Here is a 45,421-nt window from a genome sequence, read left to right as displayed (position 1 = left end):
CATAGGTTAAAGAAGCGAACTCGGGGAACTGAAACATCTAAGTACCCGAAGGAAAAGAAATCAATTGAGATTCTCTTAGTAGCGGCGAGCGAACGGGGAAGAGCCTGGTGTGATTTATTAATCAATGGAGTAGAACAGATTGGGAAATCTGACCGTAGGGGGTGATAGTCCCGTATACGAAGATTGATTAAGGAACTAAGCACGCGAAGAAGTAGGCCGGGACACGTGAAATCCTGGTTGAACATGGGTGGACCATCATCCAAGGCTAAATACTCCTTACTGACCGATAGTGAACCAGTACCGTGAGGGAAAGGCGAAAAGAACCGCGGAGAGCGGAGTGAAATAGACCCTGAAACCGTTTGCGTACAAGCAGTGGGAGCATGGCTTAGGCTGTGTGACTGCGTACCTTTTGTATAATGGGTCAGCGAGTTACTTTCAGTGGCGAGGTTAACTGAATAAGGAAGCCGTAGAGAAATCGAGTCTGAATAGGGCGAGAGTCGCTGGGAGTAGACCCGAAACCGGGCGATCTAGCCATGTGCAGGATGAAGGTTGGGTAACACCAACTGGAGGTCCGAACCGGGTAATGTTGAAAAATTATCGGATGACGTGTGGCTAGGAGTGAAAGGCTAATCAAGCCCGGAGATAGCTGGTTCTCCCCGAAAGCTATTTAGGTAGCGCCTCGTGAATGATTACTGGGGGTAGAGCACTGTTTCGGCTAGGGGGCTGTCATGGCTTACCAAACCGATGCAAACTCCGAATACCGGCTAATTGAATCACGGGAGACACACGGCGGGTGCTAACGTCCGTCGTGAAGAGGGAAACAACCCAGACCGCCAGCTAAGGTCCCCAAGTTATGATTAAGTGGGAAACGATGTGGGAAGGCATAGACAGCCAGGAGGTTGGCTTAGAAGCAGCCACCCTTTAAAGAAAGCGTAATAGCTCACTGGTCGAGTCGGCCTGCGCGGAAGATGTAACGGGGCTAAAATCATACACCGAAGCTGCGGATGTGCACTAAGTGCACGTGGTAGGGGAGCGTTCTGTAAGCTGATGAAGGTTCATTGAGAAGTGGGCTGGAGGTATCAGAAGTGCGAATGCTGACATGAGTAACGATAATGAGGGTGAAAAACCCTCACGCCGGAAGTCCCAGGTTTCCTGCACGACGTTAATCGGAGCAGGGTGAGTCGGCCCCTAAGGCGAGGCTGAAAGGCGTAGTCGATGGGAACCAGGTTAATATTCCTGGACTTTCTATAAGTGGTGATGTGGGGACGAAGAAGGCTAGGTGAGCCGGGCGTTGGTTGTCCCGGTACTTGCACGTAGGTGGAGAGACTTGGCAAATCCGGTCTCTTATTAACACGGAGGTGCGAAGTGGTTCTGACCTTTCGGGGTACAGAGAAGTCATTGATGCCAAGCTTCCAGGAAAAGCTGCTAGCCATAACTTATAGGAAACCGTACCGCAAACCGACACAGGTGGACAGGTAGAGAATACTAAGGCGCTTGAGAGAACTCGGGTGAAGGAACTAGGCAAAATGGTACCGTAACTTCGGGAGAAGGTACGCCCTTGATGGTTAGTTGCCTGCGCAACAAAGCTGTTGAGGGCCGCAGAGACCAGGTGGCTGCGACTGTTTATTAAAAACACAGCACTCTGCAAATTCGTAAGAAGACGTATAGGGTGTGACGCCTGCCCGGTGCCGGAAGGTTAATTGATGGGGTTATCTTCGGAGAAGCTCTTGATCGAAGCCCCGGTAAACGGCGGCCGTAACTATAACGGTCCTAAGGTAGCGAAATTCCTTGTCGGGTAAGTTCCGACCTGCACGAATGGCGTAACGATGGCCACACTGTCTCCACCCGAGACTCAGTGAAATTGAAATCGCTGTGAAGATGCAGTGTACCCGCGGCTAGACGGAAAGACCCCGTGAACCTTTACTATAGTTTTGCACTGGACTTTGATGATAACTGTGTAGGATAGGTGGGAGGCTAAGAAGTGCGGACGCCAGTTCGCATGGAGCCGACCTTGAAATACCACCCTGTTATTATTGAGGTTCTAACTTGGTCCAGTAATCCTGGATGAGGACAGTGTATGATGGGTAGTTTGACTGGGGCGGTCTCCTCCCAAAGAGTAACGGAGGAGCACAAAGGTACCCTCGGTACGGTCGGACATCGTACCAAGAGTGTAAAGGCAAAAGGGTGCTTGACTGCGAGAGTGACGGCTCGAGCAGGTACGAAAGTAGGTCTTAGTGATCCGGTGGTTCTGTATGGAAGGGCCATCGCTCAACGGATAAAAGGTACTCCGGGGATAACAGGCTGATACCGCCCAAGAGTTCATATCGACGGCGGTGTTTGGCACCTCGATGTCGGCTCATCACATCCTGGGGCTGAAGCAGGTCCCAAGGGTATGGCTGTTCGCCATTTAAAGTGGTACGCGAGCTGGGTTTAGAACGTCGTGAGACAGTTCGGTCCCTATCTGCCGTGGGCGTAGGAAAATTGAGAGGAGCTGCTCCTAGTACGAGAGGACCGGAGTGGACGAACCTCTGGTGTACCGGTTGTCACGCCAGTGGCATTGCCGGGTAGCTAAGTTCGGACGGGATAACCGCTGAAAGCATCTAAGCGGGAAGCCTCCCTCAAGATGAGTTTTCCCATGAAGCCCGTTGAAGACTACGACGTTGATAGGCGAGGTGTGGAAGCGCAGTAATGCGTGAAGCTAACTCGTACTAATTGGCTGATTGTCTTGACCATATAACCTGATGCGCTTCAGGTTACATGGATAACATGAATGTGACTCTATTCTTTACCGGCCTCATGGCCAATCGGGTAGCACCGAGACAACCATGACGCTTAAACCGTTTTCCTGGCGACCATAGCATTCTGGAACCACCTGAATCCATCTCGAACTCAGAAGTGAAACAGACTCGCGCCGATGATAGTGTGAGGCTTCCTCATGTGAAAGTAGGTCATCGCCAGGGCTTTATTGCGAAGCGGCTCAGTAGATACTGGGCCGCTTTTTTTTTGTTAAAATTTTGTTGAAATCATGACAGGCATAGGCTTTCTACCTTCCCCAATGCTGTCTTTCGCGCGCATCCATCAGGAAACCCTTGTGCCTAATCCTGAGACAAGACAACCGGGTTTCAAATGGGCCCGCCTGCGCGGGCAAAAAAGGTGGGAGGAGCCAGGAGAAAAGGGATGCGAGGGGAGAGGAAGGCCAAGAGAGAAAGAGTAAACAGGAAAGCAGGAGTCATGGGAGAGCGTGAACAGCAAGCCAACGCAACTATGACAACCCGATGCTGCCCTGCCCGCGCAGGTGGGCAACCCATCCATCCAGTCAATCCAAACTTACTGCCTTAAGTGGGTATGTTATGCGCTCGATTTACGACGAATAACGCTAGTACACGTTGTTAATGAAGCACAATCCGGTTCCCGCCGGCGTGCCGGCCTTCTTCCAGAGCCCCGTGAGCCTCAGCCATAAGACTTGACGTCTCCTGATGTACGTGGGGATCATAAAACACGATGCCGATGGTTATTGTGGCTTTTATTTCGCCTGCCTGTGTTGTCATGGGTTCATGTTCAATAATCTGTCGAAGCCGCTCTGCGGATTTTAATATTTCTCTTTTATCGTTAAGGGGTAGAATAATCATGAATTCTTTGCCGCCCAAATACCCCACTGAGGCTTCACTGTGGCAGTGAACCACCAGGTTGCGGGCAATGGCATGCAACAGCTCGTTGCCCGTGTCTTCGCCGTATTCGTCTGCGAATGATTTAAAGCTGTCAATGGAGACATTGAATAAGCCAAATGTTTCTTTTTCTTCCTTACTGAGATTCATTTGCTGTTGCAATAATTGCGTAATTCCGTTTGCGTTCCAGGTTTTGGTGACACCGTCAAGTAAGGTCATACGCTCGGCGCATTCGAGTTCAACGTTACGCTTCTTGTAAGCTTCAAGGGAGTGAAAATTGCTGATCTCTGAATCCACCAGCGCGGCAAGATCATGCAATATCGATTTTTCAGTCGGTGAAATGTGACGTGGTTTGCTATCAATGATGCAAAGTGCACCAATGGGATGGTGATCATTGCTGGCATGAATGGGGTAGCCTGCATAAAAGCGAACAGAGCCTTTCTCGCCAGTAACCAGCGGATTGTTTTTAAAGCGAATGTCAGATTGCGCATCCGTGACAATCAGTGCTTCTTCTTTCAAAATGGTGTGACCACAAAAGGAAATTTCGCGAGGCGTTTCGGATAAATTGGAGCCAATAATGGACTTAAACCACTGTTTATCTTTATCAATAAGGCTAATTGCCACAATGGGAACATCAAATATTTTTTTAGTCAGGCTGGTTATTTGTTCAAATCCCTGCTCCATCGGGGTATTAATTAATCCTGTGGCATGCAGGGCTTTCAATCGTTCCGCTTCATGAGGGTGAGCTTTCGGTTTAATCATAACTATCTCCCATACATATTAAGTCTAGGTAACAGGATGTTATAAAGCAAAATAATGAGTATTTAATATTTTTATTGCTTAAAAAGAAATTTAAATTCATATCTAATTTCAGGTATTCTCTTGACACTTTTACGTTATATTCCTATTCTAAATTTTGTAGGTTCAATCAAAAAAAAATGGAGAAAATTATGAAAGGAATTACACGCTACTTAATGGCTGGAAGTTTGATTTTAGTATCGACACTGGGTTTCGCTGAAACCAATGGTAAAACCAGCCTGGATTCAAATTGGGTATGCAGCACTAATGCAAGCAGCAGTGATGCGGAAGGGGACAAAACGGCTGATAACGAAATGGCAAACACCGCAAAATCAGCTGCGGATGCGTTCTCTTTTGCCGCTAAAAACTGCCGTGATTGCACTGAAATTAATTGCGAAGTTAAATCGTAAGTACCAAGGCCATGCTTTTTTCTAAAAGCATGGCCATCCCTTTCTTTATTTCTTGATAAAATCCTTGAAAATCGCGTCAATAATCTCTAATAAAATATCAATTTTAAAGGGCTTTTTAATAAAAGCATGCGCCCCATTTTTAAGGGCTCGAGACGCGGTCTCTTCATCAGCGTGGCCGCTCATGATAATGACGGGAAGGTTACACGGGTATTTTTCCAATTCCTCAATCAATTGGATACCACTCATGTTCGGCATAAGTAAATCAGTGATCAGACATCCCTGCCACTCTGTTGAGAAATCATTTAAAAAGGCAACTGGACTATCGTAAATTATGCTTTCAATTTCATAAAAGGATTCGAACAAAAATTGCAAGCTTCTGGATACAGCTTCGTTATCATCAATTATATAGATGGCAGGTGAATTCATAGACTAATCTTTATTGAAATGGCAAAGGATTTTTAATCCAGAGATTGGCAATAAACGGATTGTTGGAAAATCAAGGACAAGAGATAGCAAATCAAGGCATCCTGAATTCTTCATTCATTTGAAATCGAACATACATTTTTATGAGTTGAGCTAAATTTTTTGCTTTCATTTTTTTCATAATACTGGCGCGATGCGCTTCGACGGTTGACCGCGAAATGGAAAGTTCATAACAAATTTCTTTATTCAATTTACCCTCCACAATTAATTTAATCACCTGGATTTCACGCTCGGTTAAGGTTTGAATCCGATCACTGATTTCCTTTACCCAGGTGTTTTGTATCGTGGATTGATTCAGGCGTTGCTGAACAATTTCCAGAAGATTCTGGTCATTGACCGGCTTTAAGATAAAATCAATCGCTCCGGCCTTCATGGCCCTGATGGCCATCGGCACATCGCCATAGCCGGTGATAATAATAACAGGCAGTAAATTGTTCTGTTCTTTTAATTTCTCAATCAGCTCCAAACCGCTCATGCCGGGCATGCGAACATCACTAATCAGGCAGCCACGCATATTGGCATGGTATTGCTCAAGAAACTCATAGGCATTCCTGTAGGCTTTTACCTGGAGGCCGACGGACTCAAAAAGCCATTGCAAGGCTTCACTGACTTCAGGCTCATCATCGATTATAAAGACGGTTTGAGTCGTGTCTAACATGGCCATATTAATCAATCGGCCGTGAGTTTTTTGCCAGCAAACGTTCGCTCATTGTACTTATAATCTCAGTTTGCATTTTAATTTTATCAAAAATAACAAGCAGTTGCTCATGGGTAAGCGTATTGAATTTAATGCGTTGTTGGCACCCATTAATGTAGGTATTAATTATCATTAATGATTGAGCCAACTCGTGCTTAAAGTGGTTTAGTTTATCGCATTTACAATGGTTATTTTTTAAAGTGTCATCTCGACTCATACAACATCCTACATCGTTGTAAAATGCATTCTCGCCATTTTAGCAAATATTAATCGTTTCTACGTCAATTTGGCAGTAGTATTTTCCTTGCCAGTCTATGTTTACCCTTAATACGAATCAAGGACAACCTTAGTAGGAATTATTTCCAAATCCATTCACAATGGTAAATGTTGGCAACTTGTGCGATGGCAATCCTTTCCTGCTGTGGAGATGAAGCATATCGCCACAATTTGCACTCAATACTCAATTGTTTTATTAAGGAGAAGATTTATGAGTATCCCAGGCAATCAAAGGACTCACACGGAATCAGTAGAATTGAACGTATGTTCCGAAACACTCGCATCCATTGAAGAGTATTGTCAATGGGCGAATATCACGCTTGCTGAGTTTATTGAGGAAGCCAGTGAATGCGTTTTTGAAAACGACACGGAGTGGAAAAAACATCATTATAAACTCGTGTCATTGACGAAAGCCGATTCCATCAACTCCTAGACTGTGTAATCGTCTTTCTAGCTTTTCCTTTTTGTAATCAGGAAAATACCAATAAAAACAATCATTAAGTGAAAAGCGATCCTGCCAGGTGCTGCAGTTGGTTGCGGCACCCACGGCTAAAGCCCACGTGCGGCCTGTACCTGAGAAACTTTTCCTGCAGGGCAGTTTGAACCGAACTTCTTCATAATATTGACAAAATCCGTATTATTACCTTAAATAAAACTAGTCCATGCTGGAATTCATCAATAATGCAAAGCCTGTAGAGTTTGTATAATGTGAGGGTGATATGGCCATTTTGAAGGGTAATTTAGCGGGGAAAAAAGAGAAAGTAAAAATTGAACTCAAATTGGATACATTGAGGGCAATAGAGTGTTATTGCGAGTGGGCCAAAATTGATGACATCGGTTATTTTGTTGAAGAAGCGGCGCAGTTTGTTTTTTCAAAAGACAGAGAATGGAAACAGCATCTAAAGCAACTTAAGAAAACGGGTTCTTCCTCACAGAATTAGGATTAAGCCTGCAGGAGCAGGCTTAATCCTGTTATTTTTATTATTTTGTATGAATCTACAACGGTGTTCCTCTCATTAAAAGTACAACAATAAACACGACTAATAAAAGTCCAACAATACCGGATGGGCGATAACCCCAACCTGCGCTGTAAGGCCACGTAGGCAATACCGCGGCCAGCAATAATATTAAAATTATTAATCCTAAAATACTCATAATGTCGCTTCCTTTCTTTATTAAACCGAGCATTATTGCTCTATAAAATCTACTATTTATTATAGTCTATTTAAGATAAAATCAAGAAAAATAGCTGGTGAATCACAGGGAAAACTGATTCACAAATCAGCTTTTTACGAGTTTATTTTTAGGCTGGATTTGACGATTTTGACGCCATGAACACTGGAGGCAACTTGGATAATTCTGCTGCGTTCTTGCGCAGTGTCCACGCTTCCTGACACATAAACAACCCCATTTCTTGTCATGATATGAAGTGGGGTATTTCTGCCATTATGACCAAAAATATTGCGATTTCCTATCCTTTTTATTACTTGATTGGTAATCATTTGATCTGACATATTAACCTGTCCATGCGTCATGGATGTCGCTGAATTTACAGGCTGATTGGGTTCATAATAGGTCGGTTTTTGATAATAACATCCCACCAGTAGTGTGCCAAAGACAGTGTAAAATACCCCTTTTGTAATTGCGTTTAGCATGCGGCTCTCCTTAGCGATTGATTGAGGTGCTGGACGTATCATAATAATCATTAATGCCCTTTGCCCAATGCTCATCCGACATGTTTGGCCAATTGTCGCGGTCAAAGCCTGGGGAGTGTTTCAGTTTTTCCTTGTTAACCGGTATAACAAAGCACTCTCTGTCGGTATCATAGTTAAAAAGTTTCCAGGGCATGGCAAACAATTTATTGCCGATGTTTAAAAAACCACCGAACGAAAGCACCACGTATTCTACATTACCGTGGTATTTGTTTAGCATCAATGCTTCAATTTCACCTAAATTCTCACCTTCTCGATTCTCAACGTTGACCCCAATTACGTCATCTGATGACACGATATCTCTATCCATGATTTTCTCTCCATTTCGTTTTAAAAAATATTTATTTAGACTTATGGTAAAAACATAAATAAAGCAAATAAAAATTTTATATATTTAACACAAAAATATTACGTTGTTTAAATAAAGTTGTATACATTTTTAAAAAATATATTACACTGATTTTTACGTTAAATGCAGAATAAAAGGAATTATATGCAGACTAGAGTATTTAATTCTATTTCAATAGATTACAGGAAGGGTATTTTTACTAAATCTTCAATTAATACTAAGAAGCTTCATGATGAAATTAATTACTACCTCAGTTTGCCAGAAAGCATATCGACTCTTTTTCCCGCATTACTTGACTACAAGAAAGATTATTCCTGTTACCGACTGGAATACATTCCCTACCTTAATTTGTCAGAATTTTTTTTAAATAACATCGTCCTGCCAGAAGAGGGCAATAAAATCATTGAGCGGCTGCTCTTTATTTTGGACAAGTTTCATGCGATAGAACCGCCATACCCGGGCAGCCAGGACACGGTTTATCATTTTTATGTTGAAAAAACGCTGGAGCGAATCAAGCAATTGGAAAAAGATGATTTTTTCAGCAAACTGTTTAAAGAGCCTGTTTTAACCATTAATGGCCGGCAATACCGGAATTTTCCACTGCTGAAGAATGACTTCATTAATATCCTGGGTAAATTATCGGCGCACCACTCGAAAATAACCGCTATCCATGGGGATTTCTGTTTCAGCAATATTCTGTATTCGTCCCACAATCATTTAATCAAATTAATAGATCCCAGAGGCTCGTTTGGGGAGGCCGGTATTTATGGCCATCCTTATTATGATTTTGCCAAACTCCTGCACTGTCTGCACGGGCGCTACGATTACCTCGCCAATGACAAGTTTATTTTAAACGAAATCAACAACACCATTTTTTACATTGATGTGCCTCTCTACGACTGCTTTAACGACATGTACGAGTTCTATATCAACCTGCTCATCGAACGAAATGTGTTGATTGAATTTGTCTATCTCATCGAAGCATCACTTTTTTTAAGCATGGTGAGTCTCCATTACGAAAACCCATACCGCCAAAAGGTTTTGTATTTAGCGGGTCTTATTATTTTAAACAACGTAATTGAGGGAAATTATGCGCATATGTATTGATATCGATGGCACGATCTGCACATTACGGCAGGCTCATGAAACGTATCAGGACGTTCAACCTTTAGAGGGTGCGGCTGAACGAATTAAGGCACTGAAAGACCGCGGTTTTTATATCATTTTGTGCACGGCGCGCCATATGAAAACCTGTGAATCCAATGTGGGACGCGTTGTCGCCAAAGAAGGATTAACGCTTTTGGAATGGTTAAAAAATCATGGTTTTGTGTATGACGAAATATGGTTTGGTAAGCCCTATGCCCAGGTGTACATTGACGACCGGGCATTGCAGTTCAAGGGTTCCTGGCAACACATTGAGGACGATCTGATTAACAGTTATCTCTAACTTAAGCACAAGGAACGACACAGTGAATATCGTAATCCCCATGGCGGGTTTAGGCTCGCGTTTCAGTCATTGCGGCTTTGCCCTGCCCAAACCCCTCATCAAGGTCGCGCAAAAGCCAATGTATCGTCACGCAGTCGATTGCCTGCCGCTGCATCTGGCGAGCAAACTCATTTTCATTCTTCGCGACAATGAATTTGCCAAACAATTAAGCCATGACATCGAAGCCCATTATGGGTTTTTGCTGAATTGCTCGATTGTTGTTCTGCAACAGGATACAGCCGGTCAGGCGGAAACTTTTTTAGCCAGCGAAGGCCATCTGGATCTCAATGAACCGACGCTGATTCATAACTGCGACACGTATTTTAAAGAGAATTTTACCTGGACTTCGCTCCTGGCCAAGGACGTGGATGGCGCTATTGTCCTGTTTAAATCACAGGAGTGCCGCTGGAGTTATGTCAGTCTGGATGAAACCCACATGAAGGTGACTGAAATTGAAGAAAAGAAGGTCATCTCTAAGAATGCGTCCACGGGGACTTATTTTTTCAAAGACACGGCAGCGCTTCTCGCGACCATTCGGCAATTAATTGCCAATGACGTCAGGGAGAACAACGAATATTACCTCTCAACCGTTTACAAGGACATGTTAAAACGCGGGCAGCACATCATCCCGCTTTGGACAAAAACAATGATGTGTTTTGGGACGCCACAGGATCTGGTGGATTCGCTGAACAACATGCTTTTAAACAGCCGGGTTTTATCATGATTAGCGATAACGACATTTCCATTGTTGTACAAGGGCCCATTATCTATCGTTCTGCGTTTGATATCACGGAACAGACCACACGCCTTGTGTGTCAGCGCCTTAAGAAACTCTTTCCGCGCAGTGAATTAATTTTATCCACCTGGGTGGGCGAAAATGTGGAAGGGATTCCCCATGATCGTCTTATTTTAAATGACGATCCAGGAGCCACCTGGTTTAATTACGGCAATCACGAATTGCTCAATAACTGCAATCGTTTGATTGTCTCCACCTTTGCTGGAATTAAGGTAGCGACACGCCCTTATGTGCTTAAGATCCGTTCGGATTTATTGCTCATTTCACCCAAGTTCCTGAATTATTTTTATCAATTCCCCTTGTTTGATAAACGCTATAAATTTGTCAAAAACCGCATCCTGGCGTTTAGTATTTACAGCATTAAGGGGCATAAGACCTGCCTGTTTACCATGCAGAGGCCATTTCACATCAGTGATTGGGCCTATTTTGGCTATAAAGAGGACTTACTTGATCTTTATGACATCCCGTTAACGGAGGAGCCGCAGTTTTCACAGTGGTTTTTAACCCGATGCAAACCTTTTTTTGACATTGAACCTCATCGGCTGTGGAAAATGCCGCCTGAACAATACGTGACGCATTCGTTTTTAAAAAAACACATGGCCATCCGCCTTGATCATACCGTCGATACCGCCAATAACAACATGGCCGTTTCCGCACGGGTCCTCGCCAATAATTTTCTGGTGCTTGATCAAACGCAATTTCCCATGGTGTCTTTAAAATACCTCAATTTTCAATTGTTGTTTGAACCGGTATTGTCTCGTACTGCCATTTTCTTCAGTACCTGGTTACATGACTATTGCCGGTATACCGCCACGGTTCCCGCGGTTAAAAAAATAAAGTATCTCTTTCAGATCGGAGTAAGAAAACTGCTTTACCGGCTGGCTAATGTGATCTTAAGAGCCATTGATGCAAAAAAAAACAACATCGGATTTTTTGTGGCATTTTTCATTAAAAAAAGACAAAAAAGTTATTGCGATTTGGTGAAAAAAACAATCGATAAGACCTCGTGATTTTGAAAAAACATGTTTATTTTTACTTTTTTATATTAAATAAATAAGGGGTTTTTAAACTGTTATTTTGTCGATTTTGCTATAATTTACTCAGTGCATTGAATGCGGGAGTCATTATGGCAAGGAGGCCTTATGAAAGCGCTATGCTGGCATGGGAAAAAGGATGTTCGGGTTGACACCGTTCCTGAACCTAAAATAATCAATGAGCATGACGCCATTATTCGTGTCACATCAACGGCAATTTGCGGATCGGATTTGCACCTGTTTAATGGGATGATGCCGACGATGGAATCCGGGGATATCCTTGGCCATGAATTCATGGGTGAGGTGGTGGAACTCGGAAGTCAAAACAGAAAATTGAAAGTGGGGGATAAAGTGGTTGTCCCTTTCACTATCTCCTGCGGCAAATGTTTTTTTTGCAAGGGTCAATTGTTCTCGCTTTGCGACTGCTCCAATCCCAATGCCGAGATGGCCAAGCAGCAAATGGGGCAATCGCCGGCGGGTATCTTTGGCTATTCTCACTTATTGGGTGGTTTTGCCGGTGGTCAGGCCCAGTACGTGAGAGTGCCATTTTCCAATGTCGGCCCCCTTCCGATCCCGGGTGACATTCCCGACGAAAAAGTATTGTTTTTAAGCGATATTTTGCCGACGGGGTACATGGCAGCCGAAAATTGCGACATCCAACCTGGCGACACCATTGCCGTGTGGGGCTGCGGACCGGTAGGCCAGTTAGCCATTCAAAGCGCCTGGATGCTTGGGGCTGACCGGGTCATTGCCATTGACTGCGTTCCTGCACGCTTGAATCTGGCGGCCGACTACGGCAGAGCCGAAGTGATTAATTTTGAAGAAGAAGACGTTTATGACGCCTTGATGGTTATGACTCGCGGCCGCGGGCCAGACGCGTGCATTGACGCGGTGGGTTGTGAAGCCCATGTCGGACCTACATTTGATTCCATTCTGGATCGAGTAAAACAGGTCACGGCGCTGGCTACGGATAGAGCGCATGTCTTGCGTGAAGCCATTGAATGTTGCCGCAAGGGTGGGCGGGTTTCAGTTCCCGGGGTGTACATTGGTGCCCTGGATAACATTCCATTGGGAGCGGCGATGAACAAAGGCTTGACGTTTAAAATGGGACAAACCCATGTGCAGCGTTACTTAAAACCGCTTCTTAAAGCAATAGTCAATGACAAAATCGACCCTTCCCGCATCATTTCGCATCGCATCAGGCTATCGCAGGCGCCGGATGCCTATAAGCTGTTTAATGAGAAAGAGAGCGGTTGCATCAAGGTCGTCATGACCCCTTGATAAGGAGGTTTTATGGACATTTATGACTACATTAAAATGGATCATCAGAAGGTGAATCAGCTGTTTAAGCAATTTGCCAACGTGGAATCGGATCAACGAAAAACCGAAATTGCCACCATGATTGCCCGCGAGCTATTGGTTCATGCCAAATCGGAACAGGAAACCTTTTATAAAGCCCTGGAAAAGCATAGCGCGGCGAAAGAAGACCTCCAGCATGCGCGCAAGGAGCATAAAGACATCGAGGATAAAATACACGCCATCATGAATCCAGCCAAAGTGACGGCGAAATGGCGGGACCAAGTCAAGGTTCTGCAGGAGTTGGTCGAGCATCATGTGAAAGAAGAGGAAAATACCCTGTTTGATGAAGGCAGAGACCGGTTGACCGATGGAGAGGCCTGCGCCTTAAAGGAAAAAATGCATTACCTGAAGCAGAAACTGTTAATCAGGGAGTTTGGGTTTTAGTAAAGCCACCTCCGATGTATTGCGCGTTATGACTGCCGTCGGAGGGGCAGCATCCTGCTGTTTCATCGAAACCTGGCCGTGTGTGCGCTTTGCTGAGAATCGCTTGTCTTTTTGGTGAAATTAACAACTATTTTTTTAATCAAAAAATAGAATAATTACCTAAACAATTACTCAAAAAATAACAATTAAATTTGACAAATTTTTATTGAAACATTATTGTTAAATAAATGGGTGTTAAGTTAATATTTATCCCATTGTTTTTATTGATGAGATTCAATATTAAAAAAAGGAATTTATCATTACGGGAGTTTGTTATGGAAAATAGAGTTAATCCCGATAAACCCAATCGGGAAAATCCAGGTCAAAGCAACGATGACGATGACATGAATGATATCAATGATGAATCCGAATCCCCTCGCCAGGAAGAAGTGAAAAAGTATCGCTATCCACTCGAAAGTGAGTCCGATGATGCTGATGATGACGAGCGATTGAATACTCATTCCGGTCAAAAAAACCCTTCAATTTAGGGTGTGCCCACTTCTTTTCCCGCATGGGATTTTAATAACAATGATAAACATGACGTTTGGAGAATCAAAGATGGATAAAATGGAAGGTGTCGTAAAGTGGTTTAACAAAGGAAAGGGCTTTGGCTTTATTTATTACAATGGTGAAGACTATTTTGTGCATTTCAGCGCCATTCAACGAGAGGGATTTAAATCCCTGGCTGAAGGAGAAAAGGTGTTATTTAAACCTGTGAACGGTCAACGCGGCCTGCAGGCTGTCGAAGTGGAGTCAATAGTCACCAGTAACCAACCGAATTAAGGAGAATTAAATGAACAGGGATGTAACCAGAGATATACCTGCCAATTTTTTTGCTCATTTTCAAAGGCCATTCATTGAATTGACGGAATTGCAAATGCGAACTTTGAACGATTTTTCTTACTTAAAACCCGAAGAAATTTCACGCATAAGACAACCTCGGGAATTATTTGAAAAGAACATGGAGTGTTTCATCGAAAACGCCCATAAGTCATTGGATTTTATGCAGGAAGCGTTTCGAATTGTTGAAAAAAACATGATGTCGTTGTCATCCAATGTGCGTGAGAGCAGTGAGCGTGTGATGAGCCAGGTTGAACACATGAACAGCCAGAAAGGTCGCCACGCTCAGGAAGGGAAGAGGACTCAATCCGAACGCAGTGAGCGAGGAGAAAAGCAACAGGACGACAAACAGAGCGGCGCTCAACAAGGCGGTCGTGGTGCCAGCGCAAAAGACAATAAGTAATAACCCATAACGGGATTCATTCCAGGCCACCTGGCCTGGAATTTTTTTAAGACTTAATAAGGATTTTACAATGAATAAACTGATTCTTTCTTTGTGTTTAATGTTTTCATTACCCGCACTCGCTTTAAATGATTCCAGTAATCAAGACACCACATCCAGCGCCGCACACGTGGCCAATCAGGCTCAAAATCGGGACACTGAAATCATCGCGTTTTTAATTGTGTTAAATAACAATGAGTTGGCTGCAGCGAAAAAGGCCTTCGAAAAAAATTTAAATCAAAGCGTGTCGTATTATGCCAAGTCCATGCAAAAAGATCATTCCAGCAATTTAGCTGATACGCTGCGCATTGTATCAGAAGATAACCTGCGTCCCGCTCAGACCGCCCTGGTCGCCTCTTTAAAACAGGAGGGTAAAAAAGAACTGGACTCGCTCAGCGCGTTAAGCAATGAAGCTTTTCAAAAAGCCTATATTGACGCGATGGTCAAGGATCACACCAAAGCACTGCTTATCATTGATAATCACTATTTAAAACAAGTGACTAATCCGCAGTTAAAAAATCACCTTGAACTGACACGCAAAGTGGTTAACCATCATTTACACATGGCTAAAACCATTCAGAAAGAAATGAACCCGAACAGCTAATTCAGCTGTTTGGGTTTCAGATCGAGAGTAATCACGTCAGCCGGCCCGCCGCCTGGCGGCACCACGGTGATGGTGGTATTGGTGAATGAACCAATTTCATATTCGTCAGCATCCAGAGACACTGACCCGCCTTTTTGGTTGCGGGCGGAGGCCACATCGGCAATTTGTGACAAATCACTCGCTGAGATGGTGCGGCCGCGAATGACTTCAATGGTCCGGGTAGCCGGTGCCGCATCGGCCGTCTGTATGGGCAGGGGATTGGCATAACCGGGCCAGGTTAACGCGGCTAAAAGGGCCAGAAACAATGTCCGTATCGTCATGTTGGTTCTCTTGCTGAATAAACTCATTTAACTATAGCTCATTCGGCAGACACCGCTAGTCCGGGAATGCCAGGTAGAGGAGCAAGGCTTTCTGCACATGCAGGCGGTTTTCACTCTGCTTGAAAATAACGGAGGAGGGGCTGTCCGGCAAGGTGTTGGATACTTCCTTTCCTCGCTCCATGGGCATGCAATGCATAAACACAGCCGCCGCATCGGCCAATGCCATCAGCCCCTCGTTCACCTGAAAACCTGCAAATTCGTCCTCATCCCCCGCTTCAAATCCCATGCTGGTCCAGACATCAGTGTAAACGGCCTGAACATGGCGTACCGCGTCATTGGGATGACTGAAGCCTTTAATCTGTTCAGGGTAACGGCTTTGGGCGAGTGCGGACAGGCTGGCATCCGGTTGTCGGCCCGGTGGGCAGCAATAATGAATGGTGATGCCCAGCTGCGGCGCCAGCAGCATCAGGCTGTGAAGGATATTATTGCCGTCGCCCACATAAGCGAGCGTTAATCCTTCAAGCGCATGAAAGTGCTCCTTAAGGGTCAGTAAATCGGCAAAAATCTGGCAGGGGTGATGCAGGGCTGACAGGCCGTTAATGACAGGAACTTCAGCGTGCTTCGCCATGTCAGCCAGCGTGTCATCGTCATGGGTACGGACCATGATGAAATCAGCATAGCCATTTAATACACGCGCCATGTCCGCGGGTGTTTCCTGCTTGCGTGTCGTGCTAATGCTTTCGATGGCCATACCGCCCAGGCTTTGGATCGCCATGGTAAAGCTTAAACGGGTGCGGAATGAGGGTTTCTCAAAAATCATCGCCAGGCTTTTATTGGCTAAGGCCTGGCGATAAAAGGCCGGCGTCTGTTTAATTGCTTTCGCCTGATTGAGAATCAGCTGGACGTCATCACGATTGAACTCCATCCCGGTGAGCAAATGCCTGCCAGACGACAGGGGGAGGCTGTTTTTCTCATACTGCCAAACCGGCGTATTCCCCCCGGTGAGACCGGCCTCCAATCCGAATATGGCCTGTTGCAGATTAATGACAAAAGTATTGGGGGTGACTTCGGTAATGGGCAAAGCGTGCGTCTGCGCGTTCACCAGGGGGTCGGAAACGGGTTTAGGAAGGGACATGTTTATTCTCCTTTAATAAGTCGCTTAGAGAGCACTGTTTCGCTTCTGCCTCGGCAACCCAGAGGCCAACTTGATGGTGGGCATCACGAAACGGCATGCCGCCAAGCACCAGGGATTCAAGCACCCGGGTGGCATCGAGGTAACCGCTTTCTGCTTTTTCGTTCATCAAGGCGGTATTGAAGGTGAGGCTTTTGAGAAAGGGGGACATGATGCTTAAGCAGGCATTGAGCGTATTCACCGTGTCAAACAGTGCTTCCTTGTCCTCCTGCATGTCCTTGTTATACGCCAGCGGCAAGCCTTTCATCATGGTGAGAAGTCCCATTAAATGGCCGTAAACCCGCCCGCTTTTGCCGCGAATGAGTTCAAGCACATCGGGATTCTTTTTATTGGGCATTAACGACGAGCCGGTGGCAAAGGCATCACTGAGCGTAATGAAATGAAACTCACTGGTTGCCCAAAGAATCAAATCCTCGCAGAGTCTCGACAGATGCATCATGGCAAGCGTCGCCACACTGACCAGTTCAATGACAAAATCACGATCGCTGACCGCATCCAGGGTGTTAACCACCACGCCGTCAAACCCAAGCCGGGATGCCACCCATTCGCGATCGAGCGGCAGACTGCTGCCTGCCAGCGCGCCGGCGCCCAAGGGCGAATAATTCATGCGTTTGAACCAATCGTCAAGACGGCTTTTATCGCGCTTAAACATGCTCTGATAAGCGTCAAAATAAGTGCCTAAACGAACGGGTTGGGCCTGTTGCAGATGCGTGTACCCGGGCATCCAGTTGTCCTGGTACTGCTTAGCCATCTCGCTTAAGCAGGTAATCAGCACGTCAAGCTCACGCGTCAGTTGCTGGCCTGCATCGCGGCAGTACAAACGCAGATCCAGGGCGACCTGATCATTGCGGCTGCGTCCGGTATGCAATTTTTTGCCTGTATCGCCCAGCTTTTCAATCAGCCGTTGCTCAATGAGCATGTGAATGTCTTCACTGCCATTGTCAAGAACTGGCAGCTCCTGCTCAAGCTGTTCAGCCATTTCCTCAAGGGCTGAGTCGATGGCGGCGCCTTCTTCGGCGGTCAGCAGGCCCTGCCGGGTCAACATGGCGGCATGGGCACGGCTGCCTTCGATGTCGTGTTTGAAAAGCACCTGATCAAAGGACAGGGATGCATTAAAGGCATTGACGCGCGCATCCAGCTCCTGTTTAAACCGTCCACCCCAGGTTTTATTGGTCATCTTGTCCTCCTTGATGCACGAGGCCATACACTTTGGCTGACAGCGAAAACAGATTGATAAAGCCTTCCGCGTCTTTCTGGTTGTAGATGCTGTCTTCTTCAAAAGTGGCCAAGGCGGGATTATGCAGGCTGAATGGCGATTGCATGCCGCAGGGCATGATATTGCCTTTGAACAGTTTTAATTTCACGCTGCCACTGACATGCTGCTGGGTGACGGCAATAAAGGCATCCAGGGCTTTTTTACTGGGGGAGAACCAGCGTCCCTCATACACTAAATTGGCATACTGTTGCTGCAGGGATTGTTTAAGGTGCAGGGTATGCCGATCCAGGCACAGGCTTTCAAGCATTTTATGCGCCTTGTAGATCACCGCGGCGGCAGGTGCTTCATAAATACCGCGGATTTTCATGCCCACCAGGCGATTTTCAACGATGTCGGCAACGCCGATGCCGTGTTGTCCCGCCAATTCATTAAGTTGCTGCAGGAGATGAACAGGGGTTACTTTTTTACCATTAATCGCTGTTGGCACGCCCTGCTCAAAGTCGAGTGTGACAGTCGCGGCCTCATCCGGGGTTTGCTCAAGGGGAGAGGTCATGAGCAGGACATCGTCTGGCATGGCCGCGGCCGGATCTTCAATCACTCCGCCTTCGTGCGAGATATACCAGATGTTGTGATCGCGAGAATAAGGGGCCTTGGGCGTTACCGGCACCTCGATGCCATGGGCTTTGGCGTACTCAATGGCTTGCTGGCGCGATTTGATTTCCCAGTGCCGCCAGGGTGCGATGATTTCCAGTTGAGGAGCTAAGGCTTTGACCGTGTATTCAAAACGCACCTGATCATTGCCCTTGCCGGTAGCGCCATGAGCAATGGCATCGGCGTTTTGGGCTAAGGCGATTTCCACCAGTTTTTGAGCAATGAGCGGCCTGGAAATGGTCCCCAGTATGTATTGCTCTTCGTAAAGGGCGCCGGATTTAACCAATGGCCAAAGGTAATCCGTGACGAACTCATCCTGCACGTTGACAACAAACGCTTGAGAGGCCCCGCTTTTGAGCGCCTTTTCCTTAATGGCAGCCAGATTTTCCTGCTGGCCAAGATCGCAAATCACCGCAATGACTTCAGCGCCACTCACATGGTCCTTAAGCCAGGGAATCATAACGGACGTATCCAGTCCGCCTGAATAAGCGAGGGCAATTTTATTGATTGTTTTTTTCATGTTATCTCCTAGTAATACGTTTGCAGGGCGGCTATCGGGTCGGTTAAGTCAGCGGTAGTTAAATCCGCAATCAGATTGCCCTGGTTAATGACCACCACGCGTTCGGCGATGCCGGTTAAGAAAGGTAAATCATGGGAGGCAATCACCATGGTGACGTTCATGCCTTTCACCTGATTCAGCAAGGCGGCGACATCATTCATGCTGCCTCTGTCCAAACCCGACGTTGGCTCGTCGCAAAGCAGCAGATCCGGTTTCATCATCAGGCTTCTCGCCAGGGCCACACGCTGCTTTTGTCCGCCGGACAATTGCTGCGGAAAAGCGTGGGCTTTTGATTCAAGCCCTAATACCGCCAGTAGTTCCAATGCGCGGCCTTCGTGATCGGTACCTTTCTCATGAAGGCTTGGCGCATAGACCAGATTATCAAGAACCGTCATGTGCGGAAACAGTTGAAAATCCTGAAACATAAATCCGCTTTTACCCGCTAATTCAATCCGGCCGCAGTCGAGTTTTTCAAGTTGCTGTATACAACGCAGCAAGGTCGATTTACCGCTACCGGAGGGACCGGCAAGGCCGACAACGCTGTTGGCGGCAATGGTTAAATTGATTTGATTCAAGACGACGGTTTTGCCGAATTGTTTGCAGGCATTAGTGATTTGTATCATAGACACCTCGTTTTTCAATCGTTTTGCCAAGCCATTCAATGAACAGGACCAGGCTATAGTAGTAGCAACCGGCAATGCACAAGGGCATGAAATAAGTAAATTGCTGAGCTGCCAGCGATTGGGCGTTACGCATTAAATCCATGCCGCCGATGGTTGAGATCAGGGCGGTTTCTTTCAGCAGGGCAATGATTTCATTGATGATCGCTGGAAAAATCGCCCGGATCACCTGGGGTAAAATAATGTCTTTCCACAGGTAAAACGTGGGAATTTTAAGCGTGGCTGCGGCTTCAAACTGTCCTTTCGGTAAATTCTCAATCCCGGCGCGCAGGATTTCCGCAAAATAGGCGGAACTGTTAAGCCCGAAGGCAAGAATGCCTGCTGCCAAAATGCCGGGTCTTACTCCAGTTAACGCCGGCGCCGAGAAATAAATCAGACTTAACTGTAAAATCAGCGGTGTGCCTCGCAGAATCGAAATCAGTCGGTTAATGCCCCAACTGGCGAGGTTGTAATAGCGGCAGATAGCCCACACACTTCCCAGCACCAGGCCGAGAGTAATCCCTCCAGCGAGCAGTTGCAGGGTGAGGGTAATGCCCTGTCCCACAAACCCTACATTCTGGCTCAATTCGTTCATAGCGACTCCTTAAACCAGTGTGCTTTCAGTTTTTGAATCGCGCCTTTGTCCGCTAAGCGTTTGAGCGCCTGATTAATTTGCGTCGTCAAGGGGGAGCCTTTCTTTACAGCAATGCCATAACCCTGTTTTGCCTGGCCAACAAGGCGGTAGGATAAGCCTGGATTCTTTTGGCTGAACACCCGCCCCTGCACGCCATCCATGAGCACCACGTCGACATGGCCGGCAATCAAGGCTTCAACCGCCTGATTGTTGTTATCCAGGGCGGTAATCTGGGCTTGAGGAAAAGCCTGCCTTACCCAGATTTCCATGACGGAACCCAGTTGCACCGCGATTTTTTTGCCAGCCAACTGAGACGCTTGGGTTATCGGCTGACTGTCAGGATAAACCGCTGCCATGCCCTCAAAATAATAGGGGGTCGAAAAGTCAACATTTTTCTGGCGATCATCGGTGATGGTAATGGTAGCAATGGCGGCATCATCCTGACCGGAGGTGACTGCTGGCAGCACCGTGCTGAATTGCATGTTGTCAAAAACCGCCTTTTTCCCCATTTCTTTCGCGATCAGTCTGGCTAAATCAATGTCAAATCCTTTGAGTTCGCCATGATCCAAATATTCAAAAGGTGGATATTCGGCAGAGGTGGAAAAATGCAGCTCATCGCCATTTTCTTGCTGTTCGCAGCCAGAGGAAAAGGCAATTGCAAGCATTAAAAGAAAAGAAAAATACAACTTCATAGAATTTATATCCAAAATTTAATCATTTTTTGAATATAACAGCCCGGCATTTGTATTGTCAAATAAAATTGAATATACTTCCATTTTATTTGATACATATGCAAGGAGAGGCTCTTGTCCCATGACCAGATCATTGATGATTTAATCGTGAACATTGTGCAAACCGAAGTGATTGCCGAGCAGAGTGATTTGCAGCAGAGTTTGAAAAAAAGAGGCTATGACATTCCCCAGGCGACCTTGTCGCGGCGTTTGAAAAAAATGAAAATTGCCAAAGTGGCCGGATTGTATAAGGTCATTGATTACCATCAGCCGGGGCTGCCGCTGGTGTTGAATAGCCAGGTTTCCGATTTTGGCCTCATTGTGCTGCAAACCCATCCCGGCAATGCCAGCAGTCTTGCCTATTACCTGGATCGCAAATACGTGTCATTCAGCGCACAGGAGCCTTCCGATTCGGGTATTCTTGGAACCATCGCCGGGGATGATACGGTCTTGCTGATTCTGAAAAGCAAAGCGCATCAGCAAAAAGTCTGTGAATTGCTGCACCAGGAGTTTCCTTACCTGTTAATGGCCTAAGGGGTTAAATAATTGTTCTTCAACCGCACATAATGCGCAGCGGAGTAATCCAGATGGCGCAATTCCTCCTCTGACAGCGGGCGAATGGCCTTCACGGGATTGCCAAGATAAAGAAAGCCGCTCTCCAGGCGTTTGCCGGGGGGTACGACACTGCCGGCGCCAATGAGCACATGGTGTTCGATGTAAGCGCCATCAAGAATGAGAACCCCCATGCCAATTAGGCAGTAATCGTCAATCTGGCAGGCATGAAGCACGGCTTGATGTCCTACCGTGATGCCTTTTCCAAGCACAAGCGGTTGTCCGCCGGGCGTGAACGGACCGTCATGGGTGACGTGTAATATCGCGGCATCCTGAATGTTGCAGTCATCACCCACGGTAATGGCATTCACGTCGCCGCGAATCACCGCCATGGGCCAAACGGAGACATGGTTGCCCAGCTGCACCCGGCCAATTACGGCGGCGGTGGGATCGATATAAACGTCCTGGCCAAGCACAGGAACATGATCAAGATAGGGGCGTACAGCTGGATTCATTTTTTACACCATGGTTACCAATTCTTCGGCACTGGTCGGATGGATAGCGACCGTGTTGTCAAAATCGCGTTTGCAGGCGCCCATTTTAACAGCAACCGCGAATCCCTGCAGCATTTCATCCGCACCATACCCAATGACGTGCAGGCCGACGATGCGCTCCTCTTTACCGTAAGTGACGAGTTTCATCGCCGTGGGTGTTTGTTCACTGCTGAAGGCATCCAACATGGGATTAAAGCGGGTGCTGTAAACGTTGATGGCGTCTTTACCGAACTTGCTGACAGCGTCTGCTTCACTGAGCCCCACACTGCCAATGGGAGGGTGGCTGAAGACCACGGACGGGATGTTATCGTAATTTAAGTGGGCTTCTTTTTCACCGCCAAATAGCCTGTCGCAGAGACGGCGGCCGGCTGCAATGGCGACAGGGGTCAGGGCCGGGGCATTAATCACATCACCGATGGCGTAGATCCCTTCCACCGACGTATTCTGGTATTTGTCGACCGTGATTAAACCGCGGGCATCCATTTTCACACCGATTGTGTCGAGGTTTAAATGGGCTGTACGGGGGGACCGCCCAACTGCGGCAATGACGGTATCCAGCGAGTCAATCACCGACCCGCTTTTACAGACGATGATTTTTTTACCCTGACTATCGGTTTTGATTTCTTGGGCGTGATGATTGACATGCACATGCAGGCCCTGTTGCCGCATACTCTGCATCAAGGTGTCGCCAAGCAGGGAATCAAAACGGCTCAGTGGGGTTTCTCCGCGGATTAATAAGTGGGTTTCCGTGCCTAAGCTTTGAAGAATGCCTGCTAATTCCACACCAATGTAGCCGCTGCCGATGACGGCGGCTTTTTGGGGTTTGTCGGCTAAATCAAAAAAACCATCGGAATTGATGGCATGTTCAATCCCCGGCAAATCAGTCGGCATGCTGGGCTCACCACCGGTGGCGATGATGATGTGCGGGGCGGTATAGTGCTCACCTGCCACGTCAATGGTATGGGCATCAACAAAAGCCCCGGCGCCGCTTAGAAGCGTCATCTTGTATTGACTGAAACGCTTGCCATAAATTTCCCGCAGACTGGCGACATAGGCATTGCGCTTTTGCACCAGGGTTTGCCAGTTTAAGCGGATGTTGGTGGGTGCAAAACCGTAATCAATGGATTTACGTAAGGTTTCTGCAATGTTGGCACTGTTGTACATCATTTTTTTGGGAACGCAGCCTAAGTTAACGCAGGTACCACCCAGATACTGCTGTTCAACCACCGCCACGTTAGCACCGTGTTTTGCCGCCCGTACCGCACTGGCCATGCCGCCACTACCGCCGCCAAGAACAATCAAATCGAATTTCATGTCATTATCCTTTGAAAGACCAATCGCTGATTAGCAATACCGGAAAATCCATTTAAGCAGGCCAAAGAGACAAGCCATAACGCTACAGGAAAATTAAATGGTAGGCAGAAATGGGCGGAAGGGCAACCTGCCAAGCACAGGATTCAGCAGGAATAGCTGCAAGTTCAGTGGCAATTCATTATACTCAAACGAGGCTTTAAACTTGAAACGCTATGAAAATCAAACATTACGCGATTATTGTCCTGACCCTTCTCCTGCTAAGCTGCGGTCATTCCGGCGAGCGGCGTTACCAGGGTTATGTCGAAGGCGATAATATTTACCTGGCCTCACCCAATTCAGGCATTCTGCAACAATTGCTGGTTAAACGCGGCCAGGCGGTGACTAAAGGTCAACGGCTTTTTCAACTGGATCCCGAGCCGCAGGCACAGGTGATTAAGCAATATGCCAGTGATCTGGAACAGGCCAAAAGTCTGCTTAAGGATTTAAAAAACCCGCGCCGTGCCCCGGAGGTAGAGGCCATTGAGGCGCAGATTGAACAAGTGAACGCCCAGATAAAACTGACAGAAATCCGCGTGAAGCGCTACCAGAGCCTTTATCAGAAAAATGCCATCGAAAAAGACCGTCTTGATGAGATTCTTGCTACCTATGATCAGCAGAAAAAATTAAGGGATCAGTATGTAGCCAATCTAACGCTGGCGAAGATGGGCAGCCGCAGCGACCAGATCAAGGCGCAGGAAGCGCAGATTCAGGCGATTGCGGCGAAGCTCAATGAAGCCAAGTGGCAATTAGCGCAAAAAACGGTGCATGCGCCTGCAGCCGGGGTGATTTTTGATACCTATTACCGCCCGGGGGAGTTTGTTGGTGCGCAGCAGGCGGTGGTGTCCTTGCTCACGCCTGAAAATGTCCACATTGAATTTTACGTACCAGTCGAGGAGTTGGCCCGTTTGAGCATCGGTAAAAAAATTCATTTTACCTGCAGTGGCTGTCAACCTGACAATCCGGCGCTAATCAGCTATATCGCACCGGAAGCGGAATACGCGCCGCCCCTCATCTATAGCCGTGAGAATTACGACAAACTGGTCTTTCGCGTGCAGGCCCGGTTTGACAATTTCCATGCCTTTAAACCGGGGCAGCCCGTGACGGTGTTATTACGATGACAACCGATGCCATTATTGATGTCCACAATTTAACAAAATCCTTTGACGGCAAAATCGCCGTAAACGGCATTGACATGCTGGTTAAACGCGGCGAAGTGTTTGGTTTTCTTGGACCCAATGGCAGCGGTAAAACCACCACCATCCGTATGTTGTGCGGGTTGTTAACCCCGGACAAGGGGGAAGGGCAATGCCTGGGCTATGACATTCTCACGGAATCCAAAAAAATAAAGCAACACGTCGGCTACATGACTCAAAAATTCAGTTACTACCTGGATTTGACCATCGAGGAGAATTTGAATTTTGTTGCCCGTGTGTATGGCGTCGATAAACGTAAAGAACGGGTTGAACAGACAATGGAGGATTTGGAATTAATACCCCGCCGCAATCAATTAACCCGGCAATTATCGGGGGGCTGGAAACAGCGTGTGGCGCTGGCCGCCTGCCTGCTGCATGATCCTGATTTGCTGTTGCTGGATGAACCGACAGCCGGAGTAGACCCGATCGCAAGACGGGAATTCTGGGATAAAATTCACAGTTTGAGCGAACAGGGCATTACCACCCTGGTGTCCACCCATTACATGGATGAAGCAGAGCGCTGTACTCGTCTCGCTTATCTTGCCTATGGCGATTTACTGGTGACGGGCACGGTAGCGGAAGTGATCGCCACGACCCAACTCGGTACCTGGGAGATTTCAGGCGAAGTCTCCACCCGCTTATTGCAGGAAACCAAACAATTGCAGGGTATTGTGCAATCCGCTTTGTTCGGCAGCCGCATCCATGTGTGCGGGTATGACAAAAACCGCGTGGAAAACGAACTGAGTCAACTGGCCGCACGCTACCCCATACGCTGGGAGGCAATTGAACCCACCCTGGAAGACGCTTTCATCAGCCTGGTCAAACAATCGGGAGGAAAAATGGGATGAAAACCCCGTTTGCCTCCGGGCTCATTGGCATCATGGTCAAAGAATTCATTGAAATGCGGCGTGATAAGGCCACGTTCGGCATGATACTTTTTATTCCCCTGTTGCAACTCGTCCTGTTTGGCTTTGCCATCAACAACAATCCCCGCCATTTGCCCACGGCCATCGTGAACAACGATCCCAGTCCGCTGACCCGCCGCATTTTAAGCGGCATGGAAAATTCCACTTACTTTAAATTCATAGCGCCTGCCCTGACTGAAGAGGAAGCCTATCGTTTGCTCAAACGCGGCAAGGTGCAGTTTGTGATTAATTTTCCGCCTAATTTCTCCCGTGATCTGGCGAAGGGACTAAGGCCGGTGCTGTTACTCGAAGCCGATGCCACGGATCCTGCGGCAACCAGTCGGGCTGTGAATGTCTTTGTTGAACTGGCCTCGCTGGTGTTAAAGAAAGAATTAACCGGTCCGCTGGCAAGCCTAAGCCCGAAAATCCCGCCTTATCAGCCTCAGGTTCATACCATTTATAATCCTTTGGCGATTACCTCCTACAACATTGTTCCCGGCCTGCTCGGGGTGGTGATGACGATGACGCTGGTGGTGGTGACCGCACTGGTCATTACCCGTGAATACGAACTGGGCACCATGGAGAACCTGCTGGCTACCCCGGTGAGTCCTTTGGAAGTGATGATCGGCAAGCTGCTGCCGTATATTATCGTAGGTTACCTGCAGGCTCTGATTATTTTGATACTGGCTAAATTGTTATTCGGTGTGCCCATGGAAGGCAGCATCCTGCTGCTGATGGTCTGTTGTCTGCCCTTTATTTTCGCTAATCTGGTCATGGGATTAACCTTCTCCACCATGGCGTCAACGCAGTTGCAGGCGGCACAGAGTGCGATGTTTTTCTTTTTGCCGTCCATTCTGTTATCCGGCTTCATGTTCCCCTTTCAGGGCATGCCGGAATGGGCGCAATGGGTAGGATCGATTCTGCCTCTGACTCATTTCCTTATTATTGTGCGGGGAATTCTGCTGAAAGGAAATGGCTTTTGGGACGTCTGGCAGGAAACCATCCCCATTATGCTGTTTGCCGTGGTCATGATGGCCATTGGTTATAAACGGTACCGCCGCACGCTGGATTAGGCCAGGAAATGGCTCACTTCCTGCTCCACACGGGAATCAATCAACACTTCAACATGATCAATGCCCGGAATGATTTTTAACGCGGCATGGGGGTATCGTTGGCAAAAACGAATGGATTCGACAGGATGAATCGTGCTGTCTTCACTGCCATGGATACAAAGAATGGGAACCTGGCTGCGGTTAACCAAATGGCGAAAATGAAGGTTCTCAATTTCTGTTGAAGCATTCTGTCGAAAGATATTGCGTAATTCGCGATACCCCTGCCCACTCAGGCGCAGTTGCCTGGCCAAGCGGCTTACTGGCGTTCGCATGAGCGTGGGAGAGGCGATGAGCACCATGCGCTCAGGTGAGGATTTAAGTTGCCATTCTTCAAACTGATTGGCCAGATTCAGGGTGTTAAGCAGCATGGCGCCGCCAAAGGAATGGCCTATGGCCGCATGGAAGGGGCCAAAATGGTTGATGGTTTCACGAAGGATGGTCACGGCATCGGTCCAGGTCAATTGCAGCCCTTTGGCTTCGCCATGAGCCGGGAAATCCAGCGCATAAACCTCATACCCCTGCTGATGAAGATGGCGAATGAGCTTCACCATGTAGGCGGCCCGCGACATCCAGCCATGAGTAATCAATATTTTTTTAGCAGTAGGATTGTCAGGCTGGTCAAAATGATGAAACACATGATGGCGCGGTGAATGCCGCTCAATCAGGGTTGACCGCTTGCTGGCAATGTATTCACAGGCACGCTCGGCAAAGGCCCGATACTGTTTTTCAACGGGCATGGGAATGGGCGTAATGAACAATTGATAACACAGTTGGGCATGCAAAAAATCCCTCATGTCTTTTAAGGTATTGACTAACATCATCTTTTCCCTTTTTTTTGTTCTATTTAGAGCATAGTTTAAAACGAGTGACTTTTTGGACTTTTTTATGTTTTTTTGCCAAAAACAGCACTAAAACGCCCCATAAGGGTTGATTTCACTGCAAACGCAAGGCTTGTGAAGCGGCTATTGGCCAACTACGCTTGTTGTATAACCATAAAAAAGGGGATTTTATGACCGCACTCGCGGTTATCATCAATCAACAGGCCAAGAATGCCCAATCAGCAGCACCCTTCCTTCAGGGATTGAAAGAAGCAGGCATGGATTACGATCTGTATGAGGTCGATGCCGATGATCTGGATGCAACCATCAAAGATTGTCAGCCGAAGTACGACACCCTGTTAGTCGGCGGCGGCGACGGCACGGTGCGTTCGGCCGCTCATTATTGCGCGAACACTAGCACGGTAATGGGGGTGCTTCCCCTGGGCACCCTGAATCACTTTGCCAGGGAATTGGTGTTGCCGTTAACGGTTGAGGACCTGGTTGAGGCTTTAAAACAGCGCACCACCACTGTGATTGATCTGGCGGAAGTCAATGGCCAGGTGTTTGTCAACAATTCCTCGATTGGCTTTTATCCCAAATTTGCCCGCCGGCGCGATTTGTACAGCCGAAAATATTATAAATGGTTAAGTTACATCCCAAGCCTTATTGACAGCCTGCGCAAGCATCCGACCCTGTCGTTGCGCGTCAAAAACGAGGAATTCGTCCTGTCATTGCGTACGTCGTTTTTGATGGTAAGCAATAATCTCTACACCTATGAATTTCCTGCCACCTTCAAACGCGAAGCGTTTACCAGTGGCCGGCTGGGGCTTTATTTTTTCAGGCATGGCCGGTTGCGTTTATTCAAAATCCTTCGCGCCATGCTCAATCGCAGAAGCAATTTTGAATTCAGAGAGTCGCAGTCGCCCATTGAAATTCATTGTCAGGACCTGGCTGAACTCAACGTGTCGCTGGATGGCGATGTCAGGCGCATGGAATCCCCTTTGCGCTATAAAATCATTCCTCAAGGCTTGCGTCTTATCACCATCGACAAGCCTTCATGAGCAATTGCTCTGGGCGTAAGCACAAGGGGGGTACGAAAGCCAATCATCATCGCCTTTGACCGCTTCATCAAGCGCGCAAAAAGGCTGTAAACCGCCACCGATTTCCGATTCTTAAACAGCGGGTTTGTTTAAATGTTCTTTGGCTATGGCGTCGGCTTCTTCTTCAGTTGTCTCTGGTTTTTTGGTATCGGCCGCGATTTTTTGCAACAACTCGTCGGGCAGGGTGGCGAACAGAGAGCCCTGCCGTTTTCCCTGCGCCAGTATTCGGGCGTTTTTTCTTATCTCGGCAAAACTTTTTACAGGATCACTGGTAATCATCGCTGTTTTTAAATCATTTAATTGGCCAATTTTTTCGTTGATTGCTTCGTGCTGGTCAGCATATTCATCCTGGGATAGCCAAGAGTTCAGGGTTGCAAGATGCTCATCAACCATGGCAAATGGATCGCGATCGGAACCATACACCAGGGGATTGGCGCCGGCGGCCAATAACGAATACGCTTCATCAAAATGAAGATGGTTAATTGCATAATAGAGCGCGGTGGATCCTGAAGAGGAGAGTGCATTGATTCCTGGGTTTGCTGCGTTATTAATGACATTGTCAACATTGTTGATTCTGCCTGTACGGCTCGTATAGGAGGTCCTTGTGGCAATGTGTAAGACCGTTTGTCCCTGCTGACTCAGCGTGGCAAAATCAAATCCCCGTTTCGCGGCTTCTGTAACAAACGAGGGGAATACGTATTGGCATGTTACCCTGTCCTCACAACACCAGGCCGCCACATGGACAGCCGTGTTGCCAGCCTTGTCTTTAATCGTGAAATCAAGATTTTCATTGGCAAACAGCACGTCTAGAATTTTACTGGCACTGGTAGAACCCATGTAATTACCGATTTGCGCAGCATGATGTAAAAGGGTTAAGCCGTCCTCGTCCTGTTCATTAATAAGATTGGGGTTGCTCTCTAATGCGGCCTTAAGCGCTTCAGCGGAGTGGACTAAACTTGAAAATTGCTCCGATTTCATAGTCATTACTTCATGGTACTGTCTTTTAATTATAGGGGGGATGTATTAAGAGAGGCTTAAATAATGAACGACCTGGTTTGAAAATGTCATTTGAAGCGAGCAGGTTCATTTGGTTCTTGTTCGTTACCATTAGTCTGTCGGTATGAAAGAAAAGCAGCCTGAGGAATGCCACGCTATACTCTGGTTAAGGCTTAATGAACATCACTGACTAAGAAAATCGAAAGGCAAGGGACGGAATGATAAAAATTATTCATATTTCCGATTTGCATTTTGGCCGCCACATCGAAACCATCCCGGAAGCATTTCACGAGGCCTGTGCGCTGATTCAACCGGATTTGCTGATCATTTCCGGGGATTTGACGCAACGCGCGAGAAGCTGGCAATTTAAGGCGCTGGCTGGATTTTTAGCAAGGCTGCGTGCACCTTATCTCGTGGTACCGGGTAATCATGATATTCCTTTGTTTAATTCGGTTGCCCGCCTGTTTTGGCCTTTTAAACAGTACAGGCGCTCTGTGTCCCCGGAACTGGAAGTCAGTTTCAGCAACGCGGAATGCCGGATCCTGGGCCTTAACTCGGTGGCCCCGTATGAATTGAAGGATGGGCGGCTGTCGCGGAAGTCGATGGCGAAAATGAAGGCCTTCTTCCAGGAGTCCGATCACCGCTTGAACATTCTGTTTTTCCATCATAACTTCCATTATTTTGAGGGCATGCACAATCCCTTAATCAACACGCAGGAGTTCATTGACTACTTGAAACAAAGCCCAATCGACATTGTCTGTACCGGTCATTTGCATTTTGCCAACATCACCCTTATCGAAAAAAACAACCAGGATAATGCCATGATCCTCCACGCCGGTTCGTTATCCTGTGTGCGTACCCAGGATAAATTCAACAGTTTTTATGTGATCAATCAGGAAGGATTGGCCTGCGGGGTGGACAAGTATGTGTTTAATAAGGGCCAATTCATCCCCCAGGAAAAATTCAACATTGAATTTAGCCGCTAAGATACCCATTTGCCGCAGATAGGATTACCATTGGATCAGTGAATGGAAACGTCGAGGCATTGAATGGACTTGAATCAATTTGAACAACGCTTACACGCCATCGAAGCACGTCTTGCCGTAATTGAAGAAAGACTGTCTCTTCCCCCGCCGCCCGCGCAATCCGGTTGGCATGAGCCGAAAGCCCCCGTTTCCACGGCCAGGGAGGCTGATTTAAACGCACTGGAAGGGTCATCCAACTCCGGGAATTGGCTGGGCACGATCGCGGTGGTGTGTTTTGTGCTGGCGGCCGGTTTTATTATTAAGTTATCCATAGACAGCGGCTGGTTAACGCCTGCGCGCCAAATTGTCATCGCGGCCGTGTTCGGGATGAGTTTAATCGGCTGTGGGCTGGCCATGCTTTCCACTTATCGTGGCTATGCAAGCCTGCTGCCGGCGGCGGGGGTGATTATTCTCTATCTTTCCGTTTTTGCCGCCCACCGCCTTTACGCGTTGGTATCGGTTGATGCGGCATTGATTCTGACGTCGCTGGTATCGTTGCTGTGCATTGGCCTGTATTTGAAAATAAAGCACGATGTCTATGCCCTTTGTGCCGCAGTTGGGGCTTACCTTTCGCCGGTTATTCTTGGTTTCCACACCCAGGCGCTTTTTACCGTCTATTATTTCGTATGCTGCTCCCTGACTTTTGCAACCCTTTCCATCTGGCTGCGGTCACGGATAATGACCATCATTGCGGCGTATCTCGCCATACTCATCACGTCGCTTATCGGTCTTGATTTAAAGGATGATGTGACGATTGCCATCGTACTGGCCTTGCATTTTCTCATTTTTGCTTTGGGCACCTATTTATTTACCCGCGTCAATCAGCAGGAATTGACTGAAAAGGAAGCCTGGGGTTTCTTTCCTGTCCTTATGCTGTTTTATGCCATGGAGTACTTTTATATCGATCGGAGTTATCCGGGGCTGGCGCCCTGGCTGTCCCTGGTGTTTGCTGGCTTGCTGCTTGCGCTGTATGCCTCGGCTAAACGCTGGTTTCCTGACGGCCGGATTAAAAGTCAGTCGGTGATTTTTGCTTTTGTAGCCATTGTTCTGTTCCATTCGTTTTATATCGAACTGCTGCCGGCTGACATCAAACCCTGGGTGTATGTGGTGATGATGCTGGCTTTTGCCTTTGTGCCGTTTAATCCCTCCTCGATGAAAGACAGGAGCACGTGGTATGTTCCAGCGTTGATTGGCTTTATTGTTCTCGCCATTGAATACATCAATATCATTAACCATCTCCTGCAGCGTTCAAGCATGATCGGAAGTGACGGCCCTGCATTCTGGCTCCCGGTCGCTTTTGCTGCTTTGATCAGCACATGGTTAGTCCTTATTTATCGCCGCGACGATTTAGCTCACAATGACGAGAAGGGCTCGGCTTTGCTGGGCGCGGCCCATGTATTGGCCATTGCCGGATTTTACCGCCTTGCGGATCCTTACGGTTCTCTCGCCGTATCGGCCTGCTGGTTGTTTTACGCCATTGCCGTTATGGCGTTTGCCTATCAGCGCCGGGATAAAACCATGGCGAAATCAGCCCTTATTGTGTTAGGTTTTGCGGCCGGTAAGGCGCTGCTTTACGATGCGGCGTCCACACCGACTCTGGTCAGAATTTTATGCCTGTTAATCACCGGTGTGGTGTTGTACGGCGCCGGCTTTTTAATGAAAAAAATCGCGGAGTGGGAAAAATAACCCACACAACCGATTGATTTAATGGTATTTTTGTTGGATATTTGCGCAATTGACCCGTACTGATTAGCCAGGAAAAAAAGGATAGCTCATGCACACATCGAATTACATTTATCATCACGGCGAACAGGAACTGCACGGCTTTTTAGCCTATGACGACTCACACGATCGGCCGCGGCCTGCTGTGCTTGTGGCCCATGATTGGAGCGGTCGTAACGAGTTCGCCTGTAAAAAAGCGGAAATGCTGGCTGGCATGGGTTATTTAGGTTTTGCCCTGGATATGTATGGTCATGGGCGCCTGGGTGAGACCACGGATGAGAAAATGGGCCTTATGCAGCCTCTCGCCAATGATCGACTGTTATTGCGTGATCGCATCAATGCCGCTTTTGACGCGGTGATTGCCATGCCGGAAGTGGATAACAGCCGCGTGGCAGCCATCGGGTTTTGCTTTGGCGGCCTGTGTGTGCTTGATTTGGCACGAAGCGGGGTGCCCTTAAACGGCGTGGTGAGTTTCCATGGGTTACTCAACAAGCCTAAAGAGCTGCACGCCCAGCCCATCAGTGCCAAAATTCTGGTGCTGCACGGGTACGATGATCCCATGGTTCGTCCTGAACAGGTTAACGAGTTTGGTCAGGAAATGACCGATGCCAAAGTGGATTGGCAGGTGCACCTGTATGGTCATACCCAACATGCCTTTGCCAACCCCCAGGCCCATGATACGCAGCTTGGCACCATCTACAATCCGGTTGCTGAACGCCGCTCCCTTCAGGCCATGGAAAATTTCCTCAGGGAGATTTTTGCTTAATCGCCGGTGCTGAGAAAAAGATGCTCAAATCCCGAAAAGGACAGACTGTGATGCTTTCGCTGCGGTGTATGCGCAGAATCCAGCTGTAATTTCGGGTAGCGCTTAAGCAGGACCTCAACCAGGCGGTGCATTTCCAGTCTCGCCAATTTGGCGCCAAGGCAGAAATGGCTGCCATAACCGTAACTGTAATGAGGCACGGTTCTGCCTTCCACAACCACCTCCTCGGGTCTGCTAAAGTAAACCGGATCGCGATTAATGGCATGCGTTGCAATGAAAATCACCTTGCCTTGCTCAATCAACTGCCCTCCTAATGCCGTGTCGTTTCGGGTGACCCGGAAAATGAAGGTGACGGCTGGATCAAGACGGTTGCATTCCTCAAGGTAAGCATCAAGACGGGGACTGTCCTGCTGAAGCCTCGTCCACAGTCCGGGTTCAGTCAGTAAGGTGTACACATTATTGCAGAGTTGATCCGTGGTTGTGACCTGGCCTGCGACCAGCATCATGATGGCCTGGGAAATGATCTCGTCATCCGTCAGGCCAAAGTGCGCCTGATGAAGCAGCAGGGTGCTTAAGAAATCCTGTCCGGGCTGGCGACGGCGTGCCTCAATGAGATTGGCGAAATAGTCATACAACCGTTTGGCACTGTGGTTAACCCGGATGCCGTCGGCATCCTGGTAAGTGGTGGAGCCGCCGAAAAACTGCGTCATGTTGTTAGACCACTCATAAAAATCAAGTCGCTCACGCTCAGGAATGGCAAACAATTCAGCCAGGGTGGTCGAGGGGAGGGTTTGCGCCAATTGATGCACAAAGTCAAAGGATTGACCCGGCTTGAACGCCAGCAGGCAACGCTCGATGGTGGCATCAATCAAGGGGGTTAATTGATTGAGGGTCTGCTGACCAAAGCCATGGTAACAAATGCGCCGTCTGTCGGTGTGCTCCGGGGCATCGCTCATCACCATCATGCGGCTTACGACCTTAAAAAAATCGCTGATTAAGTTTAAATTCATGTCCGGCATGCGCGAAATAAAAAAGGGAGTACGATCGCAAGTGTAATCCCCACTGGTCAGCACCGCTTTGGCTAACGCATACGAAGTAATCACAAAAAACTGACCTGGCTCCCACCAGAAAAGTTCGCCCATTTCGCGTAAATGGCGGCTGAACTCACTCGGGGTGGTGCTCTGTTTTAACTGCATCAAAGTGTACGATTTCATAGAATCTGTATCCTTCTTAAATGACGGGGACTGTGTTGGCTAAAGGCATTGCGGCCATGCAACAGGGCAAAATTGTCCGCAATGAGGTAATCCCCTTCCTGCCAGCGGTGTTCATGGCAATGCTGAGGGGCGCGCATGCGGTGACTTAGTGAGGCGAGAATGGCCTTGGATTCCGACGTTTCTTTGCCAAGCACCTGCACGTCGACGGGATTTAAATAATCGTCGCCCACGGGTTCGGCAAAGCGAAGAATCGTTTTACCGGTATCCGGATGGTGGGTGACCATGCGCCGGACAATGGCCCCGCCATAATGAACGCGTTTTTCGGTCTTAAACGAGAAGGCATAGTCACGCCACGCCGCCCGTTCCCCGGCATTGGCCGTGTCCCAGACCCGTTGGGTATTGACAAAAAGGGTCTCGCCGCCGCATTGCGGCAGAGGCGCTTTTAAGCAGTGAAAAAAAAGAAAGCGCGGCTCCTGATGAAATGCCCCATCCCAATGCAGAGGCACATCGCCTTCGGTAAACAGGTAATTGGGTTTGCGTTTGTCCACCCGCATTTCCATCACCGGACCAGAATCCCAATGCAGAAGGGAGGCCTGGCTCTGCAAATAATTGACCAGCCTGTCCTTGTCCAGTGGTTTAAAGCCGCGCAACAGGACGAGCTGATGTTCTGTCACGTTTCTCAGAATACCATTAAGTGGTATTGCGGCGAGATCGTCCTGCTCTGCCGTGATGAGGTGCGGGGTAAACGAATCGGATAGGGTTAACATCAGCAAGCCTCCAGAACATAATGATCATGATTTAAACGGGCACCCAGACGTTCCGCCTCCTGCCGTTTAACCAGTTGCCACCCTTCCGGCTTTTTTAACAGGACGTTATGCCAGGGGGTGGCCCATTGGTTGCTGGCGGGCAGGAACTGAATGCCCAATTTATCCGCACCGCAAGGCTGGGGATGAATGGACAAACGCAGGCTTTGTGGAAAATAATCGGCCAGCAACCGCGACCAGGCGTTGGAGCGGCGTATCACTTCGTAGGCCACCGGTTTCGCCTGCTTCCTGATCTGATTTTTTGACAAGGTGGGGTGCAGCGCCAGTTGGTCTTCAATGATGAAGCGATGAATGCCGTTAAACTGGTACAACAAGGCATCATCCTGCTGCAGGCGCGCCAGAAGCTCTGGAAGAGGTTGTGCATACTCAGTCATCAACTGGTCGCGCATGCGGCCGTAAGCTTTTAAATCATAGACATCATCCAGCGAAAAGGTGGAAAGATGATTCAGGTGATAATCCTTGATGATTTGCTTAACACCGTGTTGATAAATGTCCACATCCTCATCACTCACTAACACCAGATCGTTAAACACCCGGCCATCAGAACAGATAATGAGCTTGACGCCCTGGCGGTGGATTTGCTGCATGGTGGCGCAAAGGGTGTTTAAGTGGCTTAACCCCATGATCTCACCCCGATCGGGATAAGGAGACAGGGTTTTTTCCCGATTGGCTGATTTGGCGGGGAAAGCCGGAAGAATCATCACCAGCGGCCATTGCTTTTGTACCGCGGCGGCCAGGTATTGTTTGGGATAATACTGGCAGCGGGGGCAGAGCGCTTTGCGGCAGTCACTGTGCTTTCCCTCACTGGAACGGAGATGGCGCATCAGAAGGAAGGTTAACTCATTAACCACCTCGTCATCATTCATGTTATTCATCGTGGGTCCTGCTGTGATTGGGTTAGATTGCAGGTTAGAAGAAAACTCTATAATTTGATAATATTAAGTTTTTATCTATTTAATTAAAAAAATTAATGGAAATTGATTTCGATGCCTTGCATACCTTTGTCACCGTGGTTGAAAAAGGTGGCTTTAATGCGGCAGCCAAGGCCCTGTTTAAAACACAGCCAGCCATTACTCTGGCGGTGAAAAAACTGGAAGACCGCTTAAACCTGTGTCTGTTTGACCGCAGCCATTATCGTCCTGAGCTCACGCCGCAGGGTGTTAAATTCTATAAACGGGCCAAGTCGCTGGTCGGTCATTGGCGGCATTTAAACCAGTTTTCCCAGCAATTGGGGGCGGGGATGGAAAGCGACATCACCATTGCCATCGATGTGTTTTACCCGTTAAGTGCATTAAAAGAGTTATTGCGGCACTGGATAAGTACTTATCCCTTGACTCAATTCCATTTTTTATCGGAGTCCCTGGGCGGCGCCTGTGAACGCTTGGTGCGGCATCAGGCGGATTTGGTGATCAGTGAAAACCTGATTTCCGATCGCGCAGTGGAAGTGATTGTCCTGCGTTCAGAACCCATGGTGGCGGTCGCGTCTCCGCTGTTTATCGAGCAGTATGCCGACAAGCTTCATGATTTGGATGATTTATCCGATTGCATGCAGGTTATTTTGCGCGATTCATCGCAGTCGGATTTTACTTTCGGTGTTCTCGAACACGGGCGGCGCTGGACTGTCAGCGATGTTCATTCCAAAAAAGACATTATTACGGCCGGCCTGGGCTGGGGGCGTCTGCCCTTACACCAGGTGGCTCTGGAACTGGCGGATGGACGATTGCAGCGGCTTAGCGGGCCGCATTTTGATGAGCGGCTGTTAACCATGGGGGCCATTCGCCTGCAAAAGCCGGCCCATACCCCCATTGTCGAACGCTTATGGGCCGACTTGCAAACCCTGCAGCAGGGCACGCGATGCCCTGTTTGATCCATAAATAAACAAACTTGTGGGCGCTGGGGGCCGCATGATATAAACGGCTGTTAATGAAATGCTTTAGGCCAACACAGGAGAATGCCAATGACGCAGAAATTTGGTGACATTACCAAAGGGATCAGTACCCAGTTAGCAAAATTACGCAAAGAAATGCCGGATGTGATGGCGGGCTTTTCAGCGTTGTCGCAGGCCGCCACCAAAGACGGCTCGCTCAATAAAAAAACCAAAGAGCTCATTGCCATGGCCCTGGCCGTTGCCAATCATTGCCCAGGTTGCATTGGTTTTCACTCCCAGGCTTTGGTTAAACTGGGGACTTCCCGTGAAGAATTGATTGAAACACTGGGAATGGCGGTGTACATGGGTGGCGGGCCTTCCTTGATGTATGCCGCCGAAGCGCTGGAAGCCTTTGAAGAATTCAGCCAATAAGTAAAAAGGCCGGTTTAGCCGGCCTTGCTGGTTATTGACCCAGGGCACCGACATGCTGGATTGCCTGAGGCAGATTCGATTGACCCTTGCAGGGGTAAGCTTTGGCCACGCCAAGCCAGGCGACTTGTGAAACCGTCATTTTGTCCTTGTCGCTTTGTTGGCTGGATATCTCATTGTAAGTTTGCATAATGATGCCATTGAGCGTAACGGCATTGAGTGACACCCCAGTGGGCAGGCAAAACAGGGGGCGTCCCTGGGTTTTAGCCAGTTCATTGGCCTGTATCAGGGTTTCTGCCACGGTTTCACTGGTAATGGTCAACACATTCCGGGCCGAGCGTGCCCAGGCCTGCGCCTGCGGATCAGCCTTCATTTCCATTTGCGGAATGTTATTGGCAATGTTCATGTAATGGTCAATGGTGTCGGCATGAACGCCGGCCGCAACGGCTGCGGCAATACAAAAAAGAAAAAAACGCATGGTTGGTCTCATGATCTGAACGCGGACATGCCCTAATGATAATTGACCGCAAGGTATTTGCAACTGTTGTTGTTCAGCACACCATCCCCATACTCCTTATGGCCGCCAGTAACTCGTGTTCATGAACGGGCGAATGAATTAAACCGATGTACTTATCCGGCCGCACCAGAACGGCGGTTTCGTGTTGAAGATCAAAGTGCTTGTGCAGTGAAAAGTCAGGATCAATGTAAACGGAAGCAAAGGAACCCGGCAGAGTGATGGTGTCGCTGATTACGGCATGAACCCCCGCGATGGATTGCAATCGTTCAGCCAACCGCTGCAACAAGGCAGAAAACGCCTGAAGGTCGCCGGTATTCTGTCCGCAAAAGACCAACAGATGATGCCGTGTGCCGCGGGTGAGAAGCGACAGGGTTTGTTGACAGCCGTGGATTGGATTTAGCAGGCTGAAATCACCCAGGTATTCGCCGATTTTAAGTCGCCCTGCGGCACCCTGCACGCGGACAATCGGGCTTTTGGCATAAGAAATGGTTAACTCGGCCAAATCCCTGGCCAAGGCTTTGCGCACCGGTTTAAAGGAAACCATCAGACGGGCAAAGGCATTACGCAGGCTAACCAACAGAGGATTACGCAAAAGAATCATCCGTGTCATCAGGTCTGTTTTTTTCAATACCTGCTCACCGATGGGATGACGCTCGGCCTGATAACTGTCCAGTAATGCCTCGTTAGCTAACCCTTTCTGCACCAGGGCCAGCTTCCACACCAGGTTGTACACATCCTGAATGCCGGTATTTAATCCCTGACCGCCCATCGGGCTGTGAATATGCGCGGCATCCCCGGCAAAAAAGACACGCCCATGGCGGTAATTTTGAATCTGACGATGGTGAATGGTAAATTGACTGAGCCACACTGGATTGGACAGGTTAAATGACTCAAGGCTTCGTGTCTTGAATTCGGCAACAATGTCCTCCAGCGTCAGCTCGCCGCTGAAATCAGGCGGCGCCGTCATGACCACGCGGTAGCGGGTTTCACCCATGGGAAAACAGGCTAAAGGCCCTCTGTCGCTGGCGTAAATGAGCATTTTATTCTGAGGCTTTGCCCAGTCAATGTGGACATCGGCCAGCCACCAGGCTTGTTCATAGGCCGCCCCGGCGAACTGTTCATTGACCAGATGCCTGAGGGTACTGTGGGAGCCGTCACAGGCCATCAGCCAATCCGCCTCAACCTCCTCTGTGCTGCCGTTTTGATGCGTGAGAACCGCTTTAATGCCCTGGCTGGATTGGGAAAAGGACACCAGTTCCGTTTGCCATTCCACAGGCTGCTGCTGATCAAGCAGACTCTGGTGGAAAATGGCCTCGGTTTGATTCTGGGGTAAATCAATCAGGTAATTGCGGTTGGAGCCAATGCCGTTGAAATTGACTTCAAAAAGCGGTTGGCCTTTTGAATTAAAAATCGCGCCTTCGACACGCTGCCCCTGACGGAGTACCTCAGTGAGGAGATCGCAGTCGTCCAGGACATCGAGGGTGCGAATGTGCAGGCCCAAGGCTTTGGACTTGTCGCTTAAGCCGTCCTTTTTATCAATAATTCTGACTTTCAAGCCGTGACGAAGCAGTTCATGGGCACAAAATAAACCCACTGGGCCTGCGCCGACCACTAACACTTCCGTTGTTCTTTCCATCAATTCACTCCAGCGCACAATGCAGAATGGCGGCCTCATGCCGGCATGCTTTCATTTTAGAGTGAATATCAGGAAAATGTTAATGTTTTCGGCAGGGACGAATGGGCAGGTAGTTGTAATGAGGCGTTGCAGGCTCAGCCCCGCATTCGTCATAGGTATTGTCAAGGCATAGAAAAAAGCACTTGGCACCGCGCCGCTGTGCGCTCCTTAATGCCTCTTCCATGGTAGGAAATACTGCCACGCCAATTCCCTCATGAATATAGTCTGTCTTGTCATTATGGATAAGTTCGACTAAATATTGATGCAAATCACTACGGGAATAAATCAAACCCACCGTGCTTTCGTGAGATAAGTCCATGATTTCCTTACGTGATATATTCGCCATTAATAGACTCCCATCAACACTACCTTTAAATTATAGCTTATTGGTTAAAAAAAGAGCTAAAATGAGGGGTGGCGTGAACAAACAGCTAAAAAAGGCATTCTTTTTTAAAAGTTTGTTTTATACTTTTGACATCCTTTCTTTTCCTTCTCGGCTATGAAAATACGGATCTTTGATTTCGATTGGACAATTACTTGCCAGCACACGTTCAACAGAACCCATTTGCACGCGCCTGAGACAAACATTAAGGCGGGTGTCACGAAGCTTTTTATTCATGATGAAACGCACATTGCCGCCATTGCCAGCTATCACAATGACCCGGATTACATCAAACGTTACATCGAAGTGATTCTCAATACCCCACTGACGTTAAGGGAGCGCATTGACACTTACGCGGACAATGTTCTCTCTGTTTATAACATTCAATCCATGCCGATGCCGCTTATCATCTCCACGGTGAAAGGGGATGAGTTTAATGCCCGAGTGGCGCGCCTTAAAGTCACCGGTAAAAATGCCCAGATTGGCCAGGTGCTTCAGTACCTTGAAACCGTGGAGAAAATTCCTCTGGCGGAAGCAGTCGAGGTTGAGTTTTATGACGATGATGAAAAAAATTACCGCGAGGCGTGTGAAATGACACGGCATTTCAGTTTTACAGCGTTTTACATCGACAGGCAGAATCAGGCCGAGTTAGTGATTAAAGAGTCCAAACGGGCGGGCCTGCTCTGTGCGCCACAGCTGGAGCCGGCTGTGGAGGATGAGGTCATCGCCGGTGATATTGACGAGATTAAGTCGCCTTCGCTGTCAGGTTAACCAATAAATCGGTAAGATAGAATTTTACATCAATGAAAGCAAAAACCATGTCCACGCTTGCAATTGTATTCACGGCCCTTCTTGTGATTTTAATCATCGCACCGCTGCTTATGCATTTTATACCTGCAATCAATTTCCGCGGCATGCCTCAAGGGTTAATTCAAGGGGCGCTCACCGCATCCAAACCTAACTGGGTGAGCAGCCTGGTGCCTGAGAGCGATAGCCATTACGTGGCGCCGCTGACTGTCGCTGACTTGTCGGCAATCAAGGACTGTGTGGTCAGGCAATCGCCGAAAACCACGTTGGTCAAACTGGACGAGTCATCACTGATAGCCTATCGACAGAGTCCGGTCTTTAACTTTACCGATTGGTTAATCATTAGAAAGGACGGCCAGGTGACGTCCAGCGCGACCATGGGGTATTACGATTTTGGCAAAAACCGGGAGTGGGTGGAAAGCCTGCGTGCCCACTGTACAGTACCTTCGCCCCGGTGAATCACGGTCATTGCCAACAGCAACGGCTTTTACGGTTCAGGACATTGATATTCCTTTATGCCAGGGATTGTGTTTTGATCGCAGGTAGTCACCATTGAATGAGAAACGCATGCAGGATTTTGCCGGCAAGAACATTGTGTTGGGCATTTGTGGCGGTATTGCGGCTTACAAATCAGCCTATCTGATTCGCGAATTGACCCGCCTGGGCGCCGATGTGCGTGTTGTGATGACGCAATCCGCGCAGCAATTCATCACACCGCTGACCCTGCAGGCTTTAAGCGGCCACGAGGTCAGAACGGAACTGTTTGATTCACAGGCAGAGCGCGCCATGGGGCACATTGAATTGGCCCGCTGGGCCGATTACCTGCTGATTGCCCCGGCGTCAGCCAATTTTCTGGCCAAAATGGCCCATGGGTTGGCGGATGATTTGTTATCTACCCTCTGCCTTGTCGCTGAAAATCCCGTGATCGTCTGCCCGGCGATGAACCGCAGCATGTGGCAGCATCCTGCTACCCGCGACAATTGCCAGACCCTGCGCAACCGGGGGGTGATTTTTGTGGGGCCTGATGAAGGGCTTCAGGCCTGCGGTGAAGAAGGCCCAGGCCGTTTAAGTGACGTGGAAGCGATTCTTACCGGTTTAAGGCTTCATGCCGTCAGTGGTCTGTTGACCGGCAGGACGGTGATGATTACGGCAGGCCCTACCTGGGAAGCGATTGATCCGGTAAGAATGATCACCAACCGCAGTTCTGGCAAAATGGGCTATGCTCTGGCCGCCGCCGCCCAAAGGGCAGGTGCGGAGGTGCTTTTAATCAGCGGGCCTTCCGCGCTGCCTGTTCCCCCCGGTGTAACCGCCTATCGGGTAGAATCCGCGAGGGACATGCGCAAGGCGGTGATGGGGGCGCTGAAGCCGGGCATGATTTTTATTGGCTGTGCGGCGGTGGCGGATTACGGTATCGACCAGCCCTCGTCAGAAAAAATAAAAAAGCAGCAGGCAGAGTCCCTGTCATTGACCCTGACTAAAAACCCGGACATCCTTGCGGACGTCGCGTCAAGCGGTAAAGCTGCCTATGTGGTCGGTTTTGCAGCGGAAACAACCAAGGTCGTCGAGCATGCCCGACAAAAACTCAAGGCTAAAAAACTCGATATGATCATTGCCAATCAGGTCGGAGGAAATAAAGGATTTGAACAGGATGGCAATGAAGTCATCGTGATTACATCACAGGAAGAAAGAACACTGGCCTTTCAGCACAAAACGCGGATTGCGGGAGAAATTATTGCAATTCTTGCGGCAACTCTTCAAAATGGCTCCCTTACAAAAGCAAGGAATTGATATGCTTAACGCCATTCAACTTAAAATTCTTGACCCGCGTCTTGGGCAAACCATCGAGTTGCCTTCCTATGCCACGCCGGGTTCGGCCGGTCTTGATTTGCGGGTTTGCATTAATGAGCCGTTGCAAATTGCCCCCAATGAAACCGTCCTGTTACCCACCGGGCTTGCAATCTACATTGCGGATCCCAATCTGGCGGCGGTGATTCTTCCCCGTTCAGGTTTAGGTCATAAACATGGCATTGTGCTTGGCAATCTGGTCGGCCTGATTGATTCCGATTATCAGGGTGAATTGAAAATTTCCTGCTGGAACCGCAGCCAGGATCATTTTACGGTTGAGCCGGGTGATCGTATTGCCCAATTGGTTTTCCTGCCGGTGACCCGCGTGGGGTTCACCGTGGTTGACGCCTTTACCGAGTCAAGCCGTGGCGAAGGCGGTTTTGGCAGTTCCGGGAGACAATGATGACTTATCATCCACGGGCAATCGACCGTGCAGTTTTTCGGGCTTACGACATCCGTGGCGTTATCGGTACCTATCTCGATGAAAATGCTTTTTATACCATCGGCAAAGCCATCAGCCTGGAGTTGCAGGCGCTTGAACGCCACACCATTTTCGTGGCCCGTGATGGCCGTTTAACCAGCGACAGTTTGTGTACCGCGTTAAAACAGGGCCTGTTAGACAGCGGCATTGATGTCGTTGACTTGGGCGCCGTCGCTACTCCCGTCATGTATTACGCCACCTGTGCCTATGATCTGGATTGCGGTTTGATGGTCACCGGCAGCCATAATCCGGCCGATTACAATGGCATCAAAATCATTCTTGCCGGTAAAACACTGGTACAGACGGACATTGATGCCCTGTATGAGCGGGTTTGCCAGGGGCAGTTCCAATGCGGCAAGGGGACTTTGATTAATCAGGATGTGCTTTCAGATTACATTGCCCGCATTGTCTCCGACGTGATGTTGACAAAACCATTGAAGGTTGTCGTGGATTGCGGTAACGGCATTGCCGGCCCGGTGATCCCCTCGGTGTTTGAAAAACTGGGGTGCGAGGTTATTCCTTTGTATTGTGATGTGGATGGGCGTTTTCCCAATCATCACCCCGATCCGACCATTGAAGACAATTTACACGACCTGCGCCAGGCTGTGGCGCTCCATCAGGCCGATATCGGGCTTGCGTTTGACGGCGATGCGGATCGTTTAGGCGTGGTGACCAACACGGGTGAAATCATCTGGCCCGACCGCTTAATGATGTTTTATGCCCGCGATCTGCTGGAACAGGTCAAGGGGGCGACCATTGTGTTTGATGTCAAATGCTCAAGTCATCTCGCCAAGGTGATTGAAGCGGCGGGGGGGACGCCGAAAATGTGTCCAACCGGGCATTCCATTGTTAAATCGGTGATGAAGCAGGAACAGGCTGCCCTGGCCGGCGAGATGAGCGGCCACCTGTTTTTCAAACATCGCTGGTATGGGTTTGATGATGCGCTTTACAGCGCCTGCCGGTTGCTGGAAATCATCAGTGCGTCACCGCTTACCGTGAGCGAGCAGTTTGCGGCAATTCCCAATAGCATCAACACACCGGAAATTAAAATTCCCATTGCGGAAGAAGAAAAGTTTCCCTTCATGGAGCGTTTCAGCCGGGAAGCCCATTTTCCTGCGGCTGAAATCATTGACATTGACGGCATGCGGGTGGAATTTGCCGATGGCTGGGGATTGTTGCGCGCCTCCAATACCACGCCCTGTCTGGTGGCTCGGTTTGAGGCCAACAATACAGAGCGGCTGGAAGCGATTAAGGATTTGTTTAAATCGCAACTTAAAAAAATAGACCATCGCCTGCTCATAGACTTTTAAGTCATGTCTTTTTACGGCGTGGCGGGTGATTGCCCTTTGACGAGGCCCTGATTTCATTCAGCCAGTAATGGGCAATATCCACACGCCGGGTAATCCAGACATCGGGAAACCGGCTGAGGTAATCCATAAAGCGTCTGACGGCCAAACACCGTCCGGGATGGCCGCTGATTCGGGCGTGCAGACCAATGGTCATCAGCGCCAGACGATGGTCTTCGTAGAGGTAATCCAGCGTGTTTTTAAGCTGCCGGTAGAACTCGTCAGCGGTCGAGAAACCCGGATTGGTGGTGTAACGGAAGTCATTGCAGACCAGGGTATAGGGTATAATCAGGTGATCGTCTTCAAGAAAGGGCAGATCATCGGCATAGCTGTCAGAATCATAGAGAAAGCCGCCGATTTCCCGTAGCAATGGCCGGGTATGTTCACTGCGCCGACCGGTATACCACCCTTGCGGCCGTTGGCCGGTTAATTGCTCAATGGTGTCTACACAGCGTTCAATGTGCTTTTTTTCCTCTTCTTTCGGCATCTGTGCGTAATCGATCCATCGCCAGCCGTGACCGGCAATGTCATAGCCGCTGAACCGTAAATAGCGGCAGAGTTCGGGGTTTAATTGCAGTGCCAGGCCTGTGGCAAAGACAGTCAAA

The 45,421-nt window shown here is 48.4% G+C and carries 53 protein-coding genes and 2 rRNA genes (2 of these 55 running past the window's edge); 30 read left to right on the top strand and 25 right to left on the bottom strand.

All coding sequences use genetic code 11. The features are described 5' to 3' along the window. Together DYE45_RS12590 and rrf are read left to right on the top strand one after the other, a co-directional pair. Nucleotides 1-2,733, top strand: a 23S ribosomal RNA gene (locus DYE45_RS12590); it begins 162 nt to the left of the window's first position. A 111-nt stretch (nucleotides 2,734-2,844) separates the two neighbouring features. Beyond that, a 5S ribosomal RNA gene (rrf, locus tag DYE45_RS12585) occupies nucleotides 2,845-2,960 on the top strand. A gap of 429 nt (nucleotides 2,961-3,389) precedes the next feature. On the opposite strand, the gene DYE45_RS12580 is transcribed toward rrf, so the two are convergent. Next, the gene (locus tag DYE45_RS12580; protein WP_115300975.1) at nucleotides 3,390-4,427 is read right to left on the bottom strand and encodes a sensor domain-containing diguanylate cyclase; all 1,038 of its coding nucleotides are present in this window, start codon (nucleotides 4,425-4,427) and stop codon (nucleotides 3,390-3,392) included. 176 nt (nucleotides 4,428-4,603) lie between these two features. On the opposite strand from DYE45_RS12580, the gene DYE45_RS12575 reads away from it, so the two are divergent. Beyond that, nucleotides 4,604-4,873 carry a hypothetical protein gene (locus DYE45_RS12575; protein ID WP_115300974.1) on the top strand — a complete coding sequence of 90 codons (270 nt, stop codon included), beginning with the start codon at nucleotides 4,604-4,606 and terminating at the stop codon, nucleotides 4,871-4,873. A 45-nt stretch (nucleotides 4,874-4,918) separates the two neighbouring features. Here the strand turns inward: DYE45_RS12575 and DYE45_RS12570 are convergent, their stop codons facing one another. The 3 genes from DYE45_RS12570 to DYE45_RS12560 form a co-directional block, all read right to left on the bottom strand. Further along, complete coding sequence (locus DYE45_RS12570; protein ID WP_115300973.1) at nucleotides 4,919-5,299, bottom strand: response regulator transcription factor; 381 nt, start codon at nucleotides 5,297-5,299, stop codon at nucleotides 4,919-4,921. Nucleotides 5,300-5,390: 91 nt separating this feature from the next. Then, entirely contained in the window at nucleotides 5,391-6,014 is a 624-nt protein-coding gene (locus tag DYE45_RS12565; RefSeq protein ID WP_115301083.1) for a response regulator transcription factor, read from the bottom strand. A gap of 7 nt (nucleotides 6,015-6,021) precedes the next feature. Beyond that, nucleotides 6,022-6,270 (bottom strand): hypothetical protein, encoded by a 249-nt coding sequence (locus DYE45_RS12560; RefSeq protein ID WP_108294321.1) that lies wholly within the window; start codon nucleotides 6,268-6,270, stop codon nucleotides 6,022-6,024. 270 nt (nucleotides 6,271-6,540) lie between these two features. Here DYE45_RS12560 and DYE45_RS12555 point away from each other — a divergent pair, with 270 nt between their 5' ends. After that, nucleotides 6,541-6,762 (top strand): hypothetical protein, encoded by a 222-nt coding sequence (locus DYE45_RS12555; RefSeq protein ID WP_108294319.1) that lies wholly within the window; start codon nucleotides 6,541-6,543, stop codon nucleotides 6,760-6,762. A gap of 286 nt (nucleotides 6,763-7,048) precedes the next feature. After that, a complete protein-coding gene (locus DYE45_RS12550; RefSeq protein WP_108294317.1) occupies nucleotides 7,049-7,270 on the top strand; it encodes a hypothetical protein in 222 nt (73 codons plus the stop codon). Between the two features lie 55 nt (nucleotides 7,271-7,325). Here the strand turns inward: DYE45_RS12550 and DYE45_RS12545 are convergent, their stop codons facing one another. From DYE45_RS12545 to DYE45_RS12535, 3 genes are all read right to left on the bottom strand, one after another. Further along, on the bottom strand, nucleotides 7,326-7,484 hold the full coding sequence (locus tag DYE45_RS12545) for a DUF3309 family protein (RefSeq protein ID WP_108294315.1): 159 nt from the start codon (nucleotides 7,482-7,484) through the stop codon (nucleotides 7,326-7,328). A gap of 134 nt (nucleotides 7,485-7,618) precedes the next feature. Next, nucleotides 7,619-7,984 carry a BON domain-containing protein gene (locus DYE45_RS12540; RefSeq protein WP_160160734.1) on the bottom strand — a complete coding sequence of 122 codons (366 nt, stop codon included), beginning with the start codon at nucleotides 7,982-7,984 and terminating at the stop codon, nucleotides 7,619-7,621. A gap of 10 nt (nucleotides 7,985-7,994) precedes the next feature. Then, nucleotides 7,995-8,351 (bottom strand): PRC-barrel domain-containing protein, encoded by a 357-nt coding sequence (locus DYE45_RS12535; RefSeq protein ID WP_108294311.1) that lies wholly within the window; start codon nucleotides 8,349-8,351, stop codon nucleotides 7,995-7,997. 294 nt (nucleotides 8,352-8,645) lie between these two features. On the opposite strand from DYE45_RS12535, the gene DYE45_RS12530 reads away from it, so the two are divergent. From DYE45_RS12530 to DYE45_RS12485, 10 genes are all read left to right on the top strand, one after another. Beyond that, nucleotides 8,646-9,497, top strand: coding sequence for an aminoglycoside phosphotransferase family protein (locus DYE45_RS12530; RefSeq protein ID WP_133138208.1), 852 nt, complete (start codon nucleotides 8,646-8,648; stop codon nucleotides 9,495-9,497). After that, entirely contained in the window at nucleotides 9,481-9,837 is a 357-nt protein-coding gene (locus tag DYE45_RS12525) for an HAD hydrolase family protein (RefSeq protein ID WP_108294307.1), read from the top strand. Before DYE45_RS12530 ends, DYE45_RS12525 begins: the two co-directional genes overlap by 17 nt. Before the next feature lie 22 nt (nucleotides 9,838-9,859). Beyond that, on the top strand, nucleotides 9,860-10,600 hold the full coding sequence (locus DYE45_RS12520; protein ID WP_133138209.1) for a sugar phosphate nucleotidyltransferase: 741 nt from the start codon (nucleotides 9,860-9,862) through the stop codon (nucleotides 10,598-10,600). Next, a complete protein-coding gene (locus tag DYE45_RS12515; protein ID WP_115300970.1) occupies nucleotides 10,597-11,682 on the top strand; it encodes a WavE lipopolysaccharide synthesis family protein in 1,086 nt (361 codons plus the stop codon). The genes DYE45_RS12520 and DYE45_RS12515 overlap by 4 nt, the downstream gene beginning before the upstream one ends. Nucleotides 11,683-11,814: 132 nt before the next feature. Next, a complete protein-coding gene (locus DYE45_RS12510) occupies nucleotides 11,815-12,987 on the top strand; it encodes a zinc-dependent alcohol dehydrogenase (protein ID WP_108294301.1) in 1,173 nt (390 codons plus the stop codon). A gap of 12 nt (nucleotides 12,988-12,999) precedes the next feature. Then, nucleotides 13,000-13,449 (top strand): hemerythrin domain-containing protein, encoded by a 450-nt coding sequence (locus DYE45_RS12505; RefSeq protein ID WP_108294299.1) that lies wholly within the window; start codon nucleotides 13,000-13,002, stop codon nucleotides 13,447-13,449. A gap of 314 nt (nucleotides 13,450-13,763) precedes the next feature. Beyond that, the gene (locus DYE45_RS12500) at nucleotides 13,764-13,976 is read left to right on the top strand and encodes a hypothetical protein (protein WP_108294297.1); all 213 of its coding nucleotides are present in this window, start codon (nucleotides 13,764-13,766) and stop codon (nucleotides 13,974-13,976) included. Between the two features lie 70 nt (nucleotides 13,977-14,046). Then, on the top strand, nucleotides 14,047-14,271 hold the full coding sequence (locus tag DYE45_RS12495) for a cold-shock protein (RefSeq protein ID WP_108294343.1): 225 nt from the start codon (nucleotides 14,047-14,049) through the stop codon (nucleotides 14,269-14,271). A gap of 10 nt (nucleotides 14,272-14,281) precedes the next feature. Then, the gene (locus tag DYE45_RS14805; RefSeq protein WP_174703691.1) at nucleotides 14,282-14,731 is read left to right on the top strand and encodes a hypothetical protein; all 450 of its coding nucleotides are present in this window, start codon (nucleotides 14,282-14,284) and stop codon (nucleotides 14,729-14,731) included. 70 nt (nucleotides 14,732-14,801) lie between these two features. After that, nucleotides 14,802-15,374 carry a DUF4142 domain-containing protein gene (locus tag DYE45_RS12485; protein WP_108294295.1) on the top strand — a complete coding sequence of 191 codons (573 nt, stop codon included), beginning with the start codon at nucleotides 14,802-14,804 and terminating at the stop codon, nucleotides 15,372-15,374. Here the strand turns inward: DYE45_RS12485 and DYE45_RS12480 are convergent. The 7 genes from DYE45_RS12480 to DYE45_RS12450 are packed head-to-tail and all read right to left on the bottom strand — an operon-like array spanning nucleotide 15,371 to nucleotide 21,297. After that, nucleotides 15,371-15,694, bottom strand: a complete 324-nt coding sequence (locus DYE45_RS12480; RefSeq protein ID WP_133138210.1) for a hypothetical protein — start codon at nucleotides 15,692-15,694, stop codon at nucleotides 15,371-15,373. The genes DYE45_RS12485 and DYE45_RS12480 overlap by 4 nt on opposite strands. Before the next feature lie 55 nt (nucleotides 15,695-15,749). After that, entirely contained in the window at nucleotides 15,750-16,829 is a 1,080-nt protein-coding gene (gene argF, locus DYE45_RS12475; RefSeq protein ID WP_108294291.1) for an ornithine carbamoyltransferase, read from the bottom strand. Then, nucleotides 16,816-18,063, bottom strand: a complete 1,248-nt coding sequence (gene argH, locus DYE45_RS12470) for an argininosuccinate lyase (protein ID WP_108294289.1) — start codon at nucleotides 18,061-18,063, stop codon at nucleotides 16,816-16,818. Before argH ends, argF begins: the two co-directional genes overlap by 14 nt. Next, nucleotides 18,053-19,273: an argininosuccinate synthase gene (locus tag DYE45_RS12465; RefSeq protein WP_108294287.1), complete on the bottom strand. Its 1,221-nt coding sequence runs from the start codon at nucleotides 19,271-19,273 to the stop codon at nucleotides 18,053-18,055. Before DYE45_RS12465 ends, argH begins: the two co-directional genes overlap by 11 nt. A gap of 8 nt (nucleotides 19,274-19,281) precedes the next feature. Next, complete coding sequence (locus DYE45_RS12460) at nucleotides 19,282-19,935, bottom strand: amino acid ABC transporter ATP-binding protein (RefSeq protein WP_108294285.1); 654 nt, start codon at nucleotides 19,933-19,935, stop codon at nucleotides 19,282-19,284. Beyond that, complete coding sequence (locus DYE45_RS12455; RefSeq protein ID WP_108294283.1) at nucleotides 19,919-20,566, bottom strand: amino acid ABC transporter permease; 648 nt, start codon at nucleotides 20,564-20,566, stop codon at nucleotides 19,919-19,921. The genes DYE45_RS12460 and DYE45_RS12455 overlap by 17 nt, the downstream gene beginning before the upstream one ends. Next, nucleotides 20,563-21,297 carry a substrate-binding periplasmic protein gene (locus DYE45_RS12450; protein ID WP_115300969.1) on the bottom strand — a complete coding sequence of 245 codons (735 nt, stop codon included), beginning with the start codon at nucleotides 21,295-21,297 and terminating at the stop codon, nucleotides 20,563-20,565. The genes DYE45_RS12455 and DYE45_RS12450 overlap by 4 nt, the downstream gene beginning before the upstream one ends. Before the next feature lie 114 nt (nucleotides 21,298-21,411). Between DYE45_RS12450 and DYE45_RS12445 the strand changes: the two genes are divergently transcribed. Next, a complete protein-coding gene (locus DYE45_RS12445; RefSeq protein WP_108294279.1) occupies nucleotides 21,412-21,870 on the top strand; it encodes an arginine repressor in 459 nt (152 codons plus the stop codon). Here the strand turns inward: DYE45_RS12445 and DYE45_RS12440 are convergent. Together DYE45_RS12440 and gorA are read right to left on the bottom strand one after the other, a co-directional pair. After that, complete coding sequence (locus DYE45_RS12440) at nucleotides 21,867-22,403, bottom strand: gamma carbonic anhydrase family protein (RefSeq protein WP_108294277.1); 537 nt, start codon at nucleotides 22,401-22,403, stop codon at nucleotides 21,867-21,869. The two genes, DYE45_RS12445 and DYE45_RS12440, sit on opposite strands and share 4 nt — an antisense overlap. 3 nt (nucleotides 22,404-22,406) lie before the next feature. Next, the gene (gorA, locus tag DYE45_RS12435) at nucleotides 22,407-23,756 is read right to left on the bottom strand and encodes a glutathione-disulfide reductase (RefSeq protein ID WP_115300968.1); all 1,350 of its coding nucleotides are present in this window, start codon (nucleotides 23,754-23,756) and stop codon (nucleotides 22,407-22,409) included. A 212-nt stretch (nucleotides 23,757-23,968) separates the two neighbouring features. Between gorA and DYE45_RS12430 the strand changes: the two genes are divergently transcribed. From DYE45_RS12430 to DYE45_RS12420, 3 genes are read left to right on the top strand one after another with little or no spacing between them, the layout of a single operon-like run. Further along, on the top strand, nucleotides 23,969-24,913 hold the full coding sequence (locus DYE45_RS12430) for an HlyD family secretion protein (RefSeq protein WP_108294273.1): 945 nt from the start codon (nucleotides 23,969-23,971) through the stop codon (nucleotides 24,911-24,913). Then, nucleotides 24,910-25,836, top strand: coding sequence for an ABC transporter ATP-binding protein (locus DYE45_RS12425; protein ID WP_108294271.1), 927 nt, complete (start codon nucleotides 24,910-24,912; stop codon nucleotides 25,834-25,836). The genes DYE45_RS12430 and DYE45_RS12425 overlap by 4 nt, the downstream gene beginning before the upstream one ends. Continuing rightward, on the top strand, nucleotides 25,833-26,966 hold the full coding sequence (locus DYE45_RS12420) for an ABC transporter permease (protein WP_108294269.1): 1,134 nt from the start codon (nucleotides 25,833-25,835) through the stop codon (nucleotides 26,964-26,966). Before DYE45_RS12425 ends, DYE45_RS12420 begins: the two co-directional genes overlap by 4 nt. On the opposite strand, the gene DYE45_RS12415 is transcribed toward DYE45_RS12420, so the two are convergent. Continuing rightward, entirely contained in the window at nucleotides 26,963-27,823 is an 861-nt protein-coding gene (locus tag DYE45_RS12415) for an alpha/beta hydrolase (protein ID WP_108294267.1), read from the bottom strand. The genes DYE45_RS12420 and DYE45_RS12415 overlap by 4 nt on opposite strands. Before the next feature lie 191 nt (nucleotides 27,824-28,014). Here DYE45_RS12415 and DYE45_RS12410 point away from each other — a divergent pair, with 191 nt between their 5' ends. Beyond that, nucleotides 28,015-28,884 (top strand): diacylglycerol/lipid kinase family protein, encoded by an 870-nt coding sequence (locus DYE45_RS12410; RefSeq protein ID WP_108294265.1) that lies wholly within the window; start codon nucleotides 28,015-28,017, stop codon nucleotides 28,882-28,884. 111 nt (nucleotides 28,885-28,995) lie between these two features. Here DYE45_RS12410 and DYE45_RS12405 read toward each other — a convergent pair whose 3' ends face one another. Beyond that, nucleotides 28,996-29,901: an ankyrin repeat domain-containing protein gene (locus tag DYE45_RS12405; RefSeq protein ID WP_108294263.1), complete on the bottom strand. Its 906-nt coding sequence runs from the start codon at nucleotides 29,899-29,901 to the stop codon at nucleotides 28,996-28,998. Nucleotides 29,902-30,137: 236 nt separating this feature from the next. Between DYE45_RS12405 and DYE45_RS12400 the strand changes: the two genes are divergently transcribed. The 3 genes from DYE45_RS12400 to DYE45_RS12390 all read left to right on the top strand — a co-directional run bounded on the left by DYE45_RS12400 (nucleotide 30,138) and on the right by DYE45_RS12390 (nucleotide 33,432). Continuing rightward, nucleotides 30,138-30,905, top strand: coding sequence for a metallophosphoesterase family protein (locus DYE45_RS12400; RefSeq protein WP_242602722.1), 768 nt, complete (start codon nucleotides 30,138-30,140; stop codon nucleotides 30,903-30,905). A 63-nt stretch (nucleotides 30,906-30,968) separates the two neighbouring features. Further along, complete coding sequence (locus DYE45_RS12395) at nucleotides 30,969-32,630, top strand: DUF2339 domain-containing protein (RefSeq protein WP_115300967.1); 1,662 nt, start codon at nucleotides 30,969-30,971, stop codon at nucleotides 32,628-32,630. A gap of 88 nt (nucleotides 32,631-32,718) precedes the next feature. Further along, nucleotides 32,719-33,432: a dienelactone hydrolase family protein gene (locus DYE45_RS12390; RefSeq protein WP_115300966.1), complete on the top strand. Its 714-nt coding sequence runs from the start codon at nucleotides 32,719-32,721 to the stop codon at nucleotides 33,430-33,432. On the opposite strand, the gene DYE45_RS12385 is transcribed toward DYE45_RS12390, so the two are convergent. Genes DYE45_RS12385 through DYE45_RS12375 form a run of 3 tightly spaced genes read right to left on the bottom strand, consistent with a single transcriptional unit; the run spans nucleotide 33,429 to nucleotide 36,342 of the window. Next, entirely contained in the window at nucleotides 33,429-34,643 is a 1,215-nt protein-coding gene (locus DYE45_RS12385) for a cytochrome P450 (RefSeq protein ID WP_108294257.1), read from the bottom strand. The genes DYE45_RS12390 and DYE45_RS12385 overlap by 4 nt on opposite strands. Continuing rightward, complete coding sequence (locus DYE45_RS12380; protein WP_108294255.1) at nucleotides 34,640-35,410, bottom strand: TauD/TfdA dioxygenase family protein; 771 nt, start codon at nucleotides 35,408-35,410, stop codon at nucleotides 34,640-34,642. The genes DYE45_RS12385 and DYE45_RS12380 overlap by 4 nt, the downstream gene beginning before the upstream one ends. Further along, a complete protein-coding gene (locus DYE45_RS12375) occupies nucleotides 35,410-36,342 on the bottom strand; it encodes an isocyanide synthase family protein (RefSeq protein ID WP_242602723.1) in 933 nt (310 codons plus the stop codon). The genes DYE45_RS12380 and DYE45_RS12375 overlap by 1 nt, the downstream gene beginning before the upstream one ends. A gap of 95 nt (nucleotides 36,343-36,437) precedes the next feature. Between DYE45_RS12375 and DYE45_RS12370 the strand changes: the two genes are divergently transcribed. Both DYE45_RS12370 and DYE45_RS12365 read left to right on the top strand, forming a co-directional pair. Beyond that, nucleotides 36,438-37,334, top strand: a complete 897-nt coding sequence (locus DYE45_RS12370; RefSeq protein ID WP_108294253.1) for a LysR family transcriptional regulator — start codon at nucleotides 36,438-36,440, stop codon at nucleotides 37,332-37,334. A gap of 90 nt (nucleotides 37,335-37,424) precedes the next feature. After that, nucleotides 37,425-37,766: a carboxymuconolactone decarboxylase family protein gene (locus DYE45_RS12365; protein WP_108294251.1), complete on the top strand. Its 342-nt coding sequence runs from the start codon at nucleotides 37,425-37,427 to the stop codon at nucleotides 37,764-37,766. A gap of 31 nt (nucleotides 37,767-37,797) precedes the next feature. Here the strand turns inward: DYE45_RS12365 and DYE45_RS12360 are convergent, their stop codons facing one another. The 3 genes from DYE45_RS12360 to DYE45_RS12350 all read right to left on the bottom strand — a co-directional run bounded on the left by DYE45_RS12360 (nucleotide 37,798) and on the right by DYE45_RS12350 (nucleotide 40,301). Further along, the gene (locus DYE45_RS12360; protein ID WP_370447872.1) at nucleotides 37,798-38,253 is read right to left on the bottom strand and encodes a phosphatase; all 456 of its coding nucleotides are present in this window, start codon (nucleotides 38,251-38,253) and stop codon (nucleotides 37,798-37,800) included. A gap of 61 nt (nucleotides 38,254-38,314) precedes the next feature. Next, the gene (locus tag DYE45_RS12355) at nucleotides 38,315-39,916 is read right to left on the bottom strand and encodes an FAD-dependent monooxygenase (RefSeq protein WP_242602724.1); all 1,602 of its coding nucleotides are present in this window, start codon (nucleotides 39,914-39,916) and stop codon (nucleotides 38,315-38,317) included. Between the two features lie 79 nt (nucleotides 39,917-39,995). After that, nucleotides 39,996-40,301 carry a hypothetical protein gene (locus tag DYE45_RS12350; protein ID WP_133138211.1) on the bottom strand — a complete coding sequence of 102 codons (306 nt, stop codon included), beginning with the start codon at nucleotides 40,299-40,301 and terminating at the stop codon, nucleotides 39,996-39,998. Nucleotides 40,302-40,454: 153 nt separating this feature from the next. On the opposite strand from DYE45_RS12350, the gene DYE45_RS12345 reads away from it, so the two are divergent. The 5 genes from DYE45_RS12345 (at nucleotide 40,455) to DYE45_RS12325 (ending at nucleotide 44,780) form a co-directional block, all read left to right on the top strand. Then, nucleotides 40,455-41,108, top strand: a complete 654-nt coding sequence (locus tag DYE45_RS12345; protein WP_108294247.1) for a hypothetical protein — start codon at nucleotides 40,455-40,457, stop codon at nucleotides 41,106-41,108. A 47-nt stretch (nucleotides 41,109-41,155) separates the two neighbouring features. Continuing rightward, nucleotides 41,156-41,602 (top strand): DUF1499 domain-containing protein, encoded by a 447-nt coding sequence (locus tag DYE45_RS12340; RefSeq protein WP_108294245.1) that lies wholly within the window; start codon nucleotides 41,156-41,158, stop codon nucleotides 41,600-41,602. A gap of 109 nt (nucleotides 41,603-41,711) precedes the next feature. Further along, on the top strand, nucleotides 41,712-42,932 hold the full coding sequence (gene coaBC, locus DYE45_RS12335; protein WP_108294243.1) for a bifunctional phosphopantothenoylcysteine decarboxylase/phosphopantothenate--cysteine ligase CoaBC: 1,221 nt from the start codon (nucleotides 41,712-41,714) through the stop codon (nucleotides 42,930-42,932). A gap of 1 nt (nucleotide 42,933) precedes the next feature. Beyond that, nucleotides 42,934-43,392 (top strand): dUTP diphosphatase, encoded by a 459-nt coding sequence (gene dut / locus DYE45_RS12330; protein ID WP_108294241.1) that lies wholly within the window; start codon nucleotides 42,934-42,936, stop codon nucleotides 43,390-43,392. Beyond that, entirely contained in the window at nucleotides 43,392-44,780 is a 1,389-nt protein-coding gene (locus DYE45_RS12325; protein ID WP_108294239.1) for a phosphomannomutase/phosphoglucomutase, read from the top strand. Before dut ends, DYE45_RS12325 begins: the two co-directional genes overlap by 1 nt. 1 nt (nucleotide 44,781) lies before the next feature. On the opposite strand, the gene DYE45_RS12320 is transcribed toward DYE45_RS12325, so the two are convergent. Continuing rightward, nucleotides 44,782-45,421: the 3' portion of a polysaccharide deacetylase family protein gene (locus DYE45_RS12320; RefSeq protein WP_108294237.1), read on the bottom strand. It continues 275 nt past the right edge of the window; the window shows 640 of its 915 coding nt (coding positions 276-915); its start codon lies beyond the right edge, outside the window; its stop codon occupies nucleotides 44,782-44,784.

The organism is Legionella taurinensis (genome assembly GCF_900452865.1).
Lineage (GTDB): Bacteria > Pseudomonadota > Gammaproteobacteria > Legionellales > Legionellaceae > Legionella_C > Legionella_C taurinensis.
The sequence above is the reverse complement of the archived record's forward strand: the minus strand, read 5'-3'. Positions and strand labels throughout refer to the sequence as shown.

Bases quoted from the DNA above. Each gene is read 5' to 3' on its own strand.
- DYE45_RS12580 (WP_115300975.1), bottom strand. From the start codon at position 4,427: ATGATTAAACCGAAAGCTCACCCTCATGAAGCGGAACGATTGAAAGCC.
- DYE45_RS12575 (WP_115300974.1), top strand. From the start codon at position 4,604: ATGGAGAAAATTATGAAAGGAATTACACGCTACTTAATGGCTGGAAGT.
- DYE45_RS12570 (WP_115300973.1), bottom strand. From the start codon at position 5,299: ATGAATTCACCTGCCATCTATATAATTGATGATAACGAAGCTGTATCC.
- DYE45_RS12565 (WP_115301083.1), bottom strand. From the start codon at position 6,014: ATGTTAGACACGACTCAAACCGTCTTTATAATCGATGATGAGCCTGAA.
- DYE45_RS12560 (WP_108294321.1), bottom strand. From the start codon at position 6,270: ATGAGTCGAGATGACACTTTAAAAAATAACCATTGTAAATGCGATAAA.
- DYE45_RS12555 (WP_108294319.1), top strand. From the start codon at position 6,541: ATGAGTATCCCAGGCAATCAAAGGACTCACACGGAATCAGTAGAATTG.
- DYE45_RS12550 (WP_108294317.1), top strand. From the start codon at position 7,049: ATGGCCATTTTGAAGGGTAATTTAGCGGGGAAAAAAGAGAAAGTAAAA.
- DYE45_RS12545 (WP_108294315.1), bottom strand. From the start codon at position 7,484: ATGAGTATTTTAGGATTAATAATTTTAATATTATTGCTGGCCGCGGTA.
- DYE45_RS12540 (WP_160160734.1), bottom strand. From the start codon at position 7,984: ATGCTAAACGCAATTACAAAAGGGGTATTTTACACTGTCTTTGGCACA.
- DYE45_RS12535 (WP_108294311.1), bottom strand. From the start codon at position 8,351: ATGGATAGAGATATCGTGTCATCAGATGACGTAATTGGGGTCAACGTT.
- DYE45_RS12525 (WP_108294307.1), top strand. From the start codon at position 9,481: ATGCGCATATGTATTGATATCGATGGCACGATCTGCACATTACGGCAG.
- DYE45_RS12515 (WP_115300970.1), top strand. From the start codon at position 10,597: ATGATTAGCGATAACGACATTTCCATTGTTGTACAAGGGCCCATTATC.
- DYE45_RS12510 (WP_108294301.1), top strand. From the start codon at position 11,815: ATGAAAGCGCTATGCTGGCATGGGAAAAAGGATGTTCGGGTTGACACC.
- DYE45_RS12505 (WP_108294299.1), top strand. From the start codon at position 13,000: ATGGACATTTATGACTACATTAAAATGGATCATCAGAAGGTGAATCAG.
- DYE45_RS12500 (WP_108294297.1), top strand. From the start codon at position 13,764: ATGGAAAATAGAGTTAATCCCGATAAACCCAATCGGGAAAATCCAGGT.
- DYE45_RS12495 (WP_108294343.1), top strand. From the start codon at position 14,047: ATGGATAAAATGGAAGGTGTCGTAAAGTGGTTTAACAAAGGAAAGGGC.
- DYE45_RS14805 (WP_174703691.1), top strand. From the start codon at position 14,282: ATGAACAGGGATGTAACCAGAGATATACCTGCCAATTTTTTTGCTCAT.
- DYE45_RS12485 (WP_108294295.1), top strand. From the start codon at position 14,802: ATGAATAAACTGATTCTTTCTTTGTGTTTAATGTTTTCATTACCCGCA.
- DYE45_RS12480 (WP_133138210.1), bottom strand. From the start codon at position 15,694: ATGACGATACGGACATTGTTTCTGGCCCTTTTAGCCGCGTTAACCTGG.
- argF (WP_108294291.1), bottom strand. From the start codon at position 16,829: ATGTCCCTTCCTAAACCCGTTTCCGACCCCCTGGTGAACGCGCAGACG.
- argH (WP_108294289.1), bottom strand. From the start codon at position 18,063: ATGACCAATAAAACCTGGGGTGGACGGTTTAAACAGGAGCTGGATGCG.
- DYE45_RS12465 (WP_108294287.1), bottom strand. From the start codon at position 19,273: ATGAAAAAAACAATCAATAAAATTGCCCTCGCTTATTCAGGCGGACTG.
- DYE45_RS12460 (WP_108294285.1), bottom strand. From the start codon at position 19,935: ATGATACAAATCACTAATGCCTGCAAACAATTCGGCAAAACCGTCGTC.
- DYE45_RS12455 (WP_108294283.1), bottom strand. From the start codon at position 20,566: ATGAACGAATTGAGCCAGAATGTAGGGTTTGTGGGACAGGGCATTACC.
- DYE45_RS12450 (WP_115300969.1), bottom strand. From the start codon at position 21,297: ATGAAGTTGTATTTTTCTTTTCTTTTAATGCTTGCAATTGCCTTTTCC.
- DYE45_RS12440 (WP_108294277.1), bottom strand. From the start codon at position 22,403: ATGAATCCAGCTGTACGCCCCTATCTTGATCATGTTCCTGTGCTTGGC.
- gorA (WP_115300968.1), bottom strand. From the start codon at position 23,756: ATGAAATTCGATTTGATTGTTCTTGGCGGCGGTAGTGGCGGCATGGCC.
- DYE45_RS12430 (WP_108294273.1), top strand. From the start codon at position 23,969: ATGAAAATCAAACATTACGCGATTATTGTCCTGACCCTTCTCCTGCTA.
- DYE45_RS12425 (WP_108294271.1), top strand. From the start codon at position 24,910: ATGACAACCGATGCCATTATTGATGTCCACAATTTAACAAAATCCTTT.
- DYE45_RS12420 (WP_108294269.1), top strand. From the start codon at position 25,833: ATGAAAACCCCGTTTGCCTCCGGGCTCATTGGCATCATGGTCAAAGAA.
- DYE45_RS12415 (WP_108294267.1), bottom strand. From the start codon at position 27,823: ATGTTAGTCAATACCTTAAAAGACATGAGGGATTTTTTGCATGCCCAA.
- DYE45_RS12410 (WP_108294265.1), top strand. From the start codon at position 28,015: ATGACCGCACTCGCGGTTATCATCAATCAACAGGCCAAGAATGCCCAA.
- DYE45_RS12405 (WP_108294263.1), bottom strand. From the start codon at position 29,901: ATGAAATCGGAGCAATTTTCAAGTTTAGTCCACTCCGCTGAAGCGCTT.
- DYE45_RS12400 (WP_242602722.1), top strand. From the start codon at position 30,138: ATGATAAAAATTATTCATATTTCCGATTTGCATTTTGGCCGCCACATC.
- DYE45_RS12395 (WP_115300967.1), top strand. From the start codon at position 30,969: ATGGACTTGAATCAATTTGAACAACGCTTACACGCCATCGAAGCACGT.
- DYE45_RS12390 (WP_115300966.1), top strand. From the start codon at position 32,719: ATGCACACATCGAATTACATTTATCATCACGGCGAACAGGAACTGCAC.
- DYE45_RS12385 (WP_108294257.1), bottom strand. From the start codon at position 34,643: ATGAAATCGTACACTTTGATGCAGTTAAAACAGAGCACCACCCCGAGT.
- DYE45_RS12380 (WP_108294255.1), bottom strand. From the start codon at position 35,410: ATGTTAACCCTATCCGATTCGTTTACCCCGCACCTCATCACGGCAGAG.
- DYE45_RS12375 (WP_242602723.1), bottom strand. From the start codon at position 36,342: ATGAATAACATGAATGATGACGAGGTGGTTAATGAGTTAACCTTCCTT.
- DYE45_RS12370 (WP_108294253.1), top strand. From the start codon at position 36,438: ATGGAAATTGATTTCGATGCCTTGCATACCTTTGTCACCGTGGTTGAA.
- DYE45_RS12365 (WP_108294251.1), top strand. From the start codon at position 37,425: ATGACGCAGAAATTTGGTGACATTACCAAAGGGATCAGTACCCAGTTA.
- DYE45_RS12360 (WP_370447872.1), bottom strand. From the start codon at position 38,253: ATGAGACCAACCATGCGTTTTTTTCTTTTTTGTATTGCCGCAGCCGTT.
- DYE45_RS12355 (WP_242602724.1), bottom strand. From the start codon at position 39,916: ATGGAAAGAACAACGGAAGTGTTAGTGGTCGGCGCAGGCCCAGTGGGT.
- DYE45_RS12350 (WP_133138211.1), bottom strand. From the start codon at position 40,301: ATGGCGAATATATCACGTAAGGAAATCATGGACTTATCTCACGAAAGC.
- DYE45_RS12345 (WP_108294247.1), top strand. From the start codon at position 40,455: ATGAAAATACGGATCTTTGATTTCGATTGGACAATTACTTGCCAGCAC.
- DYE45_RS12340 (WP_108294245.1), top strand. From the start codon at position 41,156: ATGTCCACGCTTGCAATTGTATTCACGGCCCTTCTTGTGATTTTAATC.
- coaBC (WP_108294243.1), top strand. From the start codon at position 41,712: ATGCAGGATTTTGCCGGCAAGAACATTGTGTTGGGCATTTGTGGCGGT.
- dut (WP_108294241.1), top strand. From the start codon at position 42,934: ATGCTTAACGCCATTCAACTTAAAATTCTTGACCCGCGTCTTGGGCAA.
- DYE45_RS12325 (WP_108294239.1), top strand. From the start codon at position 43,392: ATGACTTATCATCCACGGGCAATCGACCGTGCAGTTTTTCGGGCTTAC.